This window comes from Flavobacterium bizetiae (assembly GCF_024271895.1).
Classification (GTDB): domain Bacteria; phylum Bacteroidota; class Bacteroidia; order Flavobacteriales; family Flavobacteriaceae; genus Flavobacterium; species Flavobacterium bizetiae.
Window position 1 is genome coordinate 3,192,402 of record NZ_CP091861.1, and the last position, 57,671, is coordinate 3,250,072.

The 57,671-nt window shown below is 33.7% G+C and carries 49 protein-coding genes (2 of these 49 cut by a window edge); 33 read left to right on the forward strand and 16 right to left on the reverse strand.

Annotation, left to right across the window (positions count from 1 at the left end):
• The 3 genes in view from folP to L0669_RS13880 are tightly spaced (at most 40 nt apart) and all read left to right on the forward strand, a layout consistent with a single transcriptional unit that may run on beyond the window.
• A protein-coding gene (gene folP / locus L0669_RS13870; protein WP_263758287.1) for a dihydropteroate synthase crosses the window boundary here: on the forward strand, nucleotides 1-317 show its final stretch. 508 nt of this gene lie to the left of the window's left edge; 317 of the gene's 825 nt are visible here — the last part of the coding sequence; its start codon lies beyond the left edge, outside the window; its stop codon occupies nucleotides 315-317.
• Nucleotides 318-357: 40 nt separating this feature from the next.
• Nucleotides 358-987, forward strand: a complete 630-nt coding sequence (locus tag L0669_RS13875; protein WP_263758288.1) for a toxin-antitoxin system YwqK family antitoxin — start codon at nucleotides 358-360, stop codon at nucleotides 985-987.
• Complete coding sequence (locus L0669_RS13880) at nucleotides 984-1,607, forward strand: hypothetical protein (RefSeq protein ID WP_263758289.1); 624 nt, start codon at nucleotides 984-986, stop codon at nucleotides 1,605-1,607. The genes L0669_RS13875 and L0669_RS13880 overlap by 4 nt, the downstream gene beginning before the upstream one ends.
• A 13-nt stretch (nucleotides 1,608-1,620) precedes the next feature.
• Here L0669_RS13880 and rlmH read toward each other — a convergent pair whose 3' ends face one another.
• The 7 genes from rlmH to L0669_RS13915 form a co-directional block, all read right to left on the reverse strand.
• A complete protein-coding gene (gene rlmH, locus L0669_RS13885; protein ID WP_029269532.1) occupies nucleotides 1,621-2,094 on the reverse strand; it encodes a 23S rRNA (pseudouridine(1915)-N(3))-methyltransferase RlmH in 474 nt (157 codons plus the stop codon).
• A 170-nt stretch (nucleotides 2,095-2,264) separates the two neighbouring features.
• Nucleotides 2,265-2,567 (reverse strand): antibiotic biosynthesis monooxygenase family protein, encoded by a 303-nt coding sequence (locus L0669_RS13890; protein WP_263758291.1) that lies wholly within the window; start codon nucleotides 2,565-2,567, stop codon nucleotides 2,265-2,267.
• Nucleotides 2,568-2,617: 50 nt separating this feature from the next.
• Entirely contained in the window at nucleotides 2,618-4,030 is a 1,413-nt protein-coding gene (locus tag L0669_RS13895) for an amidohydrolase family protein (RefSeq protein ID WP_263758293.1), read from the reverse strand.
• Between the two features lie 249 nt (nucleotides 4,031-4,279).
• Entirely contained in the window at nucleotides 4,280-4,564 is a 285-nt protein-coding gene (locus tag L0669_RS13900; protein WP_263758294.1) for a GNAT family N-acetyltransferase, read from the reverse strand.
• 6 nt (nucleotides 4,565-4,570) lie between these two features.
• Nucleotides 4,571-4,966, reverse strand: coding sequence for an OsmC family protein (locus L0669_RS13905; RefSeq protein WP_263758295.1), 396 nt, complete (start codon nucleotides 4,964-4,966; stop codon nucleotides 4,571-4,573).
• 3 nt (nucleotides 4,967-4,969) lie between these two features.
• On the reverse strand, nucleotides 4,970-5,851 hold the full coding sequence (locus tag L0669_RS13910) for a pirin family protein (protein ID WP_263758296.1): 882 nt from the start codon (nucleotides 5,849-5,851) through the stop codon (nucleotides 4,970-4,972).
• A gap of 422 nt (nucleotides 5,852-6,273) precedes the next feature.
• Nucleotides 6,274-7,374 carry a DNA alkylation repair protein gene (locus tag L0669_RS13915; RefSeq protein ID WP_263758297.1) on the reverse strand — a complete coding sequence of 367 codons (1,101 nt, stop codon included), beginning with the start codon at nucleotides 7,372-7,374 and terminating at the stop codon, nucleotides 6,274-6,276.
• A gap of 348 nt (nucleotides 7,375-7,722) precedes the next feature.
• On the opposite strand from L0669_RS13915, the gene nadC reads away from it, so the two are divergent.
• The 5 genes from nadC to priA all read left to right on the forward strand — a co-directional run bounded on the left by nadC (nucleotide 7,723) and on the right by priA (nucleotide 13,256).
• Entirely contained in the window at nucleotides 7,723-8,580 is an 858-nt protein-coding gene (gene nadC / locus L0669_RS13920; protein ID WP_263758298.1) for a carboxylating nicotinate-nucleotide diphosphorylase, read from the forward strand.
• An 81-nt stretch (nucleotides 8,581-8,661) separates the two neighbouring features.
• On the forward strand, nucleotides 8,662-9,582 hold the full coding sequence (locus tag L0669_RS13925) for a YihY/virulence factor BrkB family protein (RefSeq protein WP_173973071.1): 921 nt from the start codon (nucleotides 8,662-8,664) through the stop codon (nucleotides 9,580-9,582).
• A gap of 4 nt (nucleotides 9,583-9,586) precedes the next feature.
• A complete protein-coding gene (locus L0669_RS13930; RefSeq protein ID WP_173973070.1) occupies nucleotides 9,587-10,015 on the forward strand; it encodes a DUF2147 domain-containing protein in 429 nt (142 codons plus the stop codon).
• A gap of 14 nt (nucleotides 10,016-10,029) precedes the next feature.
• Nucleotides 10,030-10,776, forward strand: a complete 747-nt coding sequence (gene bla-B1-FLAV / locus L0669_RS13935; protein WP_263758299.1) for a subclass B1 metallo-beta-lactamase — start codon at nucleotides 10,030-10,032, stop codon at nucleotides 10,774-10,776.
• A gap of 29 nt (nucleotides 10,777-10,805) precedes the next feature.
• A complete protein-coding gene (gene priA, locus L0669_RS13940; RefSeq protein ID WP_263758300.1) occupies nucleotides 10,806-13,256 on the forward strand; it encodes a replication restart helicase PriA in 2,451 nt (816 codons plus the stop codon).
• A 1-nt stretch (nucleotide 13,257) separates the two neighbouring features.
• Here the strand turns inward: priA and L0669_RS13945 are convergent, their stop codons facing one another.
• The gene (locus L0669_RS13945; protein WP_055097960.1) at nucleotides 13,258-13,956 is read right to left on the reverse strand and encodes a LytR/AlgR family response regulator transcription factor; all 699 of its coding nucleotides are present in this window, start codon (nucleotides 13,954-13,956) and stop codon (nucleotides 13,258-13,260) included.
• A gap of 177 nt (nucleotides 13,957-14,133) precedes the next feature.
• Between L0669_RS13945 and rpsF the strand changes: the two genes are divergently transcribed.
• The 9 genes from rpsF to L0669_RS13990 all read left to right on the forward strand — a co-directional run bounded on the left by rpsF (nucleotide 14,134) and on the right by L0669_RS13990 (nucleotide 33,653).
• On the forward strand, nucleotides 14,134-14,475 hold the full coding sequence (rpsF, locus tag L0669_RS13950; RefSeq protein WP_007810575.1) for a 30S ribosomal protein S6: 342 nt from the start codon (nucleotides 14,134-14,136) through the stop codon (nucleotides 14,473-14,475).
• 5 nt (nucleotides 14,476-14,480) lie between these two features.
• Nucleotides 14,481-14,777: a 30S ribosomal protein S18 gene (rpsR, locus tag L0669_RS13955; RefSeq protein ID WP_002987043.1), complete on the forward strand. Its 297-nt coding sequence runs from the start codon at nucleotides 14,481-14,483 to the stop codon at nucleotides 14,775-14,777.
• 67 nt (nucleotides 14,778-14,844) lie between these two features.
• A complete protein-coding gene (gene rplI, locus L0669_RS13960) occupies nucleotides 14,845-15,285 on the forward strand; it encodes a 50S ribosomal protein L9 (protein ID WP_173972883.1) in 441 nt (146 codons plus the stop codon).
• 136 nt (nucleotides 15,286-15,421) lie between these two features.
• Nucleotides 15,422-15,895 carry a DUF6495 family protein gene (locus tag L0669_RS13965; protein ID WP_263758301.1) on the forward strand — a complete coding sequence of 158 codons (474 nt, stop codon included), beginning with the start codon at nucleotides 15,422-15,424 and terminating at the stop codon, nucleotides 15,893-15,895.
• Between the two features lie 1,252 nt (nucleotides 15,896-17,147).
• Nucleotides 17,148-27,788 (forward strand): Ig-like domain-containing protein, encoded by a 10,641-nt coding sequence (locus L0669_RS13970; RefSeq protein WP_263758302.1) that lies wholly within the window; start codon nucleotides 17,148-17,150, stop codon nucleotides 27,786-27,788.
• 45 nt (nucleotides 27,789-27,833) lie between these two features.
• Nucleotides 27,834-28,766, forward strand: coding sequence for a PorP/SprF family type IX secretion system membrane protein (locus L0669_RS13975; RefSeq protein WP_263758303.1), 933 nt, complete (start codon nucleotides 27,834-27,836; stop codon nucleotides 28,764-28,766).
• A gap of 12 nt (nucleotides 28,767-28,778) precedes the next feature.
• Nucleotides 28,779-30,716 carry an OmpA family protein gene (locus tag L0669_RS13980; protein WP_263758305.1) on the forward strand — a complete coding sequence of 646 codons (1,938 nt, stop codon included), beginning with the start codon at nucleotides 28,779-28,781 and terminating at the stop codon, nucleotides 30,714-30,716.
• 248 nt (nucleotides 30,717-30,964) lie between these two features.
• Nucleotides 30,965-32,971 carry an NAD-dependent DNA ligase LigA gene (gene ligA, locus L0669_RS13985; protein ID WP_263758306.1) on the forward strand — a complete coding sequence of 669 codons (2,007 nt, stop codon included), beginning with the start codon at nucleotides 30,965-30,967 and terminating at the stop codon, nucleotides 32,969-32,971.
• Nucleotides 32,958-33,653, forward strand: coding sequence for a lysoplasmalogenase family protein (locus L0669_RS13990; protein ID WP_263758308.1), 696 nt, complete (start codon nucleotides 32,958-32,960; stop codon nucleotides 33,651-33,653). The genes ligA and L0669_RS13990 overlap by 14 nt, the downstream gene beginning before the upstream one ends.
• On the opposite strand, the gene L0669_RS13995 is transcribed toward L0669_RS13990, so the two are convergent.
• Nucleotides 33,639-34,550 carry a bifunctional metallophosphatase/5'-nucleotidase gene (locus tag L0669_RS13995; protein ID WP_173969257.1) on the reverse strand — a complete coding sequence of 304 codons (912 nt, stop codon included), beginning with the start codon at nucleotides 34,548-34,550 and terminating at the stop codon, nucleotides 33,639-33,641. The genes L0669_RS13990 and L0669_RS13995 overlap by 15 nt on opposite strands.
• A gap of 168 nt (nucleotides 34,551-34,718) precedes the next feature.
• The gene (locus tag L0669_RS14000) at nucleotides 34,719-35,498 is read right to left on the reverse strand and encodes a 5'-nucleotidase C-terminal domain-containing protein (RefSeq protein ID WP_173969256.1); all 780 of its coding nucleotides are present in this window, start codon (nucleotides 35,496-35,498) and stop codon (nucleotides 34,719-34,721) included.
• 47 nt (nucleotides 35,499-35,545) lie between these two features.
• Between L0669_RS14000 and L0669_RS14005 the strand changes: the two genes are divergently transcribed.
• The 16 genes from L0669_RS14005 to L0669_RS14080 all read left to right on the forward strand — a co-directional run bounded on the left by L0669_RS14005 (nucleotide 35,546) and on the right by L0669_RS14080 (nucleotide 51,745).
• Nucleotides 35,546-36,058: a DUF6913 domain-containing protein gene (locus tag L0669_RS14005; protein WP_263758309.1), complete on the forward strand. Its 513-nt coding sequence runs from the start codon at nucleotides 35,546-35,548 to the stop codon at nucleotides 36,056-36,058.
• A 16-nt stretch (nucleotides 36,059-36,074) separates the two neighbouring features.
• Nucleotides 36,075-36,956, forward strand: coding sequence for a 4-hydroxy-tetrahydrodipicolinate synthase (gene dapA, locus L0669_RS14010; RefSeq protein WP_263758311.1), 882 nt, complete (start codon nucleotides 36,075-36,077; stop codon nucleotides 36,954-36,956).
• Nucleotides 36,957-37,092: 136 nt separating this feature from the next.
• Entirely contained in the window at nucleotides 37,093-37,887 is a 795-nt protein-coding gene (locus L0669_RS14015; protein ID WP_173969253.1) for an outer membrane protein assembly factor BamD, read from the forward strand.
• A 9-nt stretch (nucleotides 37,888-37,896) separates the two neighbouring features.
• The gene (locus L0669_RS14020) at nucleotides 37,897-38,214 is read left to right on the forward strand and encodes a DNA-directed RNA polymerase subunit omega (protein WP_008463064.1); all 318 of its coding nucleotides are present in this window, start codon (nucleotides 37,897-37,899) and stop codon (nucleotides 38,212-38,214) included.
• An 11-nt stretch (nucleotides 38,215-38,225) separates the two neighbouring features.
• The gene (coaBC, locus tag L0669_RS14025) at nucleotides 38,226-39,440 is read left to right on the forward strand and encodes a bifunctional phosphopantothenoylcysteine decarboxylase/phosphopantothenate--cysteine ligase CoaBC (protein ID WP_263758312.1); all 1,215 of its coding nucleotides are present in this window, start codon (nucleotides 38,226-38,228) and stop codon (nucleotides 39,438-39,440) included.
• 70 nt (nucleotides 39,441-39,510) lie between these two features.
• Nucleotides 39,511-40,395 (forward strand): type IX secretion system protein PorD, encoded by an 885-nt coding sequence (gene porD, locus L0669_RS14030; protein WP_173969251.1) that lies wholly within the window; start codon nucleotides 39,511-39,513, stop codon nucleotides 40,393-40,395.
• 58 nt (nucleotides 40,396-40,453) lie between these two features.
• Nucleotides 40,454-42,106 (forward strand): DNA repair protein RecN, encoded by a 1,653-nt coding sequence (gene recN / locus L0669_RS14035; protein WP_263758313.1) that lies wholly within the window; start codon nucleotides 40,454-40,456, stop codon nucleotides 42,104-42,106.
• Nucleotides 42,107-42,213: 107 nt separating this feature from the next.
• Entirely contained in the window at nucleotides 42,214-43,404 is a 1,191-nt protein-coding gene (gene fabV, locus L0669_RS14040; protein WP_263758314.1) for an enoyl-ACP reductase FabV, read from the forward strand.
• Nucleotides 43,405-43,530: 126 nt separating this feature from the next.
• Nucleotides 43,531-44,529: a glycosyltransferase family 2 protein gene (locus tag L0669_RS14045; RefSeq protein WP_263758315.1), complete on the forward strand. Its 999-nt coding sequence runs from the start codon at nucleotides 43,531-43,533 to the stop codon at nucleotides 44,527-44,529.
• 1 nt (nucleotide 44,530) lies between these two features.
• Nucleotides 44,531-45,127 (forward strand): dephospho-CoA kinase, encoded by a 597-nt coding sequence (gene coaE, locus L0669_RS14050; protein WP_263758316.1) that lies wholly within the window; start codon nucleotides 44,531-44,533, stop codon nucleotides 45,125-45,127.
• A 59-nt stretch (nucleotides 45,128-45,186) separates the two neighbouring features.
• Nucleotides 45,187-46,773 carry a sensor histidine kinase gene (locus L0669_RS14055; RefSeq protein ID WP_173969246.1) on the forward strand — a complete coding sequence of 529 codons (1,587 nt, stop codon included), beginning with the start codon at nucleotides 45,187-45,189 and terminating at the stop codon, nucleotides 46,771-46,773.
• Nucleotides 46,774-46,776: 3 nt separating this feature from the next.
• Nucleotides 46,777-47,493, forward strand: a complete 717-nt coding sequence (locus L0669_RS14060) for a response regulator transcription factor (protein WP_026985497.1) — start codon at nucleotides 46,777-46,779, stop codon at nucleotides 47,491-47,493.
• 886 nt (nucleotides 47,494-48,379) lie between these two features.
• Complete coding sequence (locus tag L0669_RS14065) at nucleotides 48,380-49,126, forward strand: hypothetical protein (RefSeq protein ID WP_263758317.1); 747 nt, start codon at nucleotides 48,380-48,382, stop codon at nucleotides 49,124-49,126.
• A 3-nt stretch (nucleotides 49,127-49,129) separates the two neighbouring features.
• Nucleotides 49,130-50,521: an RtcB family protein gene (locus L0669_RS14070; RefSeq protein WP_263758318.1), complete on the forward strand. Its 1,392-nt coding sequence runs from the start codon at nucleotides 49,130-49,132 to the stop codon at nucleotides 50,519-50,521.
• A gap of 11 nt (nucleotides 50,522-50,532) precedes the next feature.
• The gene (gene prfH / locus L0669_RS14075; protein WP_263758319.1) at nucleotides 50,533-51,222 is read left to right on the forward strand and encodes a peptide chain release factor H; all 690 of its coding nucleotides are present in this window, start codon (nucleotides 50,533-50,535) and stop codon (nucleotides 51,220-51,222) included.
• Nucleotides 51,209-51,745 (forward strand): hypothetical protein, encoded by a 537-nt coding sequence (locus L0669_RS14080; RefSeq protein ID WP_263758320.1) that lies wholly within the window; start codon nucleotides 51,209-51,211, stop codon nucleotides 51,743-51,745. The genes prfH and L0669_RS14080 overlap by 14 nt, the downstream gene beginning before the upstream one ends.
• Before the next feature lie 512 nt (nucleotides 51,746-52,257).
• On the opposite strand, the gene L0669_RS14085 is transcribed toward L0669_RS14080, so the two are convergent.
• From L0669_RS14085 to L0669_RS14110, 6 genes are all read right to left on the reverse strand, one after another.
• Complete coding sequence (locus L0669_RS14085) at nucleotides 52,258-53,004, reverse strand: acyl-[acyl-carrier-protein] thioesterase (protein ID WP_263758321.1); 747 nt, start codon at nucleotides 53,002-53,004, stop codon at nucleotides 52,258-52,260.
• Between the two features lie 23 nt (nucleotides 53,005-53,027).
• Nucleotides 53,028-53,945, reverse strand: coding sequence for a tRNA (adenosine(37)-N6)-dimethylallyltransferase MiaA (gene miaA / locus L0669_RS14090; protein ID WP_263758323.1), 918 nt, complete (start codon nucleotides 53,943-53,945; stop codon nucleotides 53,028-53,030).
• Between the two features lie 152 nt (nucleotides 53,946-54,097).
• On the reverse strand, nucleotides 54,098-54,937 hold the full coding sequence (locus L0669_RS14095) for an ion transporter (RefSeq protein ID WP_263758324.1): 840 nt from the start codon (nucleotides 54,935-54,937) through the stop codon (nucleotides 54,098-54,100).
• A 29-nt stretch (nucleotides 54,938-54,966) separates the two neighbouring features.
• On the reverse strand, nucleotides 54,967-56,328 hold the full coding sequence (locus L0669_RS14100) for an exonuclease domain-containing protein (RefSeq protein WP_263758327.1): 1,362 nt from the start codon (nucleotides 56,326-56,328) through the stop codon (nucleotides 54,967-54,969).
• A gap of 72 nt (nucleotides 56,329-56,400) precedes the next feature.
• Entirely contained in the window at nucleotides 56,401-57,060 is a 660-nt protein-coding gene (locus L0669_RS14105; protein WP_263758329.1) for a YggS family pyridoxal phosphate-dependent enzyme, read from the reverse strand.
• 12 nt (nucleotides 57,061-57,072) lie between these two features.
• Nucleotides 57,073-57,671, reverse strand: partial view of a 3-hydroxyacyl-CoA dehydrogenase family protein gene (locus tag L0669_RS14110; RefSeq protein WP_263758330.1) — the 3' portion only. The gene runs 295 nt beyond the window's last position; 599 of the gene's 894 nt are visible here — the last part of the coding sequence; its start codon lies beyond the right edge, outside the window; the stop codon is at nucleotides 57,073-57,075.

Consider the following 57,671-nt stretch of genomic DNA (forward strand, 5'->3'; position numbering starts at 1 on the left):
AAGTAAAGCTGGCAAGAAGCCTCGGAATCAACGATTTGATTTTAGATCCCGGTTTTGGATTTGCCAAAACAACCGATCAGAATTATGAAGTTTTGCAAAAAATGGAACTTTTTAATTTATTAGATTTACCTGTTTTAGCCGGAGTTTCGAGAAAATCAATGATTTATAAAACTCTAAATAATACAGCGCAAGAAGCTTTAAACGGAACTACAGTTCTCAATACAATTGCTTTGACAAAAGGGGCGAAGATTCTTCGGGTTCATGATGTAAAAGAAGCGGTGGAATGTGTTACTTTATTGACTAAGATGAATTTTTAGTCTATGAGATTTAGATTTTACAGGTGAAAAACTAAAGATTATGAGAAAGCAATTGGTATTTTTAATTTTAATGTTTTTTAATGTTTTTTTTGTTTTTAGTCAGGACGTAGGTATTGTAAGGGAATTTGATTTTGTCTATCCGGAAAATATTGAGGAACCAAGTGAACTTTGGCCAAATCAAAAAATATTTAAAGATTCATTGAATAATGGGATATGGATTGCTTATAGTAAGTATGGCGATGATTACTGTATTTTTGAAGTGAAAAACAGAACAATTGAAGGGACTTTTTTCTACAAATATCCTAATGGACAGAATAAATGGAAAGTCGAATACAAGTCAGGTAAAAAAGTTGGTGTTTGGCAAAGATTTTCTGAAAATAATATAATTTTAGACGAGATTCCGTACGAAAATGATTTAGCGAATGGTCAAATTAGGAAATATAATAATGGAATATTATCGGGTTTTTTAGATTATCGCAATGGTGTTGAAAATGGAAAATTTGTTGGGTATCATGAGAATGGTAAGTTGTCATTTGATGGGACTTTTGTAGATGGAAAAAGAGAAGGCCAATTTTTTAATTATGATAGTGATGGTTTTTTATATTTAATTGAATTTTATAAAAATGGTGAAATGAAAAAGAAAAAAATAATAAAAAGAAAAAAAATATGAAATACTTTACTCTAATTATCGCTTTCCTTCTTTTTTCATGTGAAAAAAAAGAAGACGTTTTACTTCCAAAATCAAACGTTTCTATTGTGAAAGACGTTCAGGATCATTCGCCAATTTATATTTTCTTTAAAACAGAAGGAAAAGATACCATTGCCGATGTAAACAGAAAGAACAGTATTATTTCGACCAATTGGCTTTTTAATATCGACAAACGTTTGCCTTTAAAATTGGTAATTCCGGAAGTAATGAAACTACAGGAGAAAAAACGTGCTGATAGCGCCCACAAAAACGAAGATGCCGAAAACTATTATTCGTATGCAGATTCTATCGGGAAAAACTTAGCCTTTTTACCTTTCACGAAAGTGTATTATAAAACAGAGAAACCTAAATCAGAAGGATTGACTTTGTTTTTTAAAAAGAATCAAACGGTTGAAGTAAACCAACAAGTTCTTAAAAAAGAAGAATTACTCAATTACATTGCAAGTCTTGATTTTGCAGTTAAACCAAAAATGCAATTTTGTTTTGATAAAAATATGAGTTTTGATGCATATATTCAGAATAAGATTTTAGTTCAAAAATTAGAATCTTTTGCAGAAGTGACAGAAGAATATATCTTTTAAACTGAATACTTTTTTACTGATGATGGTAAGGTTCATTTCTTAAAATCGTAAAACCTCTATACAATTGTTCGATAAAAAACAATCGAACCATTTGATGCGAAAAAGTCATTAACGAAAGTGAAATTTTTCCTTGCGCTTTGCTGTAAACGGTATCTGAAAACCCGTAAGGACCGCCAATTACAAAAACAAGAGTTTTGATTCCGGAATTCATTTTCTTTTGTAATTCTTCAGAGAAACCAACGCTGGAGAAGTTTTTTCCGTTTTCATCCAATAAAATTAATTGATCAGTTGGCGTTAATTTGGATAAAATCAATTCGCCTTCTTTTTCCTTTTGCTGACTTTCAGATAAATTCTTTACGTTTTTAATATCCGGAATAATTTCCAGATCAAATTTGATGTAAAACGACAAACGTTTGGTATAATCGTCAATCAAAGTTTGAAGCGATTTATTATCTGTTTTGCCTATGGCGATAAGTTTGATATTCATATTTATTCTTTATTTTTTGCTACGACTCGATCGATAGTGAACAGGCAAAGCAATTGCACGAATTTGCACGAATTATTTTTTTGCCACAGATTAAAAGGATTAAAAAGGATTTTTTTAGTTTATTTTTAAATTAATCTGTGAAAATCTTTTAATCTGTGGCAAAATATTTTCTATTTTTTATTCTCAAAAACAGTTTCGAAATGTTCTACAACAGGAAACGGTTCGTAATAATGATGTAGGATTTTTTTCCATTCCAGATAAGATTCAGAATTCCTGAAACCTACAGTATGATCTTCAAGCGTATTCCAGTCTACCAACAAAAGATACTTGTTTTCGACTTCAAGACATTTCTCTAAACGATGTCCTGAATAGCCATCAATCGACGAAATGTATTGACTTGCTTTTGCGAAATCAGCTTCAAATTGAGTTGATAACTCTGGTTTTATATAAAGAAATACGGCTTCTAGAATCATAATATATCGTTTGCAAACCTGACAGGTTTTAAAAACCTGTCAGGTTTCGTTTAGTTGTTAAACTTAGCTTCAAAAGTTTTGAATCTGTTATCAAGATCTTTAATTAGTTGTTTTTTTACTGATGCATCCTGAATAAAACTATAATTGATGCTGTTGTAAACATATTGTTTTATTGTAGCGTACGAAACGTCAGGATATCTTTTGGCCAGTAAAACATATTGTTCTGTCATGTTGGTTCTTAAAATTCCCGCATCATCAGTACTGATAACAATTGGTACATTAAATTCTTTGTAAAGCGTAAACGGATGTCTGTTTTCTTTTACTTTCAAAATGAATTCGTTACTTGTTAAGTTAATCTCAATCGGAATGTTGTTTTTTGCCATGTAACGCAACAAATCATATGAATTTGCTTCGTAGGCAATGTCAACTCCGTGACCAATTCTGTTAGCTCCTGCAACATGGATCGCATCGTTTATATGCCAGGTTAGATCTTCGGGCTGAACTAATCCTAAAGTTAATTCTCCTGCGTGAAGCGTGTATTTTACGTCTGGATATTTAGAGTGACAATATTTAAACATGACCATATGCAACCAATAATCTTTCATCGAATTTTCGCCGTGTTCCGGAGAAACGATGTTAACGCCCGCAACCAATTTACTGTCGTTTGCAGAGATAAAAGCGATCGCAAGGTTTTTGAATAAATCTACCGGATCCATAAAACGAAGCACAAAATTTTGATAACGCATGGTAAAACGATTGTCATCAATTTTTAAGTCTTTATGAAGTTTGGCAATAAAATTAGTATTGAAATCTGCAGCATATTTTTTAGCATCTTTCTTTTGAAGCAATTTATACAATTCGTCTAAAAGTTTTAAAACAGCTTTTTCATCTTTTTGAGCTGCTGCCTGACGTAGTTTTGTATTGAAATCAGTTAAATCGGCAACATTCATATCACACGGAATCGTTGATAATTGTGTTTCTATATAACTTACATTTTCAGCAAGAGCACGTTTTTTTAATTCAAGCATTCCTTCTGCAAAATGGCCTGCGATAGTAGATTCAAATTTCATAAAAGAATCAAAAAACTGATCGTCAGAAGGAACAGCACCATTATAATCTTTAACAGACCAGGTCTGCATAATTTGCTGCTCGTAATACTCTAGTTTTTCTTTTTCTTTAAGAGATGAAAATCTTTCCCAATTGCCTTTTTCAGGTTTTGTTTTAGAAACCGCCATAGTTTCTAAATTTAAATAAAAATCTTCTGCAATGGCTCTTTCTAAAAGAGCTTCTGCATAAACTGATCCTGAAAAATGATGGTGTAAATCGCCGCCTTTTGGCATTTGTTGAAAGAAAGCTGTTAAGAGAGCTTCGTTATTTCTGTTCTTTTGTAAATAATTTTCAGCCGTTTGAGAAAAGCCGATTTGTGCTATGAAAAAACAGAAAAGTGTAATTATCCTCGTCATACTCTAAGTTTAAATTACATGCAAATATACAAGTTTCTGGCGAGATTTTAAAATTGATTTTTACAGTGGCTGATTTTTTACCGCAAAGAACGCAAGGTTTTTTTATCTGCAAGACTTAATATAAACACAAAGTTCGCAAAGCTTTACCTAAAAACTTTGCGAACTTTGCGTATCCCGATAGCTATCGGGATTGCGTGCTTTGCGGTTAAAAAAAACTTAGAACCTTAGCATCTCAGAACCTCAGTACCTTTAAGAAAAAAGTACATCATGAATTTCTTCAACCTTATCAAAAACGCTTTTAGCAAAAGGACAAAGCGGAATAATTTTTAAATTATTAGCTCTGGCATATTCTACAGCGGCCATAACTAGTTTTTTACCAACGCCTTTTCCATTAAACTCTTCGTTTACTTCGGTGTGGTCAATAATGAATTTTGAATCTCCAGCCCAGGTATAAGTCATTTTTCCTGCTTGTTTTCCGTCTTCTACAGCTTCAAAATAGCCTCTTCTTATATCGTTTATTTGTTGAATTTCCATGATAAGTTATATTAATGTGGTTTTGATTTCTATTGAATGTGTTAATGTTTTGTGTATCGGGCAACTGTTGGCAATAGTTTCTAATCGCTGTCTTTGCGTTTGGTCTACTTCGCCAATAATTTCGATTTTTCTGGTAAATAAAGAAACGTTTTGGTTCGAATCCCTTTCAAAATCAACTTTGATATTGATTTCAGAAACGTCCCATTGTTTGCGATTGATGTACATTCTTAAAGTAATTAGCGTACAGGAAGCTAATGACGAAGCCAAAAGTTCTGACGGATTAAATCCTAAATTTTTACCTCCCATTTCCTGAGGTTCATCGGCGATTACAATGTTTCCGCTGGCTGATTTTATTTCCGTTCGATACAAACGTGTATCTATTTGTGCTGATATTGTTTCCATATATTATTTAATTCTTGGTTCAGGTAATGGCACAAACTCAGTTTCTCCCGGAACTTTTGGGAAAGTTTGCTCTGTCCAGTCTTTTTTTGCTTTTTCGAGAAGTTCTTTGTCTGAGGAAACGAAATTCCAAAAGATAAAATGTTCTTCAGGAAACGGAGTTCCGCCAAAAATATAAACGGTAGAATTTTCAGAAATTTCGAACTCACATAAAGTACTGTCGTTTGTAATTAAAATTTGTTTTGGATCGTAAACATGTTCACCGCTTTTAATACTTCCTTCCAGAATATACAAACCGCTTTCGCCAAATAAATGATTGCCAATGTTTATTTTTTTAGCTTCGGTACTTTTGATCTCGATAAAATATAGCGGACTATAAACCGGAACCGGTGATTTTTTGCCAAAAGCTTCTCCGGCAATTAATTTATATGAAACACCATTTTCTTCCCAAGCCGGGATATCATCTGCTTCAACGTGAGTGAAATTAGGTTCCATTTGCTCTAATTCTTTTGGTAAAGCAACCCAAATTTGCAATCCGTGAAGCATTTTGTCTGAATGTCTTAAATATTCAGGCGTTCTTTCAGAATGTACGATTCCTTTTCCGGCGGTCATCCAGTTTACGGCGCCTGGTTTTATTTCTAATTCGGTTCCTAAACTATCGCGGTGCATAATGCTTCCTTCAAACAAAAAAGTCAAAGTCGAAAGTCCGATATGCGGATGCGGCGGAACATCCATATTTTCATGATCACTTAAATGTGCAGGTCCCATATGATCAATAAAGACAAATGGTCCAACAGCTCTTTTTTCACGGAAAGGCAATAAACGGCCTACCATAAAGTTGCCAATATTGGCAGCGCGTTCTTCGATAATTAAACTAATATTTGACATGGTTATTTTGATTTGATTTGAAAACAAAATTACAGCAGGAATAGAAATCTGTAACTTAATTTAGATTAAGAAAAGTTGTTTTTTGTATTATTTATAAAAGTAAGGAAAATGTGGAATAATTCAAATTCATTTATTTGATGTGGTAATTTGGACGTTTTGTCATTTCGACCGAAGGGAGAAATCACACTAGAAATTCCGTAAAGAGAATCTCCAATCTTTGTAGAGTTACGAGTGTGATTTCTCCCTTCGGTCGAAATGACACACTAGACGAAAATATTATTACGACACAGATTTTCCTAGCCCCGATAGAAGTGGAAATCCTTTTGTGGCGGTGTTCGCCACAAAAGATTGGAACGTATAGCGGGATTAGCTCCTGAAAATAAAAATACTACAGCAATTGAAATGACAAAACTGCGAGAATTTTAATCAATAAGTTCAAATTCCAGTGCTTCGCTTTCAGTTCCGTTAATGATAATTGACAATTGATGTGTTCCGGTATGGAAAACACGAGTCGTAATGATTTTGAAAGATTGATTGCGATCGACTTTTATTAGTTGATTGGGCTGATAGGTTTTCTCGCTGATTTTGAAGACTTTTTTAGCCAAATGTCCTTTTGCTTTTTTATAATGAACGGCGTATTCTAAACGAACGGTTTTGGCTTCGTTGTTTTTATTGTTTAAGTGAAATTGAAACTGAAGATAATCTCCAATTTTTACCACAGGCGTTTTAATTTCAAAATTAGAAAGTTCGATATTTGTGCTTTCTAAACCGTAATGACTTAAAATTTCAGGATGTCCTTGCTTTAATAAAGTTCGCACGCCATGTTTGATTATTCCGTCAGTTTCTGGGCTTTTTCCACGCCATTTTCCGGCAATTTCTAATACGATTTGAGAATTGTCTTTGGCGATATCGTTCAGATTGTTGGCAACGCTTCGGCGCACATATTCTGAAGGATCGTTTTTCAGGTTTTCTAAAATAGGCAGTATAGAAGTTGGATCTTTCTTTAAATACGGAATCGCCATAGCCCACGGTAATCTTGGTCGGCTTCCTTCGCTGGCTAATCGGCGAACGTGATGATTTTCGTGTAAAGACCATTGAATCATTTCGTCGATCATTTCTTGTTGGTATTTTAAAACGAAAGGACGAACGGCAAATTCGCAACTGATAAATTGAGTGATGGAAACAAAGGCTTTTGCCGAAGTTTTAAAATCGTCTAAACCATAGGTTTCGATATAATCAGCAAAGAAGATAAAGGCCAAATTGCCATCTGTAAAATTATTTTTCTTTAAATTTTCGATGATTTTATCAATTAGAGAAACGGCTTCGGGAAAATTTTGAGGCATAAATTGATGTAGCACAATTGTGGTGTGTTTCATGCGTTCTTTCCATTCTTTTTGGGCAAAATCGCCTTCGTAAATGGTTTCAATAAATTTTTGCTTATCGAAAGTTGGATGCACTTCGGCCACAGCCTGACCAAATTTTTCGTAAAAAGTAACCGAGTAAATATCTTTAATTAAGCCCATGATTTTGTTTGATTGAACCTCAAAGGTATTTAATGTTTCTAATAAAAATTATAGATTTTGAATGAAATTTTAAACACATAGAAACATAGAATTTAATGTTGTATAGTAAAGGTGCTAAAAAAAAATCTAGATTTTTAACACATAGCGGAGCGCATTGGCTATGTGAATTAATGCAAGTGAAATGCTTCTTTAACGAATTCGAATACTATGTTTCTATGTGTTAAAAAAAAGATGAGTTTTACCTGTAACTTAAATTAAAATTTCTAGTCTTACTATTTTTTTGGAGATGGTTAGCTTTCAAATCCCCAAAATATATCCTACTTTAGCATCTTATAAAATTTAATAAAAATGATTAGCGAAGTACAATTTCAAAGTGAATTACAACTATTAATTAGCAATGCAATTCGTGAAGATGTAGGCACAGGCGATTATAGTTCATTGGCGTGTATTCCGGAAACGGCGCATGGCCAGGCTAAATTATTGGTAAAAGATCAGGGAATTATTGCGGGTGTTGCACTTGCAAAAATGATATTTGAATATGTAGATGCAAAGCTAAAAGTTAAGACTTATATAGAAGACGGAACGCATGTAGAATACGGCGATGTAGTTTTTGAGGTTTCAGGAAGTTCACAATCTATTTTAAAGTCAGAAAGAGTGGTTTTGAATACGATGCAACGTATGTCTGCAATAGCTACAAAAACAGATTATCTGATGCAGCTTCTGGAAGGTACAGGCGCTAAAATATTAGATACGCGTAAAACGACTCCCAATTTTAGAGTTGCAGAAAAGTGGGCTGTAAAAATAGGAGGTGGCGAAAATCACCGATTTGCTTTGTATGATATGGTGATGCTAAAAGACAATCATATCGATTTTGCTGGCGGAATTACTTTAGCAATTAAAAAAACGAAAGAATATTTGAAGGCGAATAATTTAGATCTTAAAATTATTGTTGAAGCCAGAAATCTGGATGAAATTCGAGAAATCCTTTTAAGCGACGGAGTACACAGAATTTTGATTGATAATTTTAATTATGAAGATACTAAAACAGCGGTTCAGTTAATTGGTGATAAATGCCAAACGGAATCTTCTGGAAATATCAACGAAAAAACGATTCGTGAATATGGTTTATGTGGTGTAAATTATATTTCATCTGGTGCTTTAACGCATTCGGTTTATAATATGGATTTGAGTTTAAAAGCGTTTTAATAAGAAGTTATGAGTTGTGAGTTATGAATTGTGAATTTGAAATAATCTAAAATCTTAACTCAAAAATCTAAAATTATAAATATGTCTCAAGAGATAGAAGATCGGATTGAAAAGATTCCTGTAATACGTTCTCTTGTCCGATTATTAAAGAGAATAAAGTTGCCTTGGCTGGAAGGTTTTTCGTTATACGATTTACTCGAAATGTATACGATTGGTATTATCGATGGGGCATTTTCGTACCATGCGAGTGCGGTTTCTTTTAGTTTTTTTATGGCATTGTTTCCATTTACTTTGTTTATTCTGAACTTGATTCCGTTTATTCCTATAGATAATTTTCAGGGCGATTTTTTGCAGTTTGTGCAACAAAGTGTTCCGCCAAATACATACGATGCTATTAATAAAATTATTAGTGATATTTTAAATAATAGTCATTCGGGATTGTTGTCTTCCGGTTTTTTGCTTTCTATTTTTTTGATGGCAAACGGTATTAACGGGATTCTAAGCGGCTTTGAATCTTCGAAACATGTTTTTGATAAACGAGGCTGGTTTAGTCAATATTTAGTGGCACTTGCAATTTCGCTTGTTATGACCATTATATTGTTTGTAACGGTGGCTACAATTGTTGTTTTTGAGGTTTTAATTCAAAAAACAATAATTCAGGATGTGTTGAGTGATCGTATTCCGCTAATTATTTTGGGTCGATATTTGTTTGTTGTATTAATGATTTTGATAACAACTTCAATATTATTGCGTTATGGTACTAAGCAATATAATAAAGTGCCTTTTATAAGCATTGGATCTGTTTTTACAACCATATTAATTGTTATATCTTCGTTCTTTTTTGGGATTTGGGTTATAAAATTCTCAAAATACAACGAACTTTATGGTTCAATTGGGACATTATTAATTCTAATGTTTTATATTTGGATAAACTGTATGATTCTGCTTTTAGGATTCGAATTGAATGCTTCTATCAGAAAATTAAAACAAAAAAACAAATAATATTATGAAAAATTGGATGTTAACGATTGGTGTTTTTTTCTTTGCATTGAGCATTCAGGCTCAAAGTGTTATTGGAAAATGGAAGACAATTGACGATGAAACCGGAGAAGCAAAATCTGTTGTCGAGATTTACGAAAAATCAGGAAAAGTATATGGTAAAGTAGTAGAGATACTTCGTGCCGATCATAAAAAAGATGTTTGTACAAAATGTGAAGGTGCAGATAAAAACAAACCAATTTTAGGTTTAAATATCATTAACGGTCTTAAAAAAGATGGTGATGAGTATAGCGGAGGAACCATTTTTGATCCTACAACCGGTAAAAAATACAAATGTTATATTACTCTTGAATCTGCTGATAAATTAAAACTTCGCGGATATATTGGAATTTCTATTATGGGAAGAACGCAATACTGGACAAGGGTTAAAAATTAATTACATACAATAAAATGCGAAAGTTAGCATCAATACTTTTGTTCTTAGGAATATTGTCCAGTTGCTTTGGACAATCTAAGAATTCGCCATTAAAAATAAGTCATCTTACAGGTGACTTTTATGTTTATAAAACTTTTCATGATTATAAAGGAACTCTGATTTCTGCAAATGCATTGTACCTTGTTACTAATAAAGGTGTTGTGCTTTTTGATGCGCCTTGGGATAAAACCCAGTTTCAGCCGTTGTTAGATAGTATAAAAGCAAGACATCATAAAGATGTTGTGATGCATTTTGCAACGCATTCTCATGAAGACAGGGCAGGAGGTTTGGATTTTTACAGACAAAAAGGAATTAAAACCTATACTATAAAATTAACGGATGAGATTCTCAAGAAAAATAACGAAAAGAGAGCTCAATTTGTAATTCCTAATGATACTACTTTTACGGTTGGTCACCATACTTTTGAAGTTTATTATCCGGGAAAAGGCCATGCTCAGGATAATATCGTAGTTTGGTTTCCTAAAGAAAAAATACTTTACGGAGGTTGTTTTGTAAAAAGTACCGAAGCAAAAGATTTAGGTTATTTAGGCGATGCCGATGTAAAAGATTGGGAAAAATCAATAAAAAAAGTACAGGAGAAATTTAAAAATCCTAAATATATCATTACTGGTCATGATGACTGGAAAGATCTGAATTCTTTAAAACATACTTTAAAATTAGTTAAGGAATATAATGCTGCAAAAGCTTCAGATAAAAAATAATCCTTGAAATCTTATAATAAAATATCCGCATGTTTTTTGTCGAAGTTGTTTTACCGCTTTCTTTAGCCAAAACCTTTACTTATCGTATTTCTGAGGCCGAATTTCATTTCATAAAAAAGGGAATGCGCGTTGCTGTACCTTTTGGTAAAAGCAAAATATATACGGCGCTGGTAATTGATATTCATCAAAACGAACCAAGTTTGTATGATGCTAAAGAAATTCATCAAATATTAGACGAAAGACCTATTGCAACCGAAATTCAGATTAAACACTGGCTTTGGGTGGCTACTTATTATATGTGCGGAATTGGCGATGTATATCGCGGAGCTTTTCCTAGCGGATTATTGCTTGAAAGTGAAACTGTAGTTTCGCATAAACCGGATACGTTGGTAAATGATTCTGAACTTTCTGATGACGAGTTTTTAATTTACGAAGCATTACAACATCAGAGTTCGCTTAAGGTTGGGGAGATTGCTTCAATTTTAAACAAAAAAAATATTTTTCCGATTCTTCAAAAATTAATGACAAAGGACATTATTGTTTTAGAAGAAGAAATGAAAGAAAGTTATAAGCCAAAATTGGTTCGGTACGTAAAACTACATGCCAAATACGAATCTGATAATGGTTTAAATGAACTATTAGAAGTTTTAAAAAGCGCTAATAAACAGAAGGAAATTGTTCTGGCTTATTTTCAATTAATGGCTTCTGAAAAGAAACCTATTACGGTAAAAAAGCTGGTTGAGGTTTCGGATTCAACTTCTGCTACGGTAAAGGCTTTAATCGATAAAGAAATTTTCGAAGAATATCTTTTGCAGCACGATCGTATTTCGTTTTCCGGACAAGCATCTGAAAAGCAATTATTGTTGAGTGAAGCTCAGAATAGTGCTTTTGAATCGATTAAAACTAGTTTTTTAGATAAAGAAGTTTGCTTACTTCACGGTGTTACATCCAGCGGAAAAACAGAAATTTATATCAAGTTGATTGAAGAGTATTTGGTAACAGGAAGGCAGGTTTTGTATTTACTGCCAGAAATTGCGCTTACGACTCAATTAGTATCGCGTTTACGACTTCATTTTGGAGATAAAGTTGCTGTTTTTCATTCTAAATACAGCAATAACGAAAGGGTTGAGGTTTGGAGGCAAACGCTTGAAAATGCTGAAAAAGCTCAAATCGTAATAGGAGCAAGGTCAGCTTTGTTTCTTCCTTTTAATAATTTAGGATTATTGATTGTTGATGAAGAACATGAGCAAACTTTTAAGCAAACTGATCCGGCACCAAGATATCACGCCAGAGATGCGGCGATTGTTTTGGCTAATTTTCATAATGCAAAAGTGCTTTTAGGATCGGCGACACCAAGTATCGAAACGTATTTTAATACCCAAACAGACAAATACGGTTTGGTTACGCTGTCTGAACGTTATAATAATGTTCGAATGCCTGAGATTCTTTTAGTCGATTTAAAAGACAAACATTTCAGAAAACGAATGACGGGTCATTTTAGCGATATTTTAATAGAAGAAATTGCAGAAGCGTTGTCTTTAGGTGAACAAGTGATTTTGTTTCAAAACAGACGTGGATATTCTCCTATAATAGAATGTATGACTTGCGGGCACGTTCCGCATTGTCAGCAATGTGATGTGAGTTTGACTTTTCATAAACATAAAAATCAATTGCGTTGTCATTATTGCGGATATGCAATCGCAAAACCAACGCATTGCCATAGTTGTTCGAGTATTGACTTAACTACAAAAGGTTTTGGTACAGAGCAAATCGAGCAGGAATTGGTATCACTTTTCCCAAAAGCCAAAACCGGCAGAATGGATCAGGATACAACCCGCGGAAAGTTTGGTTTCGAAAAGATAATAGATTCGTTTAAAAATCGTGAAATAGATATTTTGGTAGGAACACAAATGCTTGCCAAAGGTTTAGATTTTGATAACGTAAGTCTGGTAGGAATTATGAATGCGGATAATATGCTGCATCATCCCGATTTTAGGGCTTTTGAACGAAGTTTTCAAATGATGACACAAGTGGCAGGAAGGGCCGGAAGATCAGAAAAACAAGGAAAAGTGGTTATACAAACTTATAATCCTAATCATAATACAATTCAGCAAGTTACAAACCATAATTATATAGGTATGTATAAAGAGCAATTGTATGATCGCCAAATTTATAAGTACCCACCTTATTTCAGGATTATTAAACTAACGCTGAAACATCGTGAGTTTGATAAATTGAAGGAAGGTTCGATGTGGCTGTATCAGGTTTTGAGTCAGAATTTGGGTATTCCTGTTTTAGGACCTGAGGAACCGGCGATAAGCAGAATCAGAAATGAGTACATCAGAACGATCCTGATTAAGATTCCTCAGAATATGCCTTTGGGCGGAACAAAAAAAACTATTCAGAAAATGTTGAATAGTTTTGAGGCTGTTGCTCAGTACAGAGCTATAAAAGTGATTGCCAACGTCGATTTTTATTAAATTATGACGACGTTGATAATGCTTTGACTAAATCTTCTTTTTTATTTCGGCTCAGCGGAATTTTGGTAATACCAATTTCAGCAAATTTACTGTTAAAGCGTTCTACCTTGTCGATATTGATAATATAAGATTTGTGTACACGGATAAATTTTTCTTTTGATAAGTCATTTTCAAAAGATTTCATTGTAGAAAGTACCAGGTTACTGTCATCTTCGGTAACCACCCTTACATAATCTCCGAAAGCTTCAATCCATTTGATTTTTGCTGTGAAAATTTTAAGTTTTTTAAGGTTACTCTTGATGAAGATATGTTCGCCTTCTTCTTCTTTTACATCTTTTTTAAGCAAATGCATATCTATTGCTCTCTTTACAGAGGCATTAAAACGGTCTACGGCGATAGGTTTTTGCAAATAATCGGTAGCATCATAATCAAAAGCTTTTAAAGCATACTCTGCTTTAGAAGTAATAAAAATAATTTGGGGCTTAGATTTTAGCCCGTCAAGAAAATCAAACCCATTAATAACAGGCATTTCGATATCTAGAAATATTAAGTCGATATTATTTAGAGAAATACAGCTTTTTGCTTCTATTGCATTAGAAAAGTCCCCGATTAAGTGCAAACCTGGGTGATTATTAACTAATTTTGCAATAATGGTCCTTTGTATAGAACTATCATCTACAACAACACAGTTTAGTTTCATAACATTAAGATTTAGAATAAATTCAGGATAGCAGTAGTAAATGTATTATTTTTTTGTAAAAAAAACTAAAAACAGCCCGCATTTTTTACATTACAACGAATAAAAGTAAAAAAGTGTTGTATATATAAATTAAATGGTTACTTTTGCACCCAATTTTAACAAATAAATATTGTATTTATGAATCATTATGAAACTGTTTTCATTTTAAATCCCGTTTTATCTGAGGTTCAGGTGAAGGAAACAGTAACGAAATTTGAAGAATTTCTTACTAGTAGAGGAGCTGAAATGGTATCGAAAGAGGATTGGGGTCTGAAAAAAATGGCTTACGAAATCCAAAACAAAAAAAGTGGTTTTTACCATTTATTCGAATTCAAAGTAGCTGGAGAAGTTCTAATTGCTTTTGAAACTGAATTTAGACGTGACGAAAGAGTTATGCGTTTCTTAACTGTAAGTTTAGACAAACATGCTATTTCATGGGCGGAAAGAAGAAGAGCTAAATTAAAATCTACTAAAGCGTAATTATTATGTCTACAATCGAACAATCTGCAAAAGGAAAAAAAGACGGAGATATCAGATATTTAACGCCTTTAAACATTGAAACTAACAAAACTAAAAAGTATTGCCGTTTCAAAAAATCAGGAATCAAATATATTGATTATAAAGATGCTGATTTCTTATTGAAATTCGTTAATGAGCAAGGAAAAATTCTTCCTCGTCGTTTAACTGGAACTTCATTAAAATACCAAAGAAAAGTTTCTGTAGCTGTAAAAAGAGCTCGTCACTTAGCTTTAATGCCATACGTGGCCGATTTATTAAAATAATATTAAAAACAAAGTTGTTGGTTTCCGGTAAGATGGAACCTAACTTCTCAAACATAAGGACAACAACATGGAACTTATTTTAAAACAAGACGTACAGAATCTAGGATTTAAAGATGATGTAGTTACTGTAAAAGCGGGTTACGGACGTAACTTTTTAATTCCTCAAGGTTTTGCTGCTTTAGCAACTCCTTCTGCTAAAAAAGTTTTGGCTGAAAACCTAAAACAAAGAGCGCACAAAGAAGCTAAAGTTGTTGCTGATGCAAAAGCATTAGCTGAAACTTTAAAAGCTCTTGAAATTAAACTTACTGCAAAAGCTGGTGGAGAGAAACTTTTTGGTTCTATCACAAACATCGACATTGCTGAAGCTTTAGAAAAATCTGGTAACGCTATTGATAGAAAATTCATCACTAGTGGTATCGTAAAACGTACTGGAAAATATGCAGCTAGCATCCGTTTACACAGAGATGTTATTGTTGAATTACCATACGAAATTATCGCTGAAAAGTAATAGTTTTATATACTATATAAAAATCCCGATGCGAATCGGGATTTTTTTGTTTAAAGAAATAAGAACTGACTTAAAAGTTATTTGCCATAAGCATTTGCTTGCGGCTTATAGCGTAAGATATAAAGCCTAATTTGAAATGAAATACGCAAGACTAACAAAAGAGCAATTTGATGAATTGCATGCAGAATTCGCTAATTTTTTAGCTACACAAACCATTGATAAAGCAGAGTGGGATTCTATTAAAATAAATAAGCCAGAAGTGGCAGAACAAGAACTGGATGTTTTCTCTGATTTAATTTGGGAAGGTGTTTTATCGAGAGCCGAATATTTAGAGCATTTCTCCAGAAACCATATCTTTTTGTTTAAGTGTTTTGAAAAAGATGTACAATCTATCGTTTTAAAATCATTAGTTCCTGAAACTGATTTTCTGACTAAAGATGGTTTACAATGGTTAAGCGATAATATGTTTACAGAGAACATAGAAATGAAGGTGGGTAAAAAAGTATTTACCGAAGATCGTAATGTCTCTATTTTTGAACTAATTCAGCAAGGTGCATTTTTAAGTGACGGACAATTATTTACTCAAATCAATACTATTATTGAATCGTAATTTTTGTTGTATTATATTATAGAAAGGGTAAATGATTGATGTTAAATTATTTACCTTTTTTTTAGTTTTTTAACTTTTGTTTAAACTTTTTTATTTTTTTTACCCCGTATTTCTACTTCTTTTTTTTGAATAGTGTAAACAATCTCTTTTTTTAAAATAAATTGTAGGTTTTGCTTTTCAAATAAACTTTTTTCACTGCATTTTAATCGATTACGAGTCTTTAAAAGTAATCTTAAACTTACTTTTTAAAGTTTTAACACAAATTGATTCCGCTTTTTTGTGATATTTATAACAGTCGTTTTTATGTTAAAGACGTAGGTTTTTCTGATGTTTTGATAGTTTTTTATGATTCAGATCTTTTTTAAATTTAAAAAAATAAGAATTTTATACTTGTTTTACATTTTTGTTTTTTCTAATTTTAGAATACAAAAGTTAAACAAAGTAGTTTTCAGTACTTTTTTAAAGACATAAAAAGAACATGATTTTTTATTGTTGTTTTAAATAGAAGAAAACAAGCTCCATTGATACTTTTTTTAAATTGAAATTCAAGATTTAAATAATAACTTAATTAGTTCGCTTATGGAAATGACATCTACTTTCTTTATTTGGTTTGCATTAATTATTCCTATTATTTTGACTTTGTTTTTTATCTGTACCAGAATTAATCGATTCATCTTTAAATTCGATTTTCGGGTAAGTGCAAACTTTTTTCAACAATTTTATAATTATAGTTGGTTTTTATTTTCAAAGCCCGATCGGTGGTTTTGTTAATGAAGACTTTTTCTGTGTTTAAATATTTTTAAATTCAGCAAACGTTTTTTATTAAACATAATGATTCAATTTTTAGAATTAATTCTAAATCAACAAAATTTACAGATTGCCTAATCAACTTTCTATAAATATTGAGTCATACTATATATTAAGAATTCCCCCAGTTCTATTCAACTTAAATTTTCTTTTATGAAAATTAATCCTGCAACAAATCACTCCGCATGGAAGATTGATTCAGATCAATATTCCTCAAAATTTTCAAGACCTTTTTTATTCTACAGGAATAAAAACTGCTCTTTAGTATACTTTGTTATACGCAATACGACATGATTTTTTTACTGAAATGCAGTTTACATTCTTAGTATACTACGAATTTAAATTTCATTTTAATTAGTTGATTTTTAACGTTTTTTGAAATTGCCTAAGCATACGTGCTTATCGCAAGAGGTATTTTATTGTCCATTTTCTAATCTTCCAAATTATGAAAAAAACTTTTACTTTTTATGATCTCATCGTTCAGAGGAGATTATTAGCCGTATGGCTTTTATTGTTTTTATTGCTTATGAGTAATAAAAACTTTGCTCAAACGTTTTGTCGACCAACGGGAAGCTCTACAAGTATTGGTGGAGTCTGTTTAGGTACTACCGGAGTTACTAACGCAACTTTGGCATACGATTCCAGTTTAAGTACTTATGCAACAATAACAAACTCATTAGGAGTAGGTTGTTTTGCTGAAGAAACGGTAACCTTTAATCAAACTGCAAAGGCAGGAGATCAAATTGTATTGTATTACGGTAACGGTAGTGCCGTAATAAGTGCCGGAGTCCTTGCAAATTCGACTATCCAACCGTTTTTATCTAATGTTTCTGCAGGAAGTGCGGTTCCTTTGAGCGGATTAGTAAATCTTCAATTATTAGATAATGGAGAGAATATTAATGTCGTAAAGTATACTTTGACATCAGATGCAAATCAGATAAAAATTCAAACAGGGGGACTTGTTAGTTTACTGATTAATTTAAGAATTTATGATGTGCGTTTGCAATTTGCAAAACCTACGATTGCCAATGGAGAAACACAATCAGTGTGTTTCGGACAATCAGTAGCACTTTCTGCTACAGCTGCAGCTGGTACTACAGTTGCGTGGTATGATTCTCCAACTGCTACTACACCACTTTCGAATGTAGGAACTTATACTACGCCAGCACTAACCGCTAGCACAACTTATTATGTAAGTACCTCAAGAAACGGTGTTTGCGAAAGTGATCAGCGATTACCTGTAACTATTAATGTCGTTCAGCCTATAGCGCCTGTTATTAGTGCCACCGGAACGACTATTTGTTCTGCTGGAGCCACTCAGGCAACTACTTTATCGGTTATAAATCCGGTGTTAGGAACAACTTATTCCTGGTACAATGTTGCAACGGGAGGTGTTGCTTTGACTACTGGAACTACCTATACGCCAACTGTGCCTACGGGTATTTCTACTTATTATGTTGAAGCATCAATTGGTACATGTAAATCGACTCGTACTCAGGTAAATGTTACTTCAACTCCGGTTCCTGCGCTTGCAACGATATTAACACAAGGTGTATCGATTCTTGCTGGTCAGAATGCAACTTTAAGTGCTTCAACAGCTGAGCCGGGTGTTGGTTTAGATTGGTATGATACTCCAACAGGAGGAACAAAATTACTAGCTAATTCTACTACTTTTACAACTCCAATTTTAACAGCGACTAAAATCTATTATGTAGAATCAGTTAACCTTACAGGTGGTTGTGTCAGTACAACCAGAGTACCTGTAACGGTAACGGTTCAGCCAGCTGCTTTAGGCGGATGTCGTGAAGCCAGCAGTCAGGTTACTACACAAGTTGGTATATGTTTATTGTGTAGTTCAACTAATTTAAATAATTCTGTAGACGGTAATCCTGCAACAGCAGCGAGTTTAACTATTCCGATTGGTGTTGTTGCATCATTACAACAGACATTACAATTTACTAATCCTGGAAAAGCGGGAGATATCGTTGATGTAGAATTGGCACTGCCAGGCGGTATTGCCGATCTTTCTTTGTTAGGAGCCGTAAGCTTAGCAACTTACAACGGAGCAACCTATAATAATGATAGAATAGCGATAACAAATCCATTAATTTCACTTCAATTACTATCAGGTAATCGCTTTAGAGCAAGTGTTGTTGCAGGTGCGAATTTTGATCGTGTAGAAATTCGATTAGGAGCAGTCGCTAATCTTTTAACGACCGTAGATATTTATCAGGCGACTTACAGATATAAAGCACCAGTTATTTCTGGAAATACTACAATTTGCAGCGGACAAACTGCAACTTTAAATGCTAATCTGGCTTTAGGTGAAACTATCAGATGGTATGATGCTTTAACTGGCGGAAATTTATTAAACAGTACAGCTTCGTTTACAACACTGCCTTTAACTGCTAATACAACTTATTATGTTGAATTGACTCGCAATGGCTGTGTCAATGGTGAAAGAAATCCTGTTACAGTTACGGTAAATAATCCAGTGGCACCAACAGCAATTTCTACTGTTCCAACTAATTTATGCAGTGGAGAAACTACAACGATAACCATTCAATCCCCAGTTGCAGGTACAACGTATAATTGGTACGATGCTGCTACAGGAGGAACATTGGTATTTACAGGAACTTCTTTTGTAACCCCAAGTTTGACTGTTCCAACTACTTATCATATTGAAGCGGTAATTGGAACTTGTTTAAGTGCTCGTACACCAGTTAATGTAAATGTTAACCCTAGACCAGCACCTCCGGTTCCTGTATCTTCGAATGTTATTATTCAGTCAGGTCAGAATGTACAGTTGTCTGTTGTAAGTGATCCGGGAGTTTCCTATTTATGGTACGATGCTCCAACAGGAGGAACTCTTTTGCAAGGTTCTGGCAGTAATACTTATACACCAAATCCGGTTTTAACTGCAAATAAAACATTTTATGTTGAAGCTGTAAATGGTTTATCAGATTGTAAAAGTATTTCAAGAGCTGCGATTAATGTAATGGTAACCAATACAGTTAGTACTTGTTTACAGCCAAGCACACAAGCAATAACTGTTGACCCTGGTTTATTATGTGTTTTATGTAATGGAATTAACGGACCTAACGCTGTTGACGCAAACCCAAATAATTTTGCTTCTTTGACTATAACTGCGGGAGTACTTAATTCATACATTCAACAAGAACTAAAATTTCTAACACCTGGTCAGGCGGGAGATATTATTGATGTCGAATTAGAATTACCTGGAGGTCTTGCTGATCTGTCATTGTTAGGATCTGTAAGTATAGGAACTTCTAATGGAGGGGTCGAAAATCTTCTGAGACTTGCAGTAAACAATAGTCTATTGAATTTGCAAGTATTATCAGGAAATAGATTTAAAGTTAGTTTCAAAACAAATGCTGCATTTGATCAAGTTGACATTAGATTAGGTGCATTAGTTGGTTTGTTAACTACTTTAAACGTTTATGGAGCTTCTTATAGATTTCCTAATGCTACAATAACGGGAGCAACAGCGCCAATTTGTGCAGGACAAACGGCAACATTAGCAGCTTCTTCTACAGGAACAGAAACTTTTACATGGTATGATGCTCCTACAGGTGGAAATATTGTGGCAGTCAGCCCAACACTTCCATTAACTGCTACTACAATTTATTATTTAGAAGCAACCCGAGGCGGAACTTGTATTAATAGTGTTCGTCAGCCTGTTACGGTTAATGTATTATCTATTCCAACAGCTGCGGATATTACAATTGCAAGTCCTTTAACTGCGTCTTGTGCAGGAGGAATTGTATTAGCTCCAACATCTGCTTTAGCGGGAGCAACATTTAAATATTACACAGATCAAAATAAAACACAAGAAATTACTACGGGTACTACAGCGGGAGTAACTTATGTAAAAGATCCTACAACAGGAGCGCTTACAATAAGTGGTCTTACTGCTTTAAATGCACCTTATACTTATTATTTATCTGTTTCTAATGGAGGAATTTGCGAAAACGTAAATGAAACATTAAAAGAAGTGGTTGTAAACTATCCTGCGGGTGCAGCTTTAACTGTTGCAAATCCTTATTCAGCTTGTGGTAAAGCAAACTTAAAAGATGCTATTACAAATTTAGATACATCAGGAGATACTACTTACACTTTCTTCGATGCATCTAATAATATAATAACAGATGCTGTTGCCGCTAATATTACCGCAACCGGTAATTATTTTATTCAGGCTCAAAAAGTGGGTGTTGCTTGCCCATCTGTAAAACTACCTGTAGTAGTAAATGTAAACCCATTACCAACCTTAACAGGTGTAACTAATTCAATAGCAGTTACAAAAGGTTCTTCGGTTAATTTAACTGCAACATCAAACGGAACAATTGCATGGTATGATCAACAAGGAAATTTAGTACCTTCAAGTAATTTGGTTCTTAATACTGTTGGTATTTTTACTTATACTGTAATTGCAACTCTTGGAAACTGTACTACAAGCCAAATAGTAACAATTAGCGTTATAGATCCCGCTACTTGTGATACATTATTAGAAAGAGTATATGCTAATACTGAATTAGCGGGATCAATTATTACCGGAGGTGTAACAAATAGACCTTTGGCGGTAGATAATGATCCAAGTACCTATTCAACAATAACTACAGGTTTAGGGCTTTTAGGTATTGGTACAACATGGCAAAATTTACAATGGCCAACCACTATTACTAAAGGAACTCCTGTTACAGTTAAACTAGGTTTACAAAATAGTTTACTTGCAGTGGGAGGAAGCATTTCAGTAATAGGAACTAAACGAGACGGATCTAATAATCCGATTGATATTGGAACTTTGCAATCAGTATCAGGCTCATTATTGACTTTATTGCCAGGACAAAATTCATTCGAATATACATTTGTTCCTTCAAATAATTCAGGAGTTCAGGATTATGATGGTATCAGAGTTCAACTAGGGTCTGTTTTAAGTTTAGCGCAAAATATTAATGTTTATGATGCTTACTATAAAAAACAAGTAACACAAATTGCTTGTGGTCAAGGGGATATCGAAGATATTTTCTCTGGTGCAAAAGAATTGGCAGGACTTGGAGTATTAACTGCTACTGTAGGAGTTACTAACCCATGGAATGTAGCCGATCGAGATGTTGCTACTTATGCTACAATGTTTACGGGTGTAGGAGTACTTGCAAATGCTGAATTGGCAGCAACTTTTAGAACACCATCTATGGTGGGAGATAGTTTGAGAATTACAATCTCTAAACCCGGAACTCTTTTAAGCCTTGGTGTACTTTCAGGACTTAACATTCAGCTTTATTCAGGAAATATTCCTGTTGGTCCATCAATACAAGGTGATAATGGAAGTTTGTTGACTTTAAAATTGCTTGCCGGAGATACTATGGCAATGACAATTGTTGCGCCTCAAACACAGCCATATGATAAAGTTGTGATTACTTTAGGAGGGGCTGCAAATGTTTTAGATCAACTTAGAGTGCATACTATTGATCGTGTAACCAATACGAAAGTCATTGGAGGTGATCCGGATAATAAAATTACGGTTTGTCCGGGAGCGACAATTACGCTCACGGTCCCTACAAAATCTTGTGCTGATTATGCCTGGTACGATTCGCCAACGGGAGGTAATCTTTTAACTGGCGGTCAAAGTTATACACTTCCGGCTACATTAGCAGCAGGTACTTATAAATATTATATTCAACCAATTCGTTACGGTTGTGCAGCTTTAGAAAGAGGAGAAGTAACAGTTGTTGTTAGAGCAACTACTCCTGCTGCTGCAATAGCAAACGTAACCATAAACGGAAATAATAATACCATTGTTTGTACTGAAACGGGAACAGTAACATTAGATGCCATTTTAAATGGAACACCAGTTTTAACGAACCCTGTATATTCTTGGTATAGTTTCAACGGAACAACAAGTCAGTTAATAGCTGGTGAAACTACTCCTAAATTAATAATAAACGGATTAGTTCCTGGAACTTACACTTATTATGTGGGCGTAAGTTCAGATGAATATTGTGAAACTGCGCCGGCCGATAGAAAACAAGTAACATTTACAATCTTACCAGCTTCTCTTGAATCGGATATAGAGGTAAATAATGCTTCAATTTGTCTTGGTACGCCTGCAACGTTAACGCCTACAAGCGCATTACCAGGTTCGGTTTTCTTTTGGTATTTTGATGCTAATAAAACTCAGCCAATTCTTAACGGAACAACTAGTGGTGTAACTTATGCTGTTAACAGTACAACAGGAGTTCTAACTGTTACAGGTTTAACAGTAGCATCGAGCCCTGTTTCTTATTATGTTGCTGTAACAAGCGACAATACATGTCAGAATAAAGCTGGAGAGTTGAAAGTTGCTACTGTAATAGTTAATGATCCTCCAACTCCAACTTCTACAAATAATCCTCAGAATTTCTGTTTGATCAATGCACCAACTGTTGCTAATCTTCAGGCAAATGAGGCGAATGTAGTTTGGTATCTTGCTGCTTCGGGAGGAACTGCATTAGATCCAACAACAGCTTTGGTAAATGGAACAATTTATCACGGTGCTATAAAAGATTTACTAGGTTGTGAGAGTTCAGTTCGATCAGCAATAACAGTAAATATTGCTAATCCGGCAACTCCAACCTCTATAAATAATCCTCAGAATTTCTGTTTGGCAAATGCACCAACGGTTGCTAATCTTCAGGCAAATGAGGCGAATGTAGTTTGGTATCTTGCTGCTTCAGGAGGAACTTCATTAGATCCTACAACAGCATTAATTAACGGGACAATTTACTACGGAGCTATCAAAGATGGAGCAGGTTGTGAGAGTTCAGTTAGATCACAAATAACAGCAAATGTTACTGATCCTGGAACGCCAACATTAGTAACTCCAGGTACACAAAACTTCTGTCTTGTAGATGCACCAACATTTGCAAGCGTTCAGTTTACAGTAACCAATATTGTTTGGTATACTGCCTTAACTGGCGGAACTAGTATTGCATCCACTACAGCCTTAACAAACGGTACTTATTATGCATCAATAAAAGATGCAACATCTGGATGTGAAAGTTTGACAAGATTACCAGTAACAATTAATGTAACTGATCCGGCAACTCCAACCTCTATAAATAATCCTCAGAATTTCTGTTTAGTAAATGCACCAACGGTTGCTAACCTTCAGGCAAATGAGGCGAATGTAGTTTGGTATCTTGCTGCTTCAGGAGGAACTTCATTAGATCCTACAACAGCATTAATTAACGGGTCAATTTACTACGGAGCTATCAAAGATGGAGCAGGTTGTGAGAGTTCAGTTAGATCACAAATAACAGCAAATGTTACTGATCCTGGGACGCCAACATTAGTAACTCCAGGTACACAAAACTTCTGTCTTGTAGATGCACCAACATTTGCAAGCGTTCAGTTTACAGTAACCAATATTGTTTGGTATACTGCCTTAACTGGCGGAACTAGTATTGCATCCACTACAGCCTTAACAAACGGTACTTATTATGCATCAATAAAAGATGCAACATCTGGATGTGAAAGTTTGACAAGATTACCAGTAACAATTAATATAACTGATCCGGCGACTCCAACCTCTATAAATAATCCTCAGAATTTCTGTTTGGTAAATGCACCAACGGTTGCTAACCTTCAGGCAAATGAGGCGAATGTAGTTTGGTATCTTGCTGCTTCGGGAGGAACTTCATTAGATCCTACAACAGCATTAATAAACGGAACAATTTACTACGGAGCTATCAAAGATGGAACAGGTTGTGAGAGTTCAGTTAGATCACAAATAACAGCAAATGTTACTGATCCTGGTACTCCAACATTAGTAACTCCAGGTACACAAAACTTTTGTCTGGTAGATGCACTAACATTTGCAAGCGTTCAGTTTACAGTAACTAATATTGTTTGGTATACTGCCTTAACTGGCGGAACTAGTATTGCATCCACTACAGCTTTAACAAGCGGTACTTATTATGCATCAATAAAAGATGCAACATCTGGATGTGAAAGTTTGACGAGATTACCAGTAACAATTAATGTAACTGATCCGGCGACTCCAACTTCTATAAATAATCCTCAAAATTTCTGTTTAGTAAATGCACCAACGGTTGCTAACCTTCAGGCAAATGAGGCGAATGTAGTTTGGTATCTTGCTGCTTCGGGAGGAACTTCATTGGATCCTACAACAGCATTAATAAATGGAACAATTTACTACGGAGCTATCAAAGATGGAGCAGGTTGTGAGAGTTCAATTCGTTCACAAATAACAGCAAATGTTACTGATCCTGGTACTCCAACATTAGTAACTCCAGGTACACAAAACTTTTGTCTGATAGATGCACCAACATTTGCAAGCGTTCAGTTTACAGTAACTAATATTGTTTGGTATACTGCTTTAACTGGCGGAACTAGTATTGCATCCACTACAGCTTTAACAAGCGGTACTTATTATGCATCAATAAAAGATGCAACATCTGGATGTGAAAGTTTGACGAGATTACCAGTAACAATTAATGTAACTGATCCGGCGACTCCAACTTCTATAAATAATCCTCAAAATTTCTGTTTAGTAAATGCACCAACGGTTGCTAACCTTCAGGCAAATGAGGCGAATGTAGTTTGGTATCTTGCTGCTTCGGGAGGAACTTCATTGGATCCTACAACAGCATTAATAAATGGAACAATTTACTACGGAGCTATCAAAGATGGAGCAGGTTGTGAGAGTTCAATTCGTTCACAAATAACAGCAAATGTTGCTAATCCAGCAACTCCAACATCTACAAATAATCCTCAGAATTTCTGTTTGGCAAATGCACCAACGGTTGCTAATCTTCATGCAAATGAGGCAAACGTAGTTTGGTATCTTGCTGCTTCAGGAGGAACTTCATTAGATCCTACAACAGCATTAGTAAATGGCACCATTTATTATGGAGCTATCAGAGATGGAGCAGGTTGTGAGAGTTCTGTTAGATCACAAATAACAGCAAATGTTACTGATCCTGGTACGCCAACATTAGTAACTCCAGGTACACAAAACTTCTGTCTGGTAGATTCGCCAACATTTGCAAGTGTTAAGTTTACGGTAACTAATATTGTTTGGTATACTGCATTAACTGGTGGAACTAGTATTGCATCCACTACAGCTTTAACAAGCGGAACTTATTACGCTTCAATAAAAGATGCAACATCTGGATGTGAAAGTTTGACAAGATTACCAGTAACAATTAGTGTAACTGATCCTGCTAAGCCTACAACTACACTTGCAACTCAGGTTTTCTGTTCAGAAAATAATCCAACTGTTGCCAATATTCAGGTAAACGAAACTAATGTAGTTTGGTATAGTGCAGAAAACGGCGGAACACCAATTGCCGCTACAACAGCGTTAGTAAGCGGAGATTATTTCGCAGCATTAAAAGATGCATCTACAGGTTGTGAAAGCAGCATTAGACTAAAAGTTACGGTTACTGTTGGAGGTTCAAATGTCCCTACAACAAATAACGCAGCTCAGAATTTCTGTTCAACAACAGCTCCAACATTTGCCAGCATTCAGGTAAACGAAAGTAATGTATCTTGGTTTAATGGTGCAATAGGAGGAACAGCGATTCCGTTAACAACAGCTTTGACTTCTGGTATTTATTATGGAGAAATCACAAATCCGTTAACAGGATGTAAAAGTGCAACTCGTTTGCCAGTTACAATCACTATTGTTAATCCGATGCCAACACCTACAACAACTTCATCTACTCAAAACTTCTGTTCAGTAAATGCACCAAAAGTTTCGAATATTCAGGTAAATGAATCAAATGTAATTTGGTATAGTACTGCAACCGGAGGAACAGCAATTCCTGCAACAACAGCTTTAGCAAACGGTACTTATTATGGTGTTGTAGCGAGTGGTTCAGGTTGTGAGAATCCTTTAAGATTACAGGTTATAGTAAATGTAAATACACCAGGTATTGTTACCACGCCAAGAGTAAACCAAACATTCTGTTTATCAGCAGCTCCTACAATAGAAAGTATTGTTGTAAATGAGGCAAATGTAATATGGTACACTTCAGCAAATGGCGGAACACCACTAGCGGCAAACACGCCTCTTACAGCTTCAACATATTATGCAAGTGTTCTTAACAATACTACTAATGGTTGTGAGGGTGCAACAAGATTAGGCGTAACAGTTTCTTTTGAAAATGATGCATTGGTGCCAATCACTACTACAGATGATACACCATGTGTTTTCCAGGGAGTTACTTATTCTATTGCCAACGGAAAATCAGATTATATCTGGACTATTGAAAACGGAACAATTACTTCTGGCGGAGGAAATGCTGACGGAACTGTAACAATATCATGGTCTGATATCGGACCTGGTAAAGTAAATGTTACTTACATCAATACATGTAATGAAAAAACAACTAAATCATTAAATGTAAATGTAGCTACATGTTCTGACCTAACGATAACAAATACGGTTAGCAATCCTACACCTAATTTTGGTGAGCAAATAACATTTACCGTAACGGTGAACAATGTTGGCGAGGGGAACTTTATAAATACGATAGTAAGCGAATTATTACCAAGCGGATTCGATTTAATAAGCGCTAGTACAACTGCAGGAACATATGATTTAACTACACAACTTTGGACAATTCCAACTCTAAATGCGGGACAAAGTGTTGTACTTACAATCGTTGCAGAAGTATTGTCAAGTGGTAATTATACAAACGTTGCAACTGTCGAAATTTCGACTCCTTTAGATGTTGATACATCAAATAACTCTGCATCAGTTACTGTTGTACCAGTTTGTTTAACAGTGTACAATGAATTTACTCCAAATAATGACGGAGCGAATGATCTTTTCAGAATTGATTGTATCGAATCATATCCAAACAACGAGTTGAAAGTATATAACAGATACGGTTCATTAGTATATAGTAAACAACATTATGAAAATGATTGGGACGGAACGGCCAATGTATCAGGAGTTATTAATAGAGGAGATATGCTGCCAACAGGTACTTATTTTTATGTGATAACCATTGGAGATGGAACGGTTAAAAAAGGCTGGTTATCTATAATGAGATAATCTCTGTATTAATCATCTAATTAATTAAACTTAATAAGTATCGTTATGAAACTATATATAAAATCATTAGAAACGTATTTCATCCTAATATGTTCTTTTATTACATTTTGTGCCAGTGCACAACAGGATCCGGGGTACACACAATATATGTACAATACAATGTCGGTAAATCCAGCTTATGCTGGATCTACCGGAACATTAGAAGCAACTCTTTTGGGACGTTCTCAATGGGTAGGAATTGACGGAGCTCCAGAGACCCAGTCATTTTCTATTCACTCACCGCTTAGAAACGAGAATATTGGTTTGGGATTAAGTGTCGTAAATGACAAAATTGGTCCATCAAACGAATTGTATCTGGACGGAAACTTTGCTTATTCAATTCCGTTAGGATATGATAAAAGATTAGCGTTTGGTCTTAAAGCAGGTATGAGAATGTTGAATATCGATTGGTCTAAGGGTAGATATTACAATAATAATGATGTTTTGTTAAATCAAAACATTAATAATCAAATGAAATTGGCTGTTGGAGCCGGAGTTTACTATTATACAGATAGATGGTATGTAGGATTTTCAATTCCAAGCTTTATTCAAAATGATTATTACGATGATGTTCAGGAATCTATAGATTATGATCGTTTGCATTATTATTTAATGGGAGGTTATGTTTTTGATTTGAATCCAAATTTAAAATTCAAGCCGGCATTTTTAATAAAAGCAGTAAATGGAGCGCCACTTACTGCTGATATATCAGCAAACTTTATGATTGCAGAAAAATTTGTACTCGGTGCTTCTTATCGAACAGATGATTCCGTGAGTGCTTTACTGGGTTTTCAAATATCCAGAAGTTTTTATGCCGGATATGCTTTTGATTATACTGTAAGCGATTTGACCAAATACAATGACGGTACACACGAAATTGTCTTGCGTTATCAATTTACTAAAAATCAAAGTAAAATCAAATCTCCTCGATTCTTCTAAAATATAAAACTTATGAAAAAATTATATATCCTTAGTTTGCTATTGAGTTTTACATTTGGTTTTGCTCAAAAGACTAATTTAAAAAAGGCCGATGCTTTGTTTAAAAACTATTCTTATGTAGATGCTTCAAAAGCTTACGAAGAATGTTTACAAAATATCGAAAATCCATCGGCTCAAACGATAAAAAATGCCGCAGATTCGTATTACTTTATTTCTGATGCAAGAAATGCACTTAAATGGTATAAAAGATTGTACGAAGTACAAGGCAATAATTTAACCGATATTTATTACCTGCGTTATATCCAGTCGATGAAAGCCGTAATGGATTATGATGATGCAGATAAAATCACAAAAGAGTATCTAAACAAAAAAGGAGATCAAAAAGAGATTAGTCATTATGTTACCCAAAAAAAGCAATTGGATAGCTTAAGAAAAGCAAAATCTCTTTACTCTATTAAAAACTTAGATATCAATACCAGTAAATCAGATTTTGGAGCCACTTTCTATCAGGATCGTATCGTATTTACATCCGCCAGAGATACTACAAATTTTGGAGATAAACTTTATAACTGGAACAATCAGCCGTTTTTAAATTTATATATAGCAGAACGAAATCCTGCTGACGGAAGTTTGTTTAATGACAACTTGTTTATGCCAAATGTTATGACTAAGTATCATGAGGCAACGGCAAGTTTTGATGCCAGCGGAAAAACGATTTATTATTCGTCGAATATTATTAAGAAGAAAAAGTTAGTAATAGATCAAAACAAAGTCAATAACTTTCAAATTCTTAAAGGTTCAATTGTAAACGGAAAAGTAGAAAATCCTCAAAAAGTGTTCTTTGATAATGATGATTATTCTGTAGGGCATCCTTCTTTAAGCGACGACGGACAATTGCTTTTCTTTGCTTCAGACATGCCTGGAGGTTATGGTGAAACCGATTTGTATGTAGTTAAAATTGCAGATGACGGAACGATGAGTTCACCTCAAAATCTGGGGCCAAAAATTAATACAATTGGTAATGACCTTTTTCCATTTTTCCGTAACGGAATACTTTATTTTTCTTCAGACGGGCATTATGGTTTAGGAGATCTCGATGTGTATCAAAGTAAATTTCTGGCAGACGGAACCTTCTCTACACCTGTAAATCTTGGAGCGCCAATAAACAGCAACAAAGACGATTTTACTTTTGTTATTGATAAAACGGGAGCTTATGGTTATGTATCTTCTAACAGAGCTGGAGGTAAAGGCGATGATGACATTTATTCTTTTGTAAAAGGAGAACCGGTTTGTAATCAGAATATTTCAGGAAAAGCATTCGATCACAAATCAAAATTGCCAATAACAGATGTTACCATTGTAGCTTACAATTCGTATAATGAGATATTGGCAGAGACAAAAACGAACTATGAAGGAAAATATGCTGTAACAGTACCTTGTAATAAAACAGTTCGATTAGTGGCTTCTAAAACAAATTATAGCAACGACGAAAAAACAGTCGAAACTACAAAAGAAAACGAAGCAGAAATTACCGATGTTAATTTCGAACTAAGTAATTATGATGATCTCGTAGTAAAGAAAAAAGGAGTAGAAAAAGTAGATGTTAACCCAATTTATTTTGACTATAACAAATTTGATATAACACCATCAGCAGTTGATGAGTTGGCCAAAGTAGTTTTTATTATGAGAAAGTTTCCTAACATTCGTATCAAAATCGAGTCTCATACAGATTCCCGAGGAAAAGACGCTTATAACCTGAAACTTTCAGACAACAGAGCCAAATCGACACGTGATTACATTGTTGCACAAGGTATTGATCCTTCAAGAATAGAAAGCGCAATTGGTTATGGAGAAACACGATTAGTTAATAAATGTAAAAATGGAGTGAAATGTACCGAAGAAGAACATTTATTAAACAGACGCTCAGACTTTATCATTATTCAGAAATAGTTTTATGATTCTATTCCTGTAATTTGGGGATTACCAGAATAAAAACATAAAACGAAGAAACCATTTGGAAGTTGGTTTTGTTTAATTCTTTTTAAGAATAATGGGCAAGAAGAAAATCAAGTTGCATCGTTTTGCAGCTTGATTTTTGATTTTATAAAAGTTTTGTTTTTTACTGTTTTTGAACAAAAATAATCCTAATTTTGATGTTCAGTTATTCTAAATCACAACCTTCAGCATTTTAATATTATATGAGTATTCAAGAAACAATTCAGACTTTAAGAGACGAACTTAATCAACACAACTACAACTATTACGTGTTAGATAATGCCACAATTTCTGATTACGATTTTGATATAAAACTAAAAGAACTTCAGGATTTAGAAAATAAACATCCCGAATTTTTTGACGAGCATTCGCCCACGCAGCGAGTAGGAGGAATGGTTACCAAAAATTTCAAAACAATAGCACATCAATACCGCATGTATTCTTTGGATAATTCCTATTCAAAAGAAGATTTACTCGATTGGGAAAACAGAATTCAGAAAGTTCTAGGAAACGTGAATTTGCAATATACCTGCGAATTAAAATATGACGGAGCGTCGATAAGTATTACTTACGAAAACGGAAAATTAGTACAGGCTTTAACCCGTGGTGATGGATTTCAGGGTGATGACGTTACCAGCAACATCAAAACAATCCGATCAATTCCTTTACAATTAAAAGGAAATTATCCTGAAAAATTTGATATTCGAGGCGAAATTATCTTACCATTTGCCGGTTTCGAAAAAATGAATCAGGAATTAATTGAAATAGGAGAAACCCCTTATTCGAACCCAAGAAATACAGCTTCAGGAAGTTTAAAATTGCAAGACAGTGCTGAGGTGGCAAAACGTCCTTTAGAATGTTTATTGTATTTTGTAACCGGAAATAATTTGCCTTTTTCGTCTCAGTACGAAGGATTAGAATCTGCCAGAAAATGGGGATTCAAAGTACCAACCGAAGCGAAATTAGTCAACAATATGCAGGAAGTTTTTGACTTCATTGATTATTGGGATCTACACCGCCATAATTTACCTTATGAAACCGATGGAGTTGTTGTAAAAGTAAACAGCATTCAATACCAGGAAGAATTAGGGTATACCGCAAAATCACCTCGTTGGGCAATTGCATACAAATTCAAATCAGAGCAGGTTTCGACCCAATTAAATTCGATTACCTATCAAGTTGGGCGTACCGGAGCCATAACGCCAGTTGCTAATTTAGCGCCTGTTCAATTGGCAGGAACAATTGTAAAAAGAGCTTCGTTGCACAACGCAGACCAAATAGAAAAATTAGACATTAGAATAAATGATACCGTTTTTGTTGAAAAAGGAGGAGAAATTATTCCTAAAATCATCGCAGTAGATTTATCAAAACGTCCTGAAAACTCAGAGCCTACACATTATATCACTCATTGTCCTGAATGTCAGACAGAATTAGTCAGAAATGCAGGGGAAGCCAATCATTATTGTCCTAATTTTTACGGATGTCCTCCGCAGATTATAGGTAGAATCCAGCATTATATATCAAGAAAAGCAATGGATATTGAAGGTTTGGGAGGCGAAACAGTAGCTTTACTTTTCAAGAATGGTCTGGTACATAATTATGCCGATTTATACGAATTAAAAGTAGAAGATATTTTACACCTGGAAAGAATGGCGCAAAAATCTGCTGAGAATCTGGTAAAGGGTGTAGAAAAATCAAAAGAGATTCCTTTCGAAAGTGTTTTGTTTGCACTAGGAATCCGTTTTGTTGGAGAAACTGTGGCCAAAAAATTAGCCAAACATTATAAAAATATCGATGCACTAAGCAAAGCTTCTCTAATGGATTTGATCCTGGTAGATGAAATCGGCGAAAGAATTGCTAAAAGTGTAATTGAGTTCTTTGAAAACGAAGAAAATCAAAAAATCATTGAACGCTTAAAAAGTTACGGAGTTCAATTTGAAATTATCGAAAAAGTCAACCCAAATGCTACTGAAAAATTCATCGGAAAAACATTTGTCGTTTCTGGCGTTTTTACTCAATTTTCAAGAGATGAACTAAAAAAAGCCATCGAAGATAATGGAGGTAAAGTAGGAAGTTCAATTTCTGCAAAAACTGATTTTGTAGTGGCAGGCGATAATATGGGACCCGCAAAATTAGAAAAAGCTAATAAATTAAATATTCCTATATTGTCTGAGGAAGATTTTATAAACAAATTAAATGAAAGCGAATAAACCGTCTTTGATTTTATTCTTTTTAGCATTACTGTGTACAATTATATTCGATTGTACACAACAAGATTTTTTTGCGCTCTATGCCAAGGCCGTTGTTCTCCCGGCAATATTTATTTATTTTTTAATAAGCAATGAGTTTAAAATAGGTAAAACCGAAAGTTTAATATTTCTGTTTTGCTTTATAGGTCAGGTCTTCGATTTAATGGATGTTGAGGTCTCTGAAATTGGAGGCGTAATCTGTTTTCTTGCAGTTTATCTTTTATTGATAAAACTTTTTGTACAAGACCATGAAAAAATAAAACTGGCAAAAAAAGATATTTTGCCAGTTTCTATTGTAATTATATTTATTGTCTATTTGCTCGTTTCTGTATTAAGTTTACAGTTCGACAATATGAAGAAGTTTAATTTTCTATATACTTTTTACGGAATTGTTCTTGGTGTTTTAAGCTTTTTTTCATTTGTAAACTATATAACAAAAGGAACACATATAGCATTATTAATGTCACTTATGGCTATTAGTTATATCTTTTCGGATATATTCTATATCTTCAACGAATACTTTTCGTACTCCGTTGTTTTGGTTTTAATTCGGGATATAACACAAATTTTGGCCTATTTCTTTATGGTAGAATATTTCTTAGAAAAAGCCAAAATTCATAAAAAGGCATTATACAATAATTGATCTTCCCTGATTACTGTGTGCCTTATCTTTATCAAAATAAAAGTCAATTCGGCCTAAATTTATTCCGTAACAACCTACTTGATTTACTAATACATCTTGTCCCGCTTTGTTTTTTACAATCGTAGGCTTATCTAAAAAAGTATGAGTATGTCCGCCAATGATTAAATCAATATCCTGAGTTAATTCAGCCAGTTTTAGATCACAAATCTTAGAGGCATCATCTTTGTATTTGTATCCTATGTGCGAAAGGCAAATTACCAAATCGCATTTTTCCTCCTTTTTTAATAATTGCGTCATATCCTGAGCAATTTCTACCGGATCATTATAAACAGTTTCTTTATACAATTGTTTATCTACTAAACCTGCAAGTTCGATACCTAAACCAAAAACACCAACCTTAATTCCGTTTTTGTTAAAGATCTTATACGGTTTTACAAGTCCGTTCATGACCGTATTTTTAAAGTCATAATTAGAATTGATAAATTCAAAAGTAGCGTGAGGCATTTGAGCATACAAGCCATCAAGACCATTATCAAAATCATGATTTCCTATGGTCGATGCATCGTATTTCATCATACTCATCAACTTAAATTCAAGTTCTCCACCATAATAATTAAAGTACGGCGTTCCCTGAAAAATATCTCCCGCATCTAATAAAAGAACATTTGGGTTTTCTTTACGAATCGTTTCTATAAGAGCAGCTCTTCGCGATACACCACCTTTATTTGGGTTACGAGGATCATCAGCCGGAAAAGGATCAATATGGCTGTGAACATCATTAGTATGTAGAATAGTTAAGTGCTTAATATCGTTGGTTTCAAAACTGCTCAACGACAAACCTAAGCTTAATAAAGCAGTACCTGCAGCAGTTTTTTCGATAAATTCTCTTCTTTTCATTTTATATATTTTTTGCGGAAACGATATTTTATTTTGTTATTTTTTTACCACCGATTAAAAAGATTTGCACAGATTTTTTAATCTTTTTAATCCTTTAATCTGTGACTAAAATTTTTTACGCGCACAGAAATGATTTATTTTTTAATTCTAAATATGTGCTTGGTCTTTTTACTCTTCTGTAATTCTGATATTTTTGGCTACCGGAATCGTATCAACTTCTTTAAAATAATCGATCAGTACATTTCGAAGTTTATAATTCAGATCATATTTTTCAACACCTTTAGCAAAAAAAGTCATGCTGTCTCCACCATTAGCTAAATAATCATTGGTAGCCACATAATAAATTTTGTTCACGTCAAGAGGTTTTCCCTGAATTAAAATATTCTTAGCTTTATTATCTTTTGTAATTGTAAATGTCATTCCTGATAAAGGCTGAGGTTTTCTCTCCTTAATAATATAAGCGGCAATTTCAAGAACTTGCTCTCCTTTTAAGCCTATTACAACCAAATTATTTTCAAAAGGCATGATTTCAAAAGCAGTTCTTGTAGTAACATTTCCTTTTGGTAAAATAGCGCGAATTCCGCCATGGTTTAAAAGACAAAAGTCAATTGTTTTTTTCTCTCTTGCTTTAAAAACAAGATTTCCTCTTTCTACACAAACATCAGCTAATAAACTACCAATACTGGTTTGCCATTTTCCTGTACTCTTATCCAAAGTTTCCGGACAGTATGCTAAAATGCTGTCTAAATCTTTATTAATATGATCGCGATAAGGCTTGATGAATTTTTCGATTGCTGGAGTTTCAGCATCTTTTTCCGTGATCGGAAGTTGTTTTCCTTCTATCTTCGTCAAATTGTAATTTTTCTGACTGCAAGAAGTTATAAAAAAAAGTGTTAAGAATATAACAAAAAGTTTTAAAAATCCGTTATACTTTTTTAGTTTTACCATCTTAAATGCGACTTAAATAATTAATTTTGTAATCTGGCAAAAGTACTATGTTTTTAAATTATATAAAGGAATTTTTTGTAAAAAAAACATTAAATAAAAACTTGAATAATTTCAAAAACGAAGTCTTTACCAGTAATATACAAACAATTGGTTTACTGATCGATGAAAGTGCTTTTGGGCATTCAAAAGATTTGATAAACGAGCTGGTTCTGCAGGGGATTGCTCCTCAGAACATAAAAGTTGTGGCGTATAGAAGTAAATTTAAAGAAAAAGAAACGTATTCGATCCCTACATTTGGTAACAAACATATCAATTGGAACGGAGAAATTACCGAAGCTTTTTTGAATGAATTTATAGCGACAGAATTTGATCTTTTGATTAGTTATTATGATATCGAAACTGCAATTTTGATGATGATAACCAACCAGTCGAAAGCCAGATTTAAAGTGGGATTTGCATCTGTAGATAAAAAATTAAATCGATGGATGATCGATACCACGATACAGAATTATAAACTTTTCGTTTTCGAATTGTTCAAGTATTTAAAGAGTATAAAATAAAAATATAAATTAGAATATGCAATCATTAATAGGAACTGGTGTTGCTCTTGTAACTCCATTTAAAAAAGACTTTTCAATAGATATCGAAGCTTTACAGCGTATCGTTAATTTTTCGATTGACGGAGGGGTTGAATATCTTGTGGTTATGGGGACAACAGCGGAAAATGCTACCTTGACACAAGCCGAAAAAGAATTGGTTATTACTACTGTAATCAATACAAATAAAGGAAGGTTACCACTAGTTCTTGGAGTTGGAGGTAATAATACAATGCAAATTGTTGAGGAATTAAAAACAGGAGATTTTTCAGCTTTTGAAGCGATCCTTTCTGTTTCTCCTTATTATAATAAACCAACACAAGAAGGAATATATCAGCATTTTAAAGCAATTGCAGAAGCTTCTCCAATTCCGATTATTCTATATAATGTTCCGGGAAGAACTTCAAGCAATATGTTGCCTTCTACAGTAATTCGTTTAGCAAATGATTTTAAAAATGTTGTTGCTATAAAAGAAGCTGCAGGCGATTTGGTACAAGCCATGCAAATAATAAAAAATGCACCAAAAGATTTTCTTGTAATTTCAGGAGATGATATGATTGCTTTACCAATTGTTTTAGCCGGTGGAGCAGGTGTAATTTCGGTTATTGGGCAAGGTTTTCCAAAAGAATTTTCAGAAATGATTCGTTTAGGATTAAATAAAAAGGTAAATGAAGCGTTTAAAACACAATACTTTTTATCAGATTGTATTGATATGATTTTTGAGCAGGGAAATCCAGCGGGAATCAAACAAGTCTTTCAAGCCCTTGGTATTGCTGAGAATACAGTGCGTTTGCCTTTAGTAAGTGTTGACGATTCGTTAGCAAACCGATTGAATGAATTTGTAAAAAACAGCATAAAATAAGAGTGAGATTGCCGGTATTTTAATATACCAAAAAATATTTTGTAGTAGCTAAATTAATAACTAAATTTGCCACCGGAACTTCGGTGTGATTTTGCTTTGGCATAATTGTCTAAGAAATCATAATAAAAGTAAGAAAATGAAAAAAATAGTATCTCTATTAATTGTTGTTGTCCTTTTTTGTTCTTGTAGTGAATATCAAAAAGCATTAAAAAATGAAGATGTTGCAGCTAAATTTGAAGTAGCAACAAAAATGTACGAGGCAGGAAAGTATTCAAAAGCCATTCGTCTTTTTGAGCAATTAGCGCCTTCTTACAGAGGGAAACCTCAGGCAGAGAAACTTTTTTATATGTTTTCGCAATCTTATTATAAATCAAAACAATACTATTTAGCAGGCTATCAGTTTGAAAGCTTTGTTTCAGGATATCCTCGAAGCGAAAAAGTACAGGAAGCTGCTTTTTTAGGTGCTTACAGTTATTCAAAACTTGCTCCTGTATATAGTTTAGATCAAACAGATACTCAAAAAGCATTAGAAAAATTACAAGCTTTTATTGATAATTATCCAAATTCAGAATACATCGCACAGGCAAACGAATCTGTGAAAATCCTGAACGGAAAACTAGAGAAAAAAGCATACGAAAACGCAAAAGGGTACAATACGATTTCAGATTACAAATCAGCATTAGTTGCATTTGATAACTTTATTGCTGATTTCCCTGGAACACCTTTTAAAGAAGATGCGCTTTTTTACAAATACGATTCGGCATATAAATTAGCGATAAACAGTATTCCTTCAAAAATGGAAGAACGTTTAAATGTAGCCAAAGTAGCTTACGGTAACTTGATTAAGTTTAATAGTGCTACTAAATACAAAGTACAGGCAGACGAAATGAATGCCAGAGTTGAAACAGATTTACAAAAATTTACTAAATAAAATAAAGTCATGGATTTAAAAAAGACGAATGCTCCTGTAAATACAATAACTTACAATAAAACAGTTATTGAAGAGCCAACAGGAAATGTGTATGAAGCAATTACCATTATGGCTAAAAGAGCAAATCAAATTAATTCTGAAATTAAAAAAGAATTAACTGAGAAATTAGAAGAGTTTGCTACTTACAATGACAGTCTTGAAGAAGTTTTTGAAAATAAAGAACAAATTGAAGTTTCTAAATTTTACGAAAAATTACCAAAACCACACGCTTTAGCAGTTCAGGAATGGTTAGACGGTAAAACTTACCACAGAAGTTCAAATAAATAATATATAGTATAATGTCAGTTTTAAACGGGAAGAAAATTTTACTGGGTGTTTCTGGTGGAATTGCAGCCTATAAAACAGCCTCATTAGTACGACTTTTTATAAAAGCAGGTGCACATGTCCAAGTGATAATGACACCTGCTTCTAAGGATTTTGTAACTCCACTTACGTTATCTACGTTATCAAAAAATCCTGTATATTCAAGTTTCTTTAATCAGGATGATGAAGATGCTGTATGGAACAATCACGTTGATCTGGCTCTTTGGGCTGATTTGATGATAATTGCTCCTGCAACAGCAAATACATTGTCTAAAATGACAACAGGAAACTGTGATAATCTTTTAATCGCTACTTATTTATCGGCTAAATGTCCTGTTTACTTTGCTCCGGCAATGGATTTGGATATGTACAAACATCCTTCAACATTATCCAGTTTTGCTGCTTTAAAACAGTTTGGTAATGTAATGATTCCTGCTGAAAGCGGAGAATTAGCAAGCGGTTTGTCAGGTGAGGGCAGAATGGCTGAACCTGAGAATATTATAGCTTTTCTTGAAGCTGATTTAGAAAGTAAATTACCTCTTAAAGGAAAAAAAATACTAATTACTGCCGGGCCAACATACGAAGCGATAGATCCTGTACGTTTTATAGGAAATCATTCCTCAGGAAAAATGGGTTTTGATATTGCTCATGAAGCGTCTAATCTTGGTGCAGAAGTGATCCTGGTTTCGGGACCAACCCATTATAAAGCGAAAAACAGTCTGGTTAAAGTGGTAGATGTAATTTCGGCTCAGGATATGTACGATGCGTGTCATTTGTATTTTAATGATGTAGATGTTGCTATTGCAGCAGCGGCAGTGGCAGATTACAGACCTAAAGTAGTAGCTTTACAAAAGATTAAAAAAGCGGCAGATGATTTTTCGATCGAACTCGAAAAAACTAAAGATATTTTAGCATCGCTGGGAGCAATTAAAAAAAATCAGTTTTTAATTGGGTTTGCTTTAGAGACTGAAAATGAAATTGAAAATGCTAAGTTGAAAATTCAGAAAAAAAACTTAGATTTGATTGTTTTAAATTCCTTACAAGATGAAGGCGCCGGTTTTAAAAAAGAAACCAATAAAGTAACTTTTATTGATCATAATTTTGAAATCGAACCAATGGAATTAAAATCAAAAGAATCTGTTGCTGTTGATATTTTAAACAAAGTGATTTTGCATTTTTCGAAATCATAAAGATTTATAATAAAAACGAATGGCAGGAATAGTAAATCTATTGTAGCTAAAACCAAATAGTATCGTTCGCATGAATAAAATAGTTACCCTTTTAGTATTTTTATTTTTTGGCTTTACACAAGCGCAACAGTTAAATTGTACTGTAACTATTAATACAGAAAGACTGCCCAATGCTAATCAGCAAGTTTTTAAAACGCTTCAAAGTTCTTTATCTGAATTTGTTAATAAAACAGACTGGACGGGATCAGTTTTAAAACAAAACGAACGAATCAATTGCTCCATGTATATTACATTGTCTTCTGGAGGTTCGAATCAGTTTACAGGTACGATTCAGGTGCAGTCATCCCGATTGATTTTTAATTCTACGTATTCATCGCCTGTTTTAAATTACAACGATAAAGACTTTAATTTTCAATATACAGAATACGAGCCTTTGCTTTTTAATCCATCTACTTTTGAGTCTAATTTAGTATCTGTAGTATCTTTTTATAGCTATATAATTTTAGCTATGGATGCTGATACTTTTCAAATGGGAGCAGGAAATCAATATCTTGAAACGGCTCAGAATATTGCCAGCGTTGCGCAACAAGGCGGCTCGAAAGGCTGGAGCCAGTCTGATGGACTTCAGAATCGTTATTATTTGATAAATGATATGGCCTCGCCAATGTATAGTGATTTACGTCAGGTAATGTATGCATATCACACCGGTTTAGACGGGATGAGTCTTGATTTAAAAGCATCAAAAGAAAAAATTAAAAATGCCATAATGATCATCGGTAAGCTGAATTCAGTTAAACCAAATGCCTTTTTAACCAGAGTCTTTTTTGATGCAAAATCAGATGAAATCGTTTCTATCTTTTCAGGAGGGCCTAGTATTCCGGTTGGGGATTTAATAGATGTGCTGAATAAAGTATCGCCTCTGAATTCTACTAAATGGTCTCAGATTAAATTTTAAATTGATTCTTTTCTCAATTTTACTATCTTACTAACTTTTATATTTATACAATTTCTTTATGATAACGTCCTTGTCAATTAAAAACTATGCCCTGATTGAAAAACTTACTATAGATTTTTCAAGAGGTTTTTCTATAATTACAGGTGAAACGGGTGCTGGTAAATCGATTATACTAGGAGCGATAGGATTGGTTTTAGGAAAAAGAGCCGATTTAACATCATTAAAAAATAAAGAAGAAAAATGTGTTATTGAAGCGCATTTTGAAATATCGAAATACAATCTTAAAGAATTTTTTGAAGTAAATGATCTCGATTATGAAGATGAAACCATCATTCGAAGAGAAATTTTGCCTTCAGGAAAATCTCGTGCATTTATAAATGATAGTCCTGTAAACCTTCAGGAATTACAAGATCTAAGTTTATTTTTGATTGATATACATTCGCAGCAACAAACTCAGGAACTTTCTGATGAAGGAGTTCAGTTTAAAATAATCGATGCGATTGCGAATAATTTTGATACCATTCAGTCGTATCAAAAAGCATTAAAATCGTATAAAGGAGATAAGTCAAAATTAAATGCTTTATTAAAAAAACAAAGTGATTCAGGAAAAGAGCAGGAGTATAATACCTTTTTGTTGAACGAATTAGTGTCGGCCAAATTAAAATCAGGCGAGCAGGAAGAATTAGAAACTGATTTTGAGAAATTAAATAACGTTGAGATTATAAAAGAAGCAATCGACAAATCTCTTGTAATTGCAAACGAAGAACAATTTGGAGTTTTTCATAATCTTAATGAAATTAAAACCTCGTTACAAAAAATAGCCCTTTTTTCTCCTGAATATCAAAGTATATTCGAAAGAATTACAAGTCTCGCAATTGAATTTGATGATGTTTCTAAAGAATTGCAAAATGCTTCAGAAAAATTATTAAATGATCCTGTACAATTAGAATTTGTGAGTCAGAAATTACAATTGATTTATAATTTACAGAAGAAACATCAGGTAAGTTCTGTTGATGAATTGATTGAAATTCAGGCTAATTTAGGAAATACATTATTAGAGCTTGATAATATAGAGGAAGAGATTGCTTCATTATCGAAAGCAATAGAACAAAAAGCAGAAGAATTAGATGCCTTTTCGGCTACAATTCACGAAAATAGAACAAAAGCAATTCCGGTTTTATCTCAAAAACTGATTTCGATTTTAGAAACTTTAGGAATGCCAAATGTTCGTTTTAATATGGAGCTTTTACCGTCTGAAGCCTATTTTCAAAATGGTAAAGACGAACTGCAATTTTTATTCTCTGCAAACAAAGGAACTGATTTTGGTTTACTGAAAAAAGTCGCTTCGGGAGGAGAGATGTCTCGTATTATGCTGGCTGTTAAAGCAATTTTAGCACAATATTCAAAATTACCAACTTTAATTTTTGACGAGATAGATACGGGAGTTTCCGGAGAAATTGCAATCAGAATGGGGGAGATTATGAAAGAAATGAGTGCTACAATGCAAATTTTTGCCATAACGCATTTACCTCAAATAGCAGCAAAAGGAGATTCTCATTTTAAAGTTTTCAAATCTACTGTAGACGATGATACACAATCAGAGTTAAAGCTATTGTCTCAGGACGAAAGAGTTATAGAGATTGCTCAAATGTTATCAGGAGCAGTTGTTTCTGATTCCGCTTTAAATCATGCTAAAGCCTTGTTGAACTAAAGAAATAATTTATATTTGTCAACTCAAAGCTAATTAAACAAACGTAAATAAGTTAGTCAATATATCGTAATGGTAGAGTAACCCAATCAACGAATAAATAGAAAAATATGATTATAGAACCTAGAATGAGAGGATTTATTTGCTTGACTGCACACCCAAAAGGCAGCGAGCAAAATGTTAAAAATCAAATAGAATATATAAAATCAAAAGGTTCAATTGCCGGTGCTAAAAAAGTATTGGTTATTGGAGCTTCAACAGGTTTTGGATTAGCTTCAAGAATTACAAGTGCTTTTGGATCTGATGCTGCGACTATTGGAGTGTTTTTTGAAAAACCACCAGTTGAAGGTAAAACAGCTTCACCAGGTTGGTATAATTCTGCTGCATTTGAAACAGAAGCTCACAAAGCAGGTTTATATGCAAAAAGTATCAACGGAGATGCTTTTTCTAATGAAATAAAAAGACAAACTTTAGATTTAATCAAAGCTGATTTAGGTCAGGTTGATCTTGTAATCTACAGTTTAGCATCACCAGTTCGTCAACATCCGGTAACAGGAGTTTTGCACCGTTCAGTTTTAAAACCAATAGGACAAACTTTTACCAATAAAACAGTAGATTTTCATACAGGAAACGTTACTGAGGTTTCTATTGCTCCGGCAAACGAAGAAGATATCGAGAATACAGTTGCAGTAATGGGAGGTGAAGATTGGTCTATGTGGATCGATGCTTTAAAAGCAGAAAATTTATTGGCAGATGGAGCTACAACAGTTGCTTATTCTTATATCGGACCATCATTGACAGAAGCAGTTTACCGTAAAGGTACAATTGGTCGTGCAAAAGATCATCTAGAAGCTACAGCATTTTCTATCACAGATAGTTTAGAGTCTATTGGAGGAAAAGCATATGTTTCTGTAAACAAAGCATTAGTTACACAAGCGAGTTCTGCAATTCCGGTTATTCCATTATATATTTCTCTTTTATATAAAATTATGAAAGAAGAAGGTATTCATGAAGGTTGTATTGAGCAAATCCAACGTTTGTTTCAGGACAGATTATACAATGGATCTGAAGTTCCTGTAGACGAAAAAGGAAGAATCAGAATCGACGATTGGGAAATGCGTGATGATGTTCAGGAAAAAGTGGCTAAACTTTGGTTAGAAGCTACAACTGAAACATTGCCGGAAATTGGTGATTTAGCAGGATACAGAAACGATTTCTTAAATCTTTTCGGGTTCGAATTTGCCGGAGTAGATTACAAAGCAGATACAAATGAAGTTGTTGAGATCGAAAGCATCAAATAGATAAAGAAATTATAATAAAATGAAAAAACCATCAACCAAAAGTTGATGGTTTTTTTATGAATATAGCATATCTTTGTTAAAATTTTGAATTAAAAAAATTGCCACTTTAATACCGCACATCCCGTTATGATTTTTTCTTTAATTATACCCGTGTATAATCGTCCAGATGAAGTTGATGAACTTTTAGAAAGTCTGTCTAAATCTGATTATAATGAAGCTTTTGAAATTGTTCTAGTTGAAGACGGCTCATCTATACCATGCAAAGATGTAGTGATGACCTATCAGGGTAAATTGAACATTTCGTACTATTTTAAGCCGAATTCAGGACCTGGAGATTCAAGAAATTTTGGAATGCAGAAAGCGCGAGGTGATTATTTTATCATTTTCGATTCAGATTGTATCATTCCGTCTCAATATTTAACCGAAGTGCGAAAAGCATTAGACGCTGATTATGTAGACTGTTTTGGCGGACCGGATAAAGCATTGGACAGTTTTTCGGATATTCAGAAAGCGATTAATTTTGCTATGACTTCTTTCCTGACAACAGGAGGAATTCGTGGTGGCTCTGAAAAAATCAATAAATTCCAGCCAAGAAGTTTCAATATGGGAATTTCAAAAAAGGCATTTGAAGCATCAAAAGGCTTCGGAAACATACATCCCGGTGAAGATCCTGACCTTTCTATTCGTTTATGGAACCTGGGATTTGAAACCAGATTGTTTCCAGACGCATATGTTTATCATAAACGTAGAATCGACTGGGAAAAATTTTCGGTTCAGGTAAATAAATTTGGGATCGCAAGACCAATATTAAATAGTTGGTATCCAGAACATAATAAGCTAACATTCTTCTTTCCTACTGTTTTTATACTAGGGTTATTATTAGCTTTTTTACTATTAATTTTCAATATTGATATTTTATTACAATTATATTTTGTATATTTCGTTATTATTTTTCTTACATCAAGTATTCAAAATAGAAGTATTAAAATTGGATACTTATCTGTAATAGCAGTTTGGAAGCAGTTCTATGGTTACGGAACAGGATTTTTAAAATCGTTCGTAAAAATTATTCTTTTAAAGAAAAAACCACAAGAAGCATTTCCTCGTATGTTTTTTAAAGTATAATATGACTAAAGTTATTGGTTTAACAGGTGGAATTGGAAGTGGAAAAACCACCATTGCAAATTATTTTGCATCAATGGGTATTCCGGTTTACATTGCTGATGATGAAGCCAAAAAAGTAATGCAATCAGAAAATATTGTACAACAAATAAAAACAACATTTGGCGATTCTATTTTTGAAAATGAGATTTTAAACAGAGCGAAGCTAGCTGAAATTGTTTTTAATAATGCCGATAAATTAGCACAACTAAATGCTATTGTTCATCCCGCTGTAAAAAGCGATTTTGAATTATGGCTGCAGGAAAATAAAAATCATGACTATGTTATTTATGAAGCCGCAATTTTGTTCGAAAGCGGTCGTTATAAAAAATGTGATGTAATTATAACCGTTACCGCACCGGAGGAAATTAGAATCGAAAGAGTTGTGAAGCGGGATAATACCACACGTGAACAAGTTTTAAGCAGAATGAAAATGCAATGGAATGACGAAAAAAGAATTTCTTTGAGCAATTTTGTAATTAATAACAGTAATCTTAAAATTGCTAAAGAAGAAGTTGTTAAAATTCTTAAAATTTTAAATATAAAACAAAATCAGTCTTAAATGTTAATATTTGGTTAATGTATTATTTAGTATATTGTTAAAATATTAATTTTGTTTCGATGAATAAATTATTTTTTAGAATACTTGTTTTACTGATGAGTTTGTCCTTAATAGGGATTATTCTGGTACAGGTATATTGGTTCAACTCTTCATTTAAAAACAATGACGAGCAGTTTAAATACCACGTAACACAAGTAATTGGTAATGTTGCTGATAAACTTGAACAACAAGAGGAATATAGTTTCTATGATAAATACAACCGTATAAAAGACAGTACCGGTAAAACTCCAAAAAAAGAAGATTTATTAGAAGTTCTCTACGTTCAGAGAAATACAAAAACAAATAAAACAATTGTATATTCTAACACACTTACGTCTGAAGATTACGATATAAACGGAGCGCTATTTAATAAAAAATTTAGCAGCGAAAGATTTAAAAACTTTAGTTCAAAAAGAGTAACAGAAGTCTACAATAACAATAATTCAATCGATAATAATGGTTTAGGACAAAGTATTATTCCTGACCTAAGAATTGAAAAATCAGGTAGTTTAGATATTTTAAATAAAGTTCAGCAGCAAATTCAGTATAAAGATATTGCTTCACTAACACCTATAGAAGGAAGAATTACAAAAGATAAGCTTCAAAGACTTTTAAAGAAAGAATTAGAAGAATATGGTGTAAAAACCAAATTTGAATACGGAGTTCTTAACAGTGGGCTTGCAACAAAAGTAAAATCTGACGGATTTCACTACGATAAAGATGCAAGTTATCATGTACCAATTTATACAGACAACGAAGGAAATAGCAAATACGAGTTATTCATTACGTTTCCTCATAAAAAGAAATTTTTATTGTCTGAATTGTTGAGTATTACAATATTGTCAATAATTTTTACATTAATTATTATAGTTGCCTATACTAGTGCGTTGAATCAATTGTTGCGTCAAAAACATATTTCTGAAATCAAAACAGATTTTATAAATAATATGACACACGAGTTTAAAACTCCAATTGCAACCATAAATTTAGCACTAGACGCAATTAAGAATCCTAAAATTATTGAAGATAAAGAAAAAGTATTTCGATATCTGCAAATGATTCGGGACGAAAATAAAAGAATGCACGCTCAGGTTGAAAACGTTCTTCGTATTTCTAAATTAGAAAAAAGAGAATTAGATATTACAAAAGAGCCAACTGCAATTCACGATATAATCGATGATGCAATTGAGCACGTAAACTTAATTCTTGAAGATAGAAAAGGAACTGTTGTAAAGCATTATAATGCTGCAAGAACAACAAGTTTAATCAACGAAGTACATTTTACAAACGTGTTGGTTAATATTTTAGAAAATGCTATAAAATATTCGCCTGGAATTCCTGAAATAGAAATTTTTACAGAAAATGTCAAAGACATGATTCTGATAAAAGTAAAAGATAATGGTCTTGGTATGAGTAAAATTGCTCAAAAAAGAGTTTTTGAGAAGTTTTACAGAGAACATACAGGAGACTTACATAACGTAAAAGGACACGGTTTAGGCCTTGCTTATGTAAAAAGAATAGTAGAGGATCACAATGGTCAAGTATATGTTGAAAGCGAAAAAGGAAAAGGTAGCACCTTTATAATAAAAATACCATTAATAAATTAAAATATGGAAAATAATAACAAAAGAATACTTTTAGTAGAAGATGACCTTAATTTTGGGGCAGTTCTTAAAGATTATCTAATGTTAAATGACTTTGAAGTTACTTTAGCTAAAAACGGTATGGAAGGTTTCGAGAAATTCAAGAAAGATGTATATGATTTATGTATTCTTGATGTAATGATGCCTTATAAAGATGGTTATACTTTAGCCAAAGAAATTAGAGAAAAGAACAGCGAAGTGCCAATTATCTTCTTAACGGCAAAATCGATGAAAGAAGATGTGCTGAAAGGTTATAAAGCTGGTGCCGATGATTATTTGAATAAACCTTTTGATTCAGAAGTTTTATTGATGAAAATCAAAGCAATCATTCAAAGAAAATCTGCAGATACAAAAGCAGAACAAGTTCAGTTTGAATTTAATATCGGTAAATTCCACTTAAATTCTAAACTTAGATTTTTAACGTTCGAAAACGACGAACCGATAAAATTATCTCCAAAAGAGAACGAATTGCTTAAAATGTTAATTCTTCATGAAAATGATTTAATGCCAAGAGAATTAGCTTTAACTAAAATCTGGAGAGATGACAACTACTTTACTTCAAGAAGTATGGACGTTTACATCGCTAAACTTAGAAAATATCTAAAAGCAGACGAAGATGTTGAAATCCTTAACATTCACGGTGAAGGTTTCAGATTAGTTGTTAAAAGCAAAGTAACAGAATAACAAAAAGTTCACCAAACTAAAAATATCAAAGCTCTGAGAAATCAGGGCTTTTTTTATGGTTTTTTTCAAAATCTTGTCAATTTAGACGAGGGAGACCGGAGCAATAGCGACATACAAAGTAAATCTTCGTGAGTAGCTCGACAAATATTGGTTATCTCTTTGTGTAGACGCACTGCAGTGCGCCTCTACGATTAGCGATGTTGTAATAATTTACGACAATTGTTCTGTAGAAATTCGTCACTGCAGTGCGTCTCTATAATTAGCAAAGTCTGTAGAATCTTCAACAATTTTATTGTAGAGATGCACTGCAGTGCATCTAACCAAAGATTGGTAAAGCTATTTCAAAATTTGATAAGTTTTGGAATTTGGAATTTAAAATTATTGGAATTTAAATTTTAAGGAGCTATTTCCTGCTATCCGCTATATCTTTTTATCCGTGAAAAACGGATAAAAAGGATGTCGCTTCTATCAGGGCTAGGGCTTTAGTTTTCAAGTAGATAATATAGCTTTCCAGGATTCAAAAAATAGACTGATTATTTTTTAGATGAATTTTCTTTAAAATAAATTTGGAAAATCAAAAAAGTATTCTGAATATTTGCACACGAAAAAAGTAATAACCCTTTAATAACGAAGAAAAATGTCTGTATTTACATTATCATTTCAGAGCTTCACATCAAACAAGTTTGGTGCAGCACTTCTTCGTGGCCTATTTCAATCTTAGAAATTCATTTTTAGATATATAAAAAAAGCCCGAAGACATTTAGTTTCGGGCTTTTTTTATTCTAGACACTTCAAATTTTCCCGAATAATCGATTTTATTATTTATCCGAATGGGTAAAATGTTATAGCCTGTTTTGGCTATTAATTTAATGCACTATAATTTTTTATGGAAAATTATACAGCAGAAGAGTATGCTTTGTGCTCTCGCTTTAAAAATAAAAGAACAAAGAAAAGATTAGTAAAAGAAGATTTTGAAAAACAATTAATTCAAATACGAAAGCTTGAAGTTGAACTCTGGAAAAAACGACAAAATTTACCATTAGTTCCTTTAGCAACACCTTATCAAAAAGGTTGGGAACGCAGTTTTGTTTTAAGAGAAGATATCGTAAGATCAAACGAAGCTGCTTTTTACAAAACATTGCTGGAGAAGATAAATACATGGCAATATTCTTCGGATAAGTCTTTTAAGAAAAAGAAAAAGAGGAAAAGAAAAAATGTATATGTCGAAAAGCTTCAAACAGTAAAAGAGTTTTCTGAATCAGAATGGAGAAGTCCAAAACTAGCATTAACTGAAAAAGAAAAAATGCATTTTTATAAAAGGGAACGATGGTGTCCTAATTGTAAACGCTATAAAATTCATTACATATTTAATGAGCCATGGCGGTATGTATTTCGCGTTAAACCTTATATGATAACGCACACTAAAATGGTTGATGCAGATTTAGAAAGTGAAATTCAGCTTCTTGACAATTACATTACGAATCTTAATTTACGACATAAAATAAACAAATTAGTAGATGGTTTTTCGTATCGCTGGAGTTATTATCAAAATGAAAATCCACGAGAGATAAACCCAATTAAAAATAAAAGTCTGCACGTATTGTATCAGCAATATGTAGACGAAATGATATAAATCATGGGAAATAAATTATCCGGAAAAGACCTGATTAAATTGGGCTTTCCAAAAAATAATTCAATAAATATTGCTTTAGGGCAAATCAACAGATATAGAAAAAGAGAGAAAAAAGAAGCTATTCTGACAGAAGCAAAAGAGGTTTTGCTTCATCCGGAAAAGTTTGAAGGACATGGAACTTGGGGCAAAGTAGCCGAAGGATTGGTAAATCCAGTTCAGGTAAGAATGCATCATTTAAAAACAACAAGAGTTCCTTTTACCATTTTTGGAGAAAATGAAATCGATCAGCAAGCTAAGTTTCAGTTATATGATTCTTTAAAACTGCCCATTTCAGTTGCCGGAGCTTTAATGCCAGACGCGCATTCAGGTTATGGATTGCCAATTGGTGGGGTGTTGGCGACAGATAATGCGGTTATTCCGTATGGAGTTGGGGTTGATATTGGCTGCCGAATGAGTTTGTCGATTTTCGATTTACCTGCTTCACATTTCAAAGGAAAAGAACATCAGTTGCAGGCTATTTTAAAAGATAATACCAAATTCGGAATGAACGAAACACATTCTACAAAGGCAGATCATGAAGTTTTTTACAAAAGCGAGTTTCAGGATATTCCTTTATTGAAAAATCTTTTACCAAAAGCCTACAAACAATTAGGAAGTTCAGGTGGAGGAAATCACTTTGTAGAATTTGGAATTGCCAAAATCGATAATCCGGAGAATGAATGGAAGTTGGGTGTTGGTGAATATTTTGCTGTTTTATCACATAGTGGTTCACGAGGTTTAGGAGCAAATATTGCGAAACATTATACTTATTTGGCCACAAAACAATGTCCGCTGCCTAAAAACGTTCAGCATTTGGCCTGGTTAGATCTAAATACGCACGATGGGCAAGAATATTGGCTCGCGATGAATTTAGCCGGAGAATACGCTAAAGCGTGTCACGATGATATTCATAGAAGAATTGCCAAAGCAATAGGAAAAAGAGTAGTGGTGACGATTGAAAATCACCACAATTTTGCCTGGAAGGAAATGGTAAATGGTCAGGAATGTATTGTGCATAGAAAAGGGGCAACTCCGGCCGCAGAAGGTCAATTGGGGATTATTCCGGGATCAATGACTGCGCCGGGATATATTGTGAAAGGTAAAGGAAATGCAGCAAGTTTAAACTCGGCCTCGCACGGAGCGGGACGTTTGTTTTCGAGAGCCAAATGCAAAGCTACTTTTACTCAAAGTGAAATTAAAAAAGTGCTAAAAGCAAATGATGTAACCTTGATTGGAGGAAATATCGACGAAGCACCAATGGCGTATAAGGACATTACAAAAGTAATGGGAAATCAAACGGATTTGGTGGAAGTGCTTGGAACTTTTACGCCAAAAATCGTTAGAATGGACCGATAAGAAATCAAAAAATGGAAAAAATAATTCAGATAACAGCGGGTCGGGGACCTGCAGAATGCACTTGGGTTGTCGCCCAAGTGCTTAAAAAAGTGCTGGACGAAGCACAAGAACAACAATTAGAAGCGATTTTACTGCAAAGAGAAGTGGGTCAGGAAAACGGAACTATAGAAAACGCAACAATTGCTATAAAAGGAACGAACGCTGAGGTATTTGCGAATTCCTGGATTGGCACCATTCAATGGATTGGTCAAAGTCAGTTTAGGAAGATGCACAAACGCAAGAACTGGTTTATTGGCATTTTTGAAATTGAAGCACAGAAAAATGCATCGATTTCAGAAAATGATATTCAGTATCAGGCGATGCGAAGTTCGGGTGCGGGAGGGCAACATGTAAACAAAGTGAGTTCGGCCATTCGTGCAACACATATTCCAACAGGAATTGCGGTAGTTTCTATGGATAGCCGTTCGCAACACCAAAACAAAAAACTGGCAACAGAAAGATTATTAAAAAAACTAGAAGACGAAACTTTGCAACAGCTTAAAAACCATGTTGGAAAACAATGGGAAAATCAGCTCAATATTCAGCGTGGTAATCCTGTGAGGGTTTTTACAGGATCTGACTTTAAAAAGAATAAAGTGGAGAAAAGTTATAAAGGAACTCGTCAGAAATTAAAAACAGATTTACGAAATGAAAACAATTGATAAATACGTTTTTCAGGCTTTGGATAACTATCCATATTCGCTTGAAGAAACGATAGAATCCTTAGATTATGCTTTTTCTTATGATGCAAAAAATACAATGGTTTTGTGTTTGTACGGAAGAATTCAGGCAGAACAATTATGGAATTATGAGGAAGCAAAGTCTTATTTTCAGGAGGCTTTGGCTATAAATATTCATGCGCTTGAAGTATATCCGTATTATATTCATACTTTAATTTTGAATGAAGATTATCAAGAAGCTCAAAAACTGATTGATTTTGCTTTGACTGTAAAAGGAATAAATAAATCTGACATTTATGTAAAGAAAGCAATTCTTCTTGAGGCACAACTTCAGTTTAAAGAGGCATTGACAGCGATTAAAAACGCAAAATTATATACGTTACAATTTGCCTTTGATTCAGATATTACGGAAGTAGAAAAAAGAATAAAAAGCAAAATGGATTTGATAAAGTATAAAAAGAATCCTAAGAAATCGAAAAAAGAGGTTAAAAAGAAATCAAAATGATTTTTGATTTAAAACTAAAAAACGATGCAACTCTATTTTGAGTTGCATCGTTTTTTTTGTGTTTGTTTTTTTTGCCGAGAATTTCACAAATTAGCGTGAATTAAAAATGAAATAGTCCACTATATTTAAACGAATGACATCATTTTTTGTGTAGTCCCTACGGGACAATTTTATTGTTGTGTAATTTGTTTTCTACCAACATTTAACTCCTAACGGAGTATTACATAAAGGCTTTAAAACTACTTGTAGAAATATCTCGTAGATTTTCTACCAATATTAATCCCCAACAGAAGTATTGTTTAAAGATTATTAAAGATTTAAAATTACTTGTAGAAATATCTCGGAGAGATTACATATTGGTAGAAAATGTGTTATAAAAGTAATATTTGTCCCGTAGGGACTACACAAATTTTAATGCAATTTATTATCATCTTTTAAACCACAAATTACACAATTTTAAAATAAAACAAATCTGTGTAAACCCATTTAATCCGTTATATCTGTGGGCAATTTTATTTCCAATGTAATTCTAAAGCGAAACACGTTTTGTCTTCTTTAGTGATGCTAAATGTTGCTGTTGTGTGATTATCGTCTTCACTTTCGTGAATGATAACTTTATCTTTTAAGGATAGTTCTTTCATGAAATTCATTTCGAAACTTTTTACTTCTTGTTTCAAAATTCGTTTTGCATCTACATGATCTAAACACCATTCTAAATATTTTACATTATTTACGTGATTTACAATGTCTAAATCTGATAAATAAACTGTTTTTTCGAAAATAGCTTCTTTATCGTGATTGATATTGATTTTCGAAAATCCTTCGTTTGTAGCTCTGTTGTCAGGGAATAATTCGAAATGATCGTATGGAATTGCCAAAGGTTCAGGTCGACGTGATTTCGTATTAAAAACAGCCCAATAGGTTTCGCAGCCTACTATTTTTTTTCCGTTTACGTACATTTCTAATGCACGAACAGAACGTGAGTTTTCTAAACTGTTAATCCATGTTTTCACGGTTACAATATCCTGCCATTTTGGTAAAGCAGATACTTCGACACGCATACGGCTTAAAACCCATGCCTGATCAAATTCCTGCATGTCGTGAAAACTAATACCGCCAACTTCGGCATGTGTTCCTGCGGTTAATTGCAAAATATTGCATAAATCAGTATATTTTAAAAAACCTGTTGGTGTGCATTGCGCGAAATTTATTTCCCAGTCTTTACTTAAAACTGAAGTGAAATTTGGTGATATAGGCATTGTTTAATTTTTGATTGTAAATTTTAGATTTTAGATTGGATGTACGAAATGATTTCATTTTTTGGGGTAGCATAATCAAACCATTTTGTAGCTTCGTTTCTTTTGAACCAGGTAAGTTGTCTTTTGGAAAAACGGCGGGTATTTTTCTTGATTTCTTCGATGGCAAAAGGCAACGCGAAATCTCCGTCAAAATAACTAAATAATTCTCTATATCCGACAGTTTGAAGCGCATTTAACGCTTTGTTAGGATATAATGCTTTTGCTTCTTCTAATAAACCTTCTTTCATCATAATATCGACACGCTGATTGATTCGGTCATAAATGATTTGTCTTTCAGCATCTAAACCTATTAAAACAGGAGTGAAGTTTCGATTGTTTTTCTTTTGATTTAGGAAAGAAGAATATGGTTTTTGAGTTCCGATACAAACTTCTACAAAACGCATCATGCGTTGTGGGTTTTGTAATGTTTGTGGATTTTCTTCGTTTATTTTTTGATAATAATCAGGATCTAAATGTTGTAATTGTTCGTGAAGATATTCGATTCCGAGTTTTTCGTAGTTTGAATTTACTTTTGCACGTACTTCGGGATTAATCTCGGGAAATTCATCTAAACCTTTTAAGATCGCGTCAACATATAATCCTGAACCACCAATAAGAATGGCAAAATCATTATTTTGAAATAATTCTTCTAATTTAAGAAGGGCTTCTTTTTCGTAATCGCCAACGGTGTAATTTTCGAAAATCGATTTATTTTGAATGAAATAATGTGTGGCTGCTTGTAATTCTTCCTGATTAGGAACTGCTGTGCCAATGGTCATTTCTTTAAAAAACTGACGACTGTCGCAAGAGATTATTTCGCATTTAAAATGTTGTGCCAAAGCAATACTTAAGGCTGTTTTGCCTATAGCTGTTGGTCCGACGATGGTAATTAGGTGTTTCATATTTTTTAGCCCAGATGGAAATGAAAACCCCGGACTTATATTTGTTAGTTTTTTTTGGGATAAAAGAGCGACTTTAGAAGCTCCTTTTATGCCTTAAAAAAACAACAAAGATAAGGAGGAGTTGTAATGTACAGCTGGAATAGCTCCTTAAATTAATTATTGATTAATTCTGCTCCGCATTCGTGGCAATATTTTGCGCTATCAAAATGTACTTGTGCATTGCAATTTTGACATGTTTTTTTTGTGCTGACGGCGTTGTTACGTAAGCTGCTTTTGGCAAATTCTGCGGTAACGATTCCTGTTGGTACTGCAATGATTCCGTAACCCATAATCATAACCAGCGAAGCTAAAAACTGACCTAACGGTGATGCAGGTGAAATGTCGCCATAACCAACGGTGGTAAGGGTTACGATGGCCCAATAGATCCCGACCGGAATGCTGGTAAAACCGCTTTCTTTGCCTTCGACTACATACATTAACGAACCGATAATTACGGCGCTAATAAGTACGAAGTAGATAAATACAAGTATTTTTTCTTTACTGGCCTGCATGGCTTCACGAAGCTGTAGGGATTGCTGAGAAATTTGCGGTATGTGTAAAATTTTAAACAACCGGAAGAAACGGAGGATTCTAACGATGGTTAAAACGTTCGTAGCAGGAAAAAAGATGGACAGATACATGGGTAAAATGGCCATTAGATCGATAATTCCGTAGAAACTGAAAATATAGGTTAAAGGTTTTTTTATTGAAATTATACGCAGGATAAATTCGATGGTGAAGAAAACTGTGATAATCCATTCGCATATAATTAGATAGTAGTGGTATTTTTGATTGATGCCTTCTACTGTATCCAACATAACCAATAGTACACTTAATAAAATAAGGCCTAAAAGCACGAGATCGAAAAGACGGCCTAAAAAGGTATTACTACCGTAAAGGATTATTTGGGTCTTTTGTCTAAAAAGCTCGTATTTTGATTTTATTTTTTTCATATCGCGAAGATAATGAAAGTTTTTATTTGTTAAAAATTTAGGATTTTAAGCGATTTGCTTTTACGAATGTAATTCTGGATAATATTCTTTACATCGCGATTGTGTTGCATTGGAATGAGAATATTTTTTAGAATTTCGACATTGTTTATTTGATAGTTTAGGTCGTAAAAGGCATATCCTTGATAAATTCCGTTTTCTATCAATATCGCGCTTCTTTCGTTTACATTTCTTCCTCTGTCAATAAGAATCATGCTTTTATTTTCGAAGCTGTTTTCGGCTATAAATTGCTGTACTCTGGCATTGTAAATTTCCGGAGTGACTTCGCCAATACAAGCGCCGTCGCATTCCTTTATTTTATATTGAAAACATTCTTTTTTAGTTACATATAATCCTGTAAGCTTTTGGCACAAATGGTATTTTGTAGTGAACTTAAAAAGTGCATTTTTACCTTCTTGTAAGCTGGCGTATGACGTAATTTCTTTTTTACGCCCGTCAGCCTTTTCAAGTTTTAGATTCAAATATCCGTTAGCATCTTTTTCTACATATAATGCATATGGAAAATTGGTTTTGCGTTGTGAACGGTTATATCTGGGTCTGTTTATTTTTATTTCCTGACTTTCTTTTAATAATGCAATAAGTTCACTTCCGGTTTCATCATAGGTTATGGTGAAAACTTCGGCTTGAATTTTTTTGCTTTTGGTCGTAATTCCTGTAAAATGCTGATTGACTCTTTTTTTGATATTTTGGCTTTTGCCAATATAAATTAGAGTTCCGCCTTCGTTATAGATATAATAAACGCCGGTTTTGGTTGGCATTTGGGATAAAAGATCGAGAAATTTTGGTGCAATTCCTTTTTCGACTTCTAGTTTTATAAAATCTTTTACGATTGTTTTTTCTAAGTCTTTTTCAAGAAGCATTTTGAATAACTTGGTCGTTGCCATGGCGTCTCCGCTGGCACGATGCCTGTCGGCCATTGGAATTCCCAATGCGCGAACTAGTTTTCCTAAGCTATAAGAAGGTTGTTCTGGAATTAGTTTTTTGGCTAATTCTACTGTACAAAGTGTTCTGGCTTCGAAATCATAACCCAAACGTCTGAATTCGGTACGTAAAATTCTATAATCGAAAGAGGCGTTGTGCGCTACGATAATACAATCGGAAGTAATTTCGATGATTCGTTTGGCAACTTCAAAAAACTTAGGTGCAGAACGCAACATAGCATTATTAATCCCGGTTAATTTCACCACAAAAGGCTGAATCGGGATTTCAGGATTAACAAGGCTAATGAATTGGTCGATTACTTCATGGCCATCAAATTTATAAATGGCGATTTCGGTAATTCCTTCTTCGTTAAACTGGCCTCCAGTGGTTTCTATGTCTAGTATTGCGTACAAATTTAGTATTCAGTCTCGGTTTTTAGTATTCAGTTAAAATCTACAATCTTTAATCTACAATCTACAATTAAGTTAACGTCCGCCAAAAATGCTGCTTCCAATACGAACCATTGTGCTTCCGCATTCTATGGCAAGTTTGTAATCTCCAGACATTCCCATAGAGATTGTTTTTAGATCGCAGTTTTCAGCTTTAAGCTCTTTAATCGAATCAAAAATAGATTTTAGAAGTGTAAATTCTTTTTTAATCTGGTTTTGGTCTTCTGTGAATGTTGCCATTCCCATTAATCCTAAGATACGAATATTTTTCATCTCTTTGAATCCTGGTGAAGATAATAATTCGTTTAATTCTTTTTCGTCTAAACCAAATTTAGATTCTTCTTCGGCAATGTATATTTGAAGCAAACAGTCTATAGTTCTATTGTTTTTTAAAGCATGTTTGTTGATTTGCTCTAATAATTTTAGACTATCAACACCGTGAATCAAGCTCACAAATGGTGCCATAAATTTAACTTTATTCGACTGTACGTGACCAATCATATGCCATTGAATGTCTTTTGGCATTTCTTCGTACTTATCGACCATTTCCTGGATTTTGTTTTCTCCAAAAATGCGTTGACCGGCATTATATGCTTCCATCAAATCAGGAACAGGTTTCGTTTTAGAAACTGCAACTAGGGTTACATGTTCCGGTAAACTTGATTTGATTGTATTTAGGTTCGATTGTATCGACATGGTGTTTCTTTTTTATGAAAGAATAAATTGCTTAGAGATTTTCTCTGCTTTTTTACTTTCACTATAATCATAAAAACCTTCTCCTGATTTTACACCTAATTTTCCGGCTCTCACCATATTTACTAATAGTGGGCAAGGAGCATATTTAGGGTTTTTGAAACCTTCGTACATTACGTTTAGGATTGCAAGACAAACATCAAGGCCAATAAAATCAGCTAATTGAAGAGGTCCCATTGGGTGTCCCATTCCTAATTTCATTACGGTGTCGATTTCGTAAACTCCGGCTACTTTATTGTATAACGTTTCGATCGCTTCGTTTAGCATAGGCATCAAAATTCTATTGGCTACGAAACCTGGATAATCGTTTACTTCAACAGGAGTTTTTCCTAATTTTTCAGATAAATCCATGATGATTTTAGTCACTTCGTCGCTGGTATTGTATCCGCGAATGATTTCGACTAATTTCATAATAGGCACCGGATTCATAAAATGCATTCCGATAACTCGTTCAGGATGTGCGACAACTGCCCCAATTTGAGTAATTGAAATAGAAGAAGTATTGGTGGCTAAAATTGTATTATGAGAACAAGCTTCGTTTAATTGTTTAAAGA

Excerpts from the sequence above, each read along its gene's own strand:
- L0669_RS13915 (WP_263758297.1), bottom strand. The coding sequence starts at position 7,374 with ATGGGCTTAATTAAAGATATTTACTCGGTTACTTTTTACGAAAAATTT.
- L0669_RS13875 (WP_263758288.1), top strand. The coding sequence starts at position 358 with ATGAGAAAGCAATTGGTATTTTTAATTTTAATGTTTTTTAATGTTTTT.
- L0669_RS13945 (WP_055097960.1), bottom strand. The coding sequence starts at position 13,956 with ATGAAACTAAACTGTGTTGTTGTAGATGATAGTTCTATACAAAGGACC.
- prfH (WP_263758319.1), top strand. The coding sequence starts at position 50,533 with ATGGAAAAAATAATTCAGATAACAGCGGGTCGGGGACCTGCAGAATGC.
- L0669_RS14085 (WP_263758321.1), bottom strand. The coding sequence starts at position 53,004 with ATGCCTATATCACCAAATTTCACTTCAGTTTTAAGTAAAGACTGGGAA.
- L0669_RS13930 (WP_173973070.1), top strand. The coding sequence starts at position 9,587 with ATGAAAAATTGGATGTTAACGATTGGTGTTTTTTTCTTTGCATTGAGC.
- rlmH (WP_029269532.1), bottom strand. The coding sequence starts at position 2,094 with ATGAATATCAAACTTATCGCCATAGGCAAAACAGATAATAAATCGCTT.
- dapA (WP_263758311.1), top strand. The coding sequence starts at position 36,075 with ATGCAATCATTAATAGGAACTGGTGTTGCTCTTGTAACTCCATTTAAA.
- L0669_RS13970 (WP_263758302.1), top strand. The coding sequence starts at position 17,148 with ATGAAAAAAACTTTTACTTTTTATGATCTCATCGTTCAGAGGAGATTA.
- L0669_RS13990 (WP_263758308.1), top strand. The coding sequence starts at position 32,958 with ATGAAAGCGAATAAACCGTCTTTGATTTTATTCTTTTTAGCATTACTG.
- L0669_RS14000 (WP_173969256.1), bottom strand. The coding sequence starts at position 35,498 with ATGGTAAAACTAAAAAAGTATAACGGATTTTTAAAACTTTTTGTTATA.
- L0669_RS14005 (WP_263758309.1), top strand. The coding sequence starts at position 35,546 with ATGTTTTTAAATTATATAAAGGAATTTTTTGTAAAAAAAACATTAAAT.
- rplI (WP_173972883.1), top strand. The coding sequence starts at position 14,845 with ATGGAACTTATTTTAAAACAAGACGTACAGAATCTAGGATTTAAAGAT.
- L0669_RS14070 (WP_263758318.1), top strand. The coding sequence starts at position 49,130 with ATGGGAAATAAATTATCCGGAAAAGACCTGATTAAATTGGGCTTTCCA.
- recN (WP_263758313.1), top strand. The coding sequence starts at position 40,454 with ATGATAACGTCCTTGTCAATTAAAAACTATGCCCTGATTGAAAAACTT.
- coaE (WP_263758316.1), top strand. The coding sequence starts at position 44,531 with ATGACTAAAGTTATTGGTTTAACAGGTGGAATTGGAAGTGGAAAAACC.
- priA (WP_263758300.1), top strand. The coding sequence starts at position 10,806 with ATGTTTTTTGTCGAAGTTGTTTTACCGCTTTCTTTAGCCAAAACCTTT.
- fabV (WP_263758314.1), top strand. The coding sequence starts at position 42,214 with ATGATTATAGAACCTAGAATGAGAGGATTTATTTGCTTGACTGCACAC.
- coaBC (WP_263758312.1), top strand. The coding sequence starts at position 38,226 with ATGTCAGTTTTAAACGGGAAGAAAATTTTACTGGGTGTTTCTGGTGGA.
- bla-B1-FLAV (WP_263758299.1), top strand. The coding sequence starts at position 10,030 with ATGCGAAAGTTAGCATCAATACTTTTGTTCTTAGGAATATTGTCCAGT.
- L0669_RS13995 (WP_173969257.1), bottom strand. The coding sequence starts at position 34,550 with ATGAAAAGAAGAGAATTTATCGAAAAAACTGCTGCAGGTACTGCTTTA.
- L0669_RS13925 (WP_173973071.1), top strand. The coding sequence starts at position 8,662 with ATGTCTCAAGAGATAGAAGATCGGATTGAAAAGATTCCTGTAATACGT.
- ligA (WP_263758306.1), top strand. The coding sequence starts at position 30,965 with ATGAGTATTCAAGAAACAATTCAGACTTTAAGAGACGAACTTAATCAA.
- L0669_RS14080 (WP_263758320.1), top strand. The coding sequence starts at position 51,209 with ATGAAAACAATTGATAAATACGTTTTTCAGGCTTTGGATAACTATCCA.
- L0669_RS13975 (WP_263758303.1), top strand. The coding sequence starts at position 27,834 with ATGAAACTATATATAAAATCATTAGAAACGTATTTCATCCTAATATGT.
- L0669_RS14045 (WP_263758315.1), top strand. The coding sequence starts at position 43,531 with ATGATTTTTTCTTTAATTATACCCGTGTATAATCGTCCAGATGAAGTT.
- L0669_RS13890 (WP_263758291.1), bottom strand. The coding sequence starts at position 2,567 with ATGATTCTAGAAGCCGTATTTCTTTATATAAAACCAGAGTTATCAACT.
- nadC (WP_263758298.1), top strand. The coding sequence starts at position 7,723 with ATGATTAGCGAAGTACAATTTCAAAGTGAATTACAACTATTAATTAGC.
- L0669_RS13980 (WP_263758305.1), top strand. The coding sequence starts at position 28,779 with ATGAAAAAATTATATATCCTTAGTTTGCTATTGAGTTTTACATTTGGT.
- rpsF (WP_007810575.1), top strand. The coding sequence starts at position 14,134 with ATGAATCATTATGAAACTGTTTTCATTTTAAATCCCGTTTTATCTGAG.
- L0669_RS13965 (WP_263758301.1), top strand. The coding sequence starts at position 15,422 with ATGAAATACGCAAGACTAACAAAAGAGCAATTTGATGAATTGCATGCA.
- L0669_RS14015 (WP_173969253.1), top strand. The coding sequence starts at position 37,093 with ATGAAAAAAATAGTATCTCTATTAATTGTTGTTGTCCTTTTTTGTTCT.
- L0669_RS13895 (WP_263758293.1), bottom strand. The coding sequence starts at position 4,030 with ATGACGAGGATAATTACACTTTTCTGTTTTTTCATAGCACAAATCGGC.
- miaA (WP_263758323.1), bottom strand. The coding sequence starts at position 53,945 with ATGAAACACCTAATTACCATCGTCGGACCAACAGCTATAGGCAAAACA.
- L0669_RS14060 (WP_026985497.1), top strand. The coding sequence starts at position 46,777 with ATGGAAAATAATAACAAAAGAATACTTTTAGTAGAAGATGACCTTAAT.
- L0669_RS14055 (WP_173969246.1), top strand. The coding sequence starts at position 45,187 with ATGAATAAATTATTTTTTAGAATACTTGTTTTACTGATGAGTTTGTCC.
- L0669_RS14105 (WP_263758329.1), bottom strand. The coding sequence starts at position 57,060 with ATGTCGATACAATCGAACCTAAATACAATCAAATCAAGTTTACCGGAA.
- L0669_RS13910 (WP_263758296.1), bottom strand. The coding sequence starts at position 5,851 with ATGTCAAATATTAGTTTAATTATCGAAGAACGCGCTGCCAATATTGGC.
- L0669_RS13880 (WP_263758289.1), top strand. The coding sequence starts at position 984 with ATGAAATACTTTACTCTAATTATCGCTTTCCTTCTTTTTTCATGTGAA.
- porD (WP_173969251.1), top strand. The coding sequence starts at position 39,511 with ATGAATAAAATAGTTACCCTTTTAGTATTTTTATTTTTTGGCTTTACA.
- L0669_RS14095 (WP_263758324.1), bottom strand. The coding sequence starts at position 54,937 with ATGAAAAAAATAAAATCAAAATACGAGCTTTTTAGACAAAAGACCCAA.
- L0669_RS13905 (WP_263758295.1), bottom strand. The coding sequence starts at position 4,966 with ATGGAAACAATATCAGCACAAATAGATACACGTTTGTATCGAACGGAA.
- L0669_RS14065 (WP_263758317.1), top strand. The coding sequence starts at position 48,380 with ATGGAAAATTATACAGCAGAAGAGTATGCTTTGTGCTCTCGCTTTAAA.
- rpsR (WP_002987043.1), top strand. The coding sequence starts at position 14,481 with ATGTCTACAATCGAACAATCTGCAAAAGGAAAAAAAGACGGAGATATC.
- L0669_RS13900 (WP_263758294.1), bottom strand. The coding sequence starts at position 4,564 with ATGGAAATTCAACAAATAAACGATATAAGAAGAGGCTATTTTGAAGCT.
- L0669_RS14020 (WP_008463064.1), top strand. The coding sequence starts at position 37,897 with ATGGATTTAAAAAAGACGAATGCTCCTGTAAATACAATAACTTACAAT.